Raw genomic sequence first — 57,671 nt, 5'->3', positions numbered from 1 at the left:
CGCTTCTGCTCGTCACGCGTGTTCACCAGTTCAATGTCCGGCATCTGTGCCTCGCCGAAACGTTTGGTCATGCTTACCAGCCCCCAGCGGCCGTTCTTGCAGTTGTGATAAGTTTCTACAGAGGGTGTGGCAGAGCCTAACAGGGTTTTGGCCCCCTGCAGATGTGCCATCATCAGGGCAGTTTCGCGGGCGTTGTAGCGCGGAGCCGGGTCGTACTGCTTGTACGATGGCTCGTGCTCCTCATCAATAATCACCAGCGAGAGGTTGTGGAAGGGCAGAAAGATAGAGGACCGCACACCCACCACTACCTGGAACTTGCCCGACAAGATTCCCTGCCACACCTCCGCCCGCTCATTGTCGGAGAATTTGGAGTGGTACACGCCCAGCTGGTCGCCGAACACCTTCATCAGGCGGGTCACGATCTGGGCCGTCAGGGCGATTTCGGGGAGCAGGTACAGTACCTGTCCGCCACCTTCGAGGGCGTGCTTTATCAGGTCGATATACACCTCGGTTTTGCCACTGCCGGTAACGCCATGCAGCAGCACCGTGTCTTTTTCCTTGAACAGGCCCAGAATCTCCTCCCGCGCCTCCGCCTGATGCTCCGACAACGCCATAGGCAGTTGCATGGCTCCAAAATCCGTCTGGAACCGCGACACAATCTGGTCGAACTGCTCCAGCACGCCCTTCCGGATCAGGCTCGTAATGGCCGATTGCGAGAGATGCGGATTTCCGGTGAGCACACTTTTCTCCAGCCCCTGGATGTTCAGGTTCTTATCCTGGTGTACCGGCACCTTCTGCAGGTAGTTCAGCAGGATGTCGAGTTGCTTGGGTTTGGGGGTGAGCTGGGCGAAAAGCTCCTCCAGCATGGCCTCGTCCTGCACAAAATGCTCCGACAGCCGCACCTTCTTCACCACCTTGGGGGAGTACTTATCGCTCACCTGCTCAAAAATAATGATGGCTTCTTTCTGGATGAGCGACTTTATGTATTTATGGTAGTTCTTGAGCTGCAGCAGGTTACCAACGTCTGTAAATGTGAGGGCCTGGTTTTGCTGAAGCGCATAAATGATTTTGGCTTCCTGTGTGGCCAGCGGGATGTCGTCTTCTTCAGGTTCGTAGCTTGGGTGCAGCTGCAGCCGCGATTCGCTGCTGAGCTTCAGGGCTGATGGCAGGGCCGCGTTGATCACCTCGCCCAGCGTGCACATATAGTAATCGGCAATCCATTTAAACAGTTTGAGCTGCGGTGCCGTCACGATAGGCTTGTCATCCAGCACGTCGAGCACGTACTTGGCCTGGTAATCGGCGGGGGCGTTTTCGTGGATGTCGGCTACGATGCAGCTGAGCACTTTCTTGGCACCGAACTGAACAATTACCCGCACGCCCACCAGCACCTCGTCGTTCATCTCGAAGGGGATGCGGTAGGTGTAGAGCTTGGGCAGCGGCAGGGGCAGTATCACATCGGCAAAAAGCGTGACACGGTCTTCGGCTGGTTCCGCCGGGTAATTAAAATTCAGTAGTTCTGACAAGGGTGCTGCAAAAGGTTGATGACAATAAGCAAAGGTCGGAAAAATTTGTTAAAAGCGACAGGCTGATTGTGAGGAGCAGCAGCAGGAGCAGTGCGCCCAGGAGGGGCATTTTGATTAGAATAATTGGCGCGACGGGATCAATGGGGGAAGAAAGCCCTGTCAGGGGACAGAGCTTGGGAAAAGAGAAGCTTTTGGAAATACATGCCTTTTCAATCCAAATTATTCTAATCAAAATGGTCCTTGCGAGGCTTTTTCTTTTGATGCAGCTGCTCCTTTACATCAGCTACCTACAAATCCGGGAACTTCTGCTGCTGCGCACTCCCCTTCAGCTGCTCCAGCGCATCGGCCACGGTGTGCACGGGCAACTGACAGGTTTTGTTGTAACACACGTAGAGGGTGGTATTGCCGTTAACCGGTATTTTATCTTCGAGCAGCGGCAGCGTGCTGTTGTCCTGGGTGCCAAGCAGCAGCATGTTCGGGAGGAAGAATAAGCTGAGTTCGGCACGTTTGGCGGCGGCTTTGGCTCCTACAATGGCTACTTCGGCGGTAGGCTTGAGTTTGTAAAAGTAGAGGCTGGCCCAGTTGCTCATATACGAAGGCTCTTTTATCACCAGGTCCTTTACCTTGCTGAGCATGTTGTTGGATAGCCGCTGGTATTCCTCCACATCGAAGTATAGGCCCAGGAAGTGCAGGTTCGTGGCCATCACGGAGTTAGAAGACGGTGCCACGTTGTCCATGATTTCCTTCTTGCGGGCGATCAATTTTTCGGAACTGTTGTCGGTGAAGAAGAAAAGCTGCTCCTGCTCGTCGTAGAAGTGGGCCAACGTGTAGTCTATGAGGCTTTTTGCCTGCTGCAGCCATTTCTCGTCAAACGTGATCTCGTACACCCTGATCAAAGCCTGAATCAGCAGGGCGTAATCTTCCAGAAAACCGTCTATGGTGGCTTTGCCTGCTTTGTAGTTGTGGTAGAGCTTGCCGTCTTTCAGCATGTTCTTCAGCAGGAAATCTGCATTCTGCAGCACCAGCGCCAGGAGTTTCTTCTCCCCGAACACGTAGTAGGCATCTGCCAGGCCCTTCAGCATGAGGGCATTCCAGGAGCAGAGAACCTTGTCGTCGAGGGCGGGGCGGATGCGCTGTTCCCGCAGATTCATCAACTTTTCCTTCCAGCCGGCCTTCATCTCCTGCAGTACTTCCAGATCCAGTTGGTTTTCCTGGGCAAACTTCTCGTCGGAGATGCGGCGGTGCAGGATGTTGCGGCCATGTTCAAAATTGCCGGATGCCGTTACATGGTAATACTTGGAGAATAGCGGCTCCTCGTCTCCCAGCACATCCTGCAGCTCCTGTTTGGTAAAGGTGTAGAACCTTCCTTCTTCTCCTTCGCTGTCAGCATCCAGCGAGGAGTAGAAGCCACCCTCGGGGCACATCAGCTCCCGCTGCACAAAGGTTATCGTTTCCATGACGACCTCTTTGTACAGCGGCTCTTTGGTTACCTGGTAGGCTTCAGCGTAAAGGCTCACCAATTGGCCATTGTCGTAGAGCATCTTCTCGAAGTGGGGTACGAGCCATTCGGCGTCTACGGAGTAGCGGGCAAAGCCGCCGCCCATCTGGTCGTAAATGCCGCCGTAGGCCATCTCACGTAGGGTCAGGTGTAGCTGGTTCAGGGCGCTTTGGTCCTGGGTGTGGCTGTGGTAGCGGAGCAGGAACAGGTAGTTGGTGGGCATCGCGAATTTAGGTGCCTGGCCCAAGCCACCCAGCTTCTTGTCGAAGCGGGTGCTCAGGTTATAGCCCATCAGCCTGAAATCCTCCTCCCGCACGTGAAAGTTGCTGGCACCAAGGCCGTATTTTGCCAGTTCGCTGGTGTTCAGGTGCTGCGCAAACTGCTCCGCCGACTTATCCAGCTCCTGGCGGCTCTTTTTATACGCGTCGGCCACGTTCTGCAGCAGCCCCAGCCACTGCTGCGGCGGAAAGTAGGTGCCGCCATAAAAGGGTTTGGCATCGGGGTTCAGAAACACGTTCAGCGGCCAGCCTCCCTGCACACCCATGGCCTGCAGGGCATCCATGTAAATGGCATCTACATCGGGGCGCTCTTCGCGGTCTACTTTTATGCACACAAAATGAGTGTTCATAACTTCCGCTATCTGCTCGTTCTCAAACGACTGATGCTCCATCACGTGGCACCAGTGGCAGGCGGCGTAGCCGATGCTTACAATAATGGGTTTATCCGCTGCTTTGGCTCTGCCCAGGGCTTCTTCGCCCCAGGGGTGCCAGTCTACAGGGTTATAGGCGTGCTGCAACAGGTATGGACTGCTCTCGTGAATGAGGCGGTTAGCTTTCTTCTCTTGTGACATAGTTTTTCTACTGTGTGCTGTTCCGGGTTCTGCTTTGTACGGGCATAAAGGCCAAAGGTAGAAAGAGAAAGTGTACAATTGTTTTACGCACGATTCAGGCGGCCTTAAAAAAGATAGACGATTGTGCGTGAATTATTTCAATCAAAAAGCCCCTCCAGAGCTCATTGTTCCTGCTTAGTGGTGGGTGGAAAGAACTTTGGACTTGTTAAAAGCCGGTCTCGTGTGCAACGTCGTCAATCTTTGCCGATTATTTGTAGCTGCAACTGTGCTATTTCTTTGGCGCAGGATATGTTATGCTTCTGCTCCAGTTCCCGAAGCTGCTGTAGGGTAGCTTTCAGGAACTGCTGATGTGCGGCCGACGCCGGGTGAAAGGGCTTGTGTGCCATGGCTCTTCTAACCTTCTCCCACTCCGGCAGGAAAGCCTGATACTCCTGGTCGAAGTAGGCGCCTACAAATTTCTGCCAGATGTAATCCTCTGCCAGCTCAGTAGGGTGCAGCATATCAGCCTTGTAGAATCTGTAGTCGCGCAGGTCGTCCATCATTATTTCGTAAGCCGGGAAGTAATTCACATTTTCGTAGGCCTCCGTTAGCTGATGCGTCGCCACGCGCAGCACGGCTTTGCTGACACTGTTGATCTCCAGTGTCTCTTTGAGGTGGCGCACCGGGCTCACGGTCAGGAGCAGCTTGATGTTGGGGTTCAGCTGGAGCAGGCGCTGGTGCATTTGCGTAAAGGCAGCCGTTATCTCCTCTGTTGTGAGCAGGAGGCGCGTAAACTGCCGCGCCGGCAGCTTGTGGCAATTGGCGACCACCGTGCCGGTGCTGGCGAGCCGATAACTCACCGCCGTGCCCCAGGTCATGATCAGCAACGAAGCCTTCTGCAATTGCTCCTGCGTTTGCTGCACCTGCTGCCGGATAGTGTGCAACAGTTCTTCTTTAGAAGGGGAGGAGAGGGCGGAGTGCAGGTCGTAGGCGTACCAGATGCCATTGTGCTGCACCAGGTGCTTCTCAAAATCATAGGCCTTGCCGCTGACTATCTCCACTAACAAACAGGCGGATAGGGGATTGAAAATGGTGCCGAACGGGTTAACCAGGGTTGCTACTTTGTTTTCCTGCAGTTTAGAACCAATAACTTCGGCAAAGCAGGAGCCAATGGTCAAAACTTCGGCCTGGAGTGCCAGGCGCAGCTGCGATGGTTTTATCGGTAATTCGGTGCGGAACATCATGCTTCAAATATACGGAATGGTAGAAAGTTGAGCTTTGTCGGTGCCCGCATAAAACAGTTCAGGCTGGCAATAAAATTTTGCCAGCCTGAGCCATTAGTAAAGTTTATGAAGCAGCCTTACCTGAACCTCCTCTGTCATCTCGACGATAGGAGAGATGACAGAGGAGGTTGTTTATCTACTTGGCCTTCCCTTTTGGTTTAGCAGGTGTCTTCTTAGCGCCAGCCGCTTCCTTTACCGGAAATCCCCGCTTGCGCATCAGCGCCTCTACATTTGGGTCGCGGCCACGGAAGGCACGGTAACCCGCTGCCGGATCAATGGTGTTGCCTACCGAGAAAACGTGCTGGTGCAGTCTTTTGGCAACAGCTTTGTCGTACGGGCCGCTGCCTTCTGTAAAGGCTCCGAAGGCATCGGCGGTGAGCACATCGGACCAAAGGTAGCTGTAGTAACCCGCGGAGTAGCTGTCGCTGGAGAAAATGTGCATGAACTGCGGCGTGCGGTGGCGCATCACGATCTCAGAAGGCATGCCCAACGCTGTTAGTGTTTCGCGCTCAAATGTATCGGGGTCAATTTTCTGGTCGCCGGCCAGGTGCAGCTTCATGTCGATCAGGGCGCTGGCCAGGTACTCGGTGGTCTCAAAGCCTTCGTTAAACGTAGAGGCTTTCTCGATGCGGTCCACCAGGTGCTGCGGAATTGGCTTGCCAGTCTGGTAATGCACGGCAAAGCGTTGCAGCACTTCCGGCGTAGAGAGCCAGTGCTCCAGCAACTGCGACGGGAACTCCACATAGTCGCGCACCACGGCCGTGCCCGACAAGGAAGGGTAAGTCACATTAGAAGAAAGACCATGTAAAGCGTGACCGAACTCGTGGAACAGCGTGTTGGCATCGTCCCAGGAGATCAGTACGGGCTCGCCTTCTTTGCCCTTCACAAAATTGGAGTTGTTCGATACAATGGTAGTGGCATTATCGTCGAGGCGGTGCTGACGGCGGTAAGCGTTCATCCAGGCGCCGGAGCGCTTGCCGGTACGGGCGTATGGGTCGAAATACCACAGGCCCACATGCTGCCCCGAGGTCTTGTTTGTCACCTCCCACACCCGCACATCCGGATGGAACACCGGCACATCGGTAACCGGCGTGAAGTTGAAGTCGAACAGCTCACCTGCTACCCAGAACATGCCTTCGCGCAGCTTCTCCAGCTGCAGGTACTCCTTCACCTCATTCTGATCGAGGTCGTAGCGGGCTTTCCTTACTTTTTCGGCGTAGTAGCGGTAGTCCCAGGGTTCTATGGTCATGTTGGCGCCTTCTTTTTTAGCAAGCGCCTGCATGTCGGCTACTTCTTCGCGCACACGGGCAATAGCTGGTGTCCAGACGGCTTCCATTAGCTCTACGGCACGTTCCGGAGTCTTCGCCATGGTGTTCTCGAGGCGCCAGTGCGCGTGTGTCGGAAAGCCGAGCAACTTAGCACGCTCAGCGCGTAGCTGCAGTATTTGGGTTATAATGGCGTTGTTGTCGTGCTCGCCACCGTTGTCGCCTCTGTCAACAAACATTTTCCAGGCTTTCTCGCGCAGGTCGCGGCGATCGGAATAAGTCAGGAATGGGTCTATGGAGGAGCGGGTGTTGGTGATGACGTAGGGAGCCGTACTGTTTTTGGTTTTGGCGGCTCCGGCAGCGGCTTCCCGCAGCGAGGCTGGCAGGCCGGCCAGATCGGCTTCGCTCTGCAGCTCCAGCATATAATTTGTTTCATCGGCCAGCACGTTTTGGCTGAAGTTGGTGAAAAGCGCTGCCAGTTCCTGGTTTATAGCCGACAGGCGATCTTTGGCCTGGGCATCGAGCCTGGCGCCGGCTCTTACAAAGTTGTTATGGTAGTTCCATACCAGCCGTTGCTGCTCTGCACTAAGCTTTGATTTTTCCGGGGAGTTGTAGACAGCCTCAATGCGCTTGAACAAGGCTTCGTTCTGTGTGATTTTATCGGAGAAAGCCGAAAGCTTCGGCGCCATCTCCCGCTCGATCACCTGAAATTCAGGGTTGTTCATGTTGGAGCTCCAGATGCCGTACACGGTCCGGACGCGGTTCATGGCCTGGCCGGCACGCTCCATGGCCGCAATGGTATTCTCGAAGGAAGGTGCTGCGGGGTCGGAAGCGATTTTGTCTATTTCGGCCAGCTCTTCGGCCATGGCTGCTTCGAGCGCCGGTTTAAACTGGCTCACCTGCACCTGGTCGAAAGGAGGCACACCGCCGTATGGTCCTGCCCATTCGGCTACCAAAGGGTTCTGTGCTGTTTGAGCCGGTGTGTCAGTAACAGCAGTTGTGCCGGTGTCTGAAGTGGATGGAGTTGTTCTGTTCACGCAGTTGGTTGTGGCAAAAATGGTGAAGGCGGGTACTGCAAGCAGGGCGCCATAATGGACAATTGATTTCCGCATAAGTAGTTTTTCCGTGGTTAATTATAAAATGTAGTACGTAGGTTGCATTTACTCAAATATACTTTAAAGTGTGGAGGTGTGGAAGCTTAGCTGTGAGCGAATGCTACTACAGGCTTGTTATACGGCAGTGGCAAATTATTCCAATGGTTTTGCCCCTCCGGAGGTTCTGCTGGCTAGATAGTAGATTTTTGTCCGAATCTCTATAGTAGGGCCCCTACCCTAAAAATTTACAGAATTTAGGAATGGAGAAGACTTGAAAATTATTCTAATGAAATGGGACCTCCGGAAGCTTTGCTGCTGCTCAAAAGACTCCAAACAGCAGAGTTAAAAGTTGATCGTGCTTTCAAAGCCGGCATACTTCATTTCCAAATCTTCAAATCTCTAAATTGAAAAATCAACCATTTAACAAACCCGTTGTTGTACGTTTTCGCTGCCCACATGTTCCCGGATTTGGCAGGGCATAAAAAAAGCGTCCTGCCTTGTGGGGCAGGACGCTTTTAAATGGTGAGTGCTATAAATTAAGCAGCCACTACGTTGAAACGTATCTGGTGCTTCACTTCTTTGTGCAGAATGATGGTAGCAGTGTACTCGCCGGCAGTTTTCACATCCTGGTCGAAAGAGATACGCTTGCGGTCAACTTCGAAACCTTTTGCTTTCAGGGCATCAGAAAGCTGCAGGGTTGTAACAGAACCGAAGATCTTGCCCGTTTCGCCTACTTTAGCAGGTATCTCAAGCGTGATGTCGCCAATGCTGTCGGCCAGTTCCTGCGCATCGTTCTTGATTTTGTCAGCTTTGTGGGCCGCCTGACGGATGTTTTCGGCTACCACTTTTTTGTTAGACGCGTTGGCCAGAACAGCCAGCCCTTGCGGGATCAGGTAGTTGCGGCCATAACCAGGCTTCACAGATACGATATCGTTCTTGAAACCTACGCCTTTCACGTCATCTTTCAATATAATTTCCATTGCTCTTCCCTCCTTATTTTAAAGAATCAGTTACATAAGGCAAAATGGCCAGGTGTCTGGCTCTTGCAACGGCCTGCGACACTTTGCGCTGAAATTTCAGGCTTGTACCCGTTAATCTTCTAGGAAGGATCTTGCCTTGCTCGTTTACAAACTTCAGTAAGAAGTTACCGTCTTTGTAATCGATGTATTTGATTCCGCTTTTCTTGAACCGGCAGTATTTCTCGCGATTTTCCTGCTTGTGTACTTTCTCGTTAACTAAGCTCATGATGCTTTAACCTCCTCTTTTTTAGCTTGTGATTTAAACTCGCCTTTTCTTCTACGCTCGTTGTAAGCAATGGCATGCTTGTCAAGGGCAGTGGTTAAGAAGCGAACAACTTTTTCATCACGGCGATAAGCCAGCTCAAGGGCGTCTACCACAGTGGTAGGAGCCGCAAACTCGATGAGGTGATAGAAGCCTGTCGACTTTTTCTGGATTGGATAAGCCAGTTTACGCAGACCCCAGTTCTCTTCGTGGATAATGTCGGCGCTATTTTCCTTAAGCACCTGTCTGAACTTCTCGACCGTTTCCTGCATCTGCACCTCGTTCAGCAACGGGGTCAGGATGAAGATCGTTTCGTAATTTTTTAATTCCATTTTGTGTATGAGAATTTTTTGAATTTAGCCTGCAAATTTACAGCTAATATTTGTGTATTACAAATCCTTTTTCTGTTAAGCCTAGCTGAGGAACAAAATCTGTATGTTGCCCGGATAAAATCGGGTCATTGAGGGGCAGCGGGAAGGCGAAAAAAATAGCTTCGCTCAGTTAATATAAATGTGGCCACAACAGGTTAAGAAATAAGGATGCAAAACCGTGAAATGAAAACGTCATAGAAACCGGGCGCTAAAAGGTGGGTAAACTTCGAAAAATACAATTTTAAGTACAGGGGGTATTCTGCCCGCGGTTTTAGAGGCTGATAAAATACGCTGAAAAGTGATTTATGTCTGTTTTTTAAGGCGGTAAAGATCATTCATCCAAGTGTTATTTAGAATTTGTATAAATAAAAACGGTTGTTTCAGATTTATAAAAAGATTGTTAAAGAAGCAATGACGGAATACATGTGTTCCGGAGAGTAGGGGAAAAATACAGTTATTTATATTTGATTAATGGAATTCCCATAGTAGATTTGTGCCCATAAGTATTTTCACCATCTACTAAACAAGTTATCTTGGCTATGATTAGCTGTATACTTAAAGCAAAACACAAATTTCTTATTGCCCTTCTGTTTGCTGTAACTGCTTCTTTTGGAGCTTGGGCACAGGCTAGCGACCCGGCAAACGTAGCTACAAAGGGAGTGGAACCGGAGGCTACAGCCGCTGCTTCTGAACCCGGAGCAGGTGCTGATCCGGCCGTTATCTCCGCAGGTCAGGCGCTGTTCAGAAACAACTGTGCGGCCTGTCACTCAGCCGGAAGCGAAGTTGTGGTTGGTCCTGGTTTGCAGGGTATGAGCCAAAGGCGTAATGAGGCATGGTTAATTAGCTGGATAAAAAACTCGCAGGCCCTGATCCAGTCAGGCGATGCAGATGCCATAGCCGTATATGAGCAGTACAACAAGCAGGCCATGCCTTCTTTCGCTTTCTCCGACGATGAGGTAAAGTCTATTATAGCCTACGTGGAGTCTGGCGTAGATGCCGCTCCTGCCGGAGGGACCGCGACTGCTGCAGCAGCAGATGGTTCTCAACCTATTGGCGACCAGGCCATTGGTGCCATTGGCGGCTACCTGGATATTATTCTGGTGGTGCTGATTGTAGTGCTCATCGTGCTGGTGGTAACCCTGTTGCTGATCAGTTCCATCCTGAAGAACTACCTGAACAAGAACAAGCAGTTGGATGAGTACGATCATGAAATCGTAAACCAGCGCTTCGACTTCTCCAAAGTTTATAAATCTAGTGCAGTTCGTACTATTGTAGCGCTGATCTTTGTGGTAGTGCTCATTGATCTTGGGCTTGACAAAGCCATGGGCATCGGTATTCAGCAAGGTTACCAGCCACGTCAGCCAATTGCCTTCTCGCACGCCCTACACGCCGGAGAGCATGAGATTAACTGTAATTACTGCCACACTACAGTGTACGAGAGCAAAAACGCCAGTATCCCTTCTGCCAACATCTGTATGAACTGCCATAGCCAGATCAAAACTGAGTCGCAGGAGATCCAGAAAATTTACCGCGCCCTGGAGCGCAACAAGCCAATCGAGTGGGTTCGTATCCACAACCTGCCAGACCTCGCTTATTTTAATCACGCCCAGCACACGCAGGTGGCCGGCGTAGAGTGCCAGACCTGCCACGGACCTATCCAGGAAATGGATGTAGTGTACCAGTATGCTCCTCTAACCATGGGCTGGTGCATCGACTGTCACCGCGAAACCCCTCTGAATACAAAAGGAAACGGCTATTACGACAACCTGGTGAAGCTGCATGAGGCCTCATCTAAGGGAGCTTTTACTGTGGCGTCTAATGGTGGCACAGAATGTTCCAAGTGTCACTATTAATCAAATTCATCTAATTATATAAGTATCCGAGTTCTCTAGATATATTATGCAAGACAGAATTAAATACTGGAAAGGAATTGAGGAGTTAGAAAACACTCCGGAGTTCGCCAAGCATGCTCATAATGAGTTTCCAGAATTCCTGCCGTTAAATGAAACCCCAGGCGACAGCAAGTCTTCGCAGGTGACTGCGCCAAGAAGAGATTTCTTAAAGCTTCTAGGATTTGGCCTGGCCGCCGCCACCCTGGCTTCCTGTGAGGCCCCGGTAAGGAAAGCAATTCCTTACCTGAACAAGCCGGTTGATGTAGAGCCGGGCGTTGCCAACTGGTACGCCTCTACCTACTTCTCCCACGGCGATTACAACAGCATCCTGATCAAGACGCGCGAAGGCCGCCCGATTAAGATTGAGCCAAATCCGATGTCTTCTGTAACACCGCTTGGAACAAGCCCAAGGGCGCAGGCATCTGTTTTAAACCTGTACGATAACAACAGGCTCCGCACACCGCTCCTCAAAGGCAAAGAAGCCAAGTGGGAGGATGTGGACCGTGAAATCACAGCAGCCCTGAATGGCGTAAGCGGCAAAGTAGTGCTTGTTTCTTCTACCGTTGCCAGCCCTTCTACAAAACAGTTGATTGATGAATTCGGATCGAGATTCGGAAGCTTTGAGCACGTAACTTACGATGCCAACTCTGCGTCGGCCCTGCTTGCTGCCAACGGCGGAACCATCCCCGGATACGACTTCAGCAAAGCCAATATCATTGTGAGCGTAGGAGCCGATTTCCTCGGTTCCTGGATTGCTCCCACTCCATTTGCGAAACAATACATCCAGAACCGCAAGATCACAAAAGAGAAGGCTGTCATGTCGCGCCACTACCAGTTCGAGACAATACTTTCTCTTACAGGTGCCAACGCTGATATCCGCGTGCCTATTAAGCCATCGCAGGAAGCTGCTCTGGTTTCTGCCCTATATAACAGCATCACCGGCCAGGGTGGAAGCGCTCCGGCTAACGTGGACAGCAAAGCTTTTGCTGCCGCCGTAAGAGACCTGAACGCTAACAAAGGCAAAGCGCTTGTAGTGTCTGGCTCCAACGACCCAGCTGTTCAAACCATGGTAGCCGCCCTCAACCAGGCCTTAGGTGCCGAGGGAACCACCATAGACACGGCTGCTCCTTACTTTGTAAAGCAGGGTAACGATGCCCAAATGCTACGTTTTATCGAAGATCTGAATGCCGGTACCATTGGAGCCGTGTTCTTCTATAACGCTAACCCTGCCTACGACCATCCGCTGGCCGACAGGGTTAAGAGCGGATTAGCCAAAGTAGGCCTGAAGGTTTCTTTTGCAGAGCGCGTAGACGAAACAGCTGCATTAGTTGATTTTGTGACCCCAGACAATAACTACCTTGAGTCATGGAACGACTATGAGCCGAAGAGAGGCTTCCTGAGCCTGGCACAGCCTGTGATCAGGCCGATCTTCACCACGCGCCAGATGCAGGACAGCTTGCTGACCTGGAGCGGCAACACCACCACCTTCTACGATTATATCAGAAACAACTGGAGAAAAGTAGCTTCAGGTGATTTTAATGTTTTCTGGGATAAAGCCGTGCATGACGGCGTTTTGGAGACAGGAGCTTCCATGCTAAAGGTAAGCCCAGTTGCTAATACGCTTACTGCCGCATCTGCCGCAAGTGCTGCGGGCAGCAGAGCTGGCGGAAGCGGAATTGAAGCGGTAGTATACGAGAAAGTACAGATTGGACCCGGCTATGAAGTAAATAACCCCTACCTGCAGGAAGCTGGCGACCCTATTACAAAAGCCACGTGGGGTAATTATGTGGCCATGCCTCGCATAATGGCCGAGGAAATGAAAGTGGTGCAGGGCGACGTGCTGAGAGTAACCACGGCTAATGGCAAAACCATCGAGGCTCCGGCGCTTATTCAGCCAGGCCAGGCACCAGGTACAGTTGGTATCGCCATGGGCTACGGACGCGATCTGGAATCTATGCCTGTAGTAAAAGGTTTGGGTGCCAATGCCTTCCCGATTACAACAGTTGCCAACAATAGCGTGAGCTATAGCAGTGTTGTAAAACTGGAGAAGACAGATGCTACGTCTCCTATTGCGCAGATGCAGACGCATCATACCATTATGGATCGTTTGGTTGTGCAGGAGAACACGCTGGCCAACTATCAGAAAGACCCGAAAACAGTTACCAAATATATTCGCATTGCGACGCATGATGGTCCGGTTAAGCCAGCCACTATTTCGCTTTGGGATGATTATGAATACAAGAATCACCACTGGGGTATGGTGGTGGACCTTAACTCTTGTATCGGTTGTGGTGCCTGTACGTTGAGCTGCAATATCGAGAACAATATTCCGGTAGTAGGCAAGGCAGAGGTAATTAACCGTCGGGAAATGCACTGGATGCGTATCGACCGGTACTACAGCGCCAAAGAGCATGAGCCAAAAGACTATGCCGAAATGGAGCACCCGGCTGATAACCCAACCGTTATCTTCCAGCCGATGATGTGCCAGCACTGTAACCACGCTCCATGCGAGACGGTTTGCCCTGTGGCCGCTACCATGCACAGCTCTGAAGGTATCAACCAGATGGCTTATAACCGTTGCGTAGGAACCCGCTATTGCGCTAACAACTGCCCGTACAAAGTGCGTCGTTTCAACTGGTTTGCTTATGCCAACAACGATAAGTTCGACTACAACATGAACAACGACCTTGGCAAGATGGTGTTAAACCCGGATGTAGTGGTGCGTTCAAGAGGTGTTATGGAGAAATGCTCCTTCTGTGTTCAGCGTGTGCAGCTTGGTAAACTTGAGGCAAAACGTGAGAACAGAAGGCCAAAAGATGGCGAAATCGTTACGGCTTGCGCACAGTCCTGCCCAACCGATGCGATCATCTTTGGTGATATGCTGGACCCAGAGAGCCGCATTGCACAAGTGCTGGCCAAAGAAGAGGGCGAGCGTGCATTCCATGTGCTGGAAGAAATCAACGTTCAGCCAAACGTAACTTACCTGACTAAAATTAGAAATTTAGCTTAAAATAAACTTAGATAGCGTTATGCAGCATGTATCTCCGATAAGAGAGCCTCTTGTAACGGGGGGGAAAACATACCACGACATCACTGAAGATGTCTGCAGACAGGTGGAGGCGAAGCCCAACATGCGTTGGGCCATTGCCTTGGCTGTTGCCCTGGTAGGTTTTGCTATTTTTTGTTACTCTGTTTACCGCACCCTTTGGTATGGAATAGGGGAGTGGGGCCTTAATAAAACAGTAGGATGGGCATGGGATATCACCAACTTTGTGTGGTGGGTAGGTATTGGCCACGCCGGTACGCTTATTTCAGCTATTCTTTTGCTGTTCCGCCAGAAATGGAGAACCTCTATCAACCGTGCCGCCGAGGCGATGACCATATTCGCGGTAATTTGCGCGGCCATGTTCCCAGTTCTGCACATGGGCCGTCCTTGGATGGCACTTTGGGTGCTTCCTCTGCCAAACACTTATGGTTCGCTTTGGGTTAACTTCAACTCGCCACTTCTCTGGGACGTTTTTGCGATCTCTACCTACTTCTCCGTATCATTGGTGTTCTGGTACATAGGTCTTATTCCCGATTTCGCTACCATTCGCGACCGTGCCACAGGTCCTATTGCAAGAAGAGCTTATGCCTTCCTTTCTTTCGGCTGGACTGGCTCCGCTAAAGCCTGGTCGCGTTACGAAACAGTTTCCCTGATCCTGGCCGGTTTAGCTACCCCACTTGTACTTTCTGTGCACACCATCGTATCTTTCGACTTTGCAACATCCGTAATCCCAGGCTGGCACACCACCATTTTCCCTCCATACTTTGTGGCTGGTGCCATTTTCTCAGGCTTCGCCATGGTGTTAACCCTGATGATTATTACACGCAAGGTGTTCAAGTTGGAGGATTACATCACGTTGGAGCACATTGAGTCGATGAACAAGGTAATCATCCTGACTGGTTCTATTGTAGGGGTGGCCTATATCACTGAGTTCTTCATTGCCTGGTACTCCCAGGTAGAGTATGAGCAGTACGCGTTCATTAACCGTGCAACCGGCCCTTACTGGTGGGCTTACTGGTCTATGATGACCTGTAACGTTATCACGCCGCAGCTGTTCTGGTTCCGAAGCATCCGCAGAAGCCTTACTGCCACTTTCATCATCACAATCTTCGTGAACATTGGTATGTGGTTCGAGCGTTTCGTAATTATCGTGACCTCACTTCACCGCGATTACCTGCCGTCTTCATGGGCAATGTTCTCTCCAACAATTATCGATGTAGGCGTGTATGTAGGTACGATAGGGTTGTTCTTTACCTTATTCCTGCTCTTTGCCAAGTACTTCCCGGTAATAAACATGGCCGAGGTGAAAGCCATCCTGAAGTCATCTTCAGAGGTAAAGCCTCATGCAAATACGATGCACGGCACTCCAAAGGATTCTAACTCTAATACATCTCATAGCAATGAATAAAAAGTTTGTTCTAGGTATCTACGATGATGAAGATGTCCTCCTGACGGCCATCGAAAACGTACGGGCTGCAGGTACCAAAATATATGAAGTCTTCTCTCCCTTTCCTATACATGGCATAGATGATGTATTAGGTATTAAGAGATCGCGTCTGCCAATAGCTGCCTTCTTTTTTGGGCTGTTTGGGTGCTCTTTCGCGCTCTGGATGCAGATCTGGATGCTTGGTTTCGACTGGCCCATGATCATAGGAGGAAAGCCTCATATTGCGCTTCCTGCTTTTATTCCGGTTACGTTTGAGCTTACAGTTCTCTTTGCCGCACATGGAATGGTGATTACCTTTTTTATTGTCACTAAACTGAAGCCTTCCACAAAAGTGCCTGTTTTCGACAAGAGATCCACAGATGATAAGTTTGTAATGGCAATCGAAGTAAAAGACGGTGTTACAGACATAGCTGCTTTAAATAACCTGCTTCGGACCAACGGTGCAATCGAAGTTAACCAGAAGGAGGTGCTGAAATAATGAAAAGTTTATCTACCAAAGGATTAAAAGTTTCTGTCCTGTTTTTTGCGGCGACAGCCCTAGTGGCTTGTAAGAATGAGCAAGACCCGGGAGTAGAATATGCTCCTGATATGTACGACGCTGTGCCCCTGGAACCATACACCCAGATCAAGACCAATATTTACAACCCAGGAGGGCTGAACATGCGGGAACCTGCCGAGGGAACGGTTGCCAGAGGCAAAATGGGATATACCATGTACCTCTCTTCGGACGAGGCGGAAGTAGCAGGGGTAGAATTGAAGAATCCACTGCCTTACACTTCAGCAAATCTGGCAGAAGGTAAAATTCTCTATTCCCGCTTCTGCTCCCCTTGTCATGGTGAGTCGGGAGATGGACAAGGATTAGTCGGACAGAAGTTTAAAGGTGTTCCTTCTTATACTGCCGGCCGTGTAGCTTCGCTTCCTGCAGGACACATTTACCACGTTATCACAAATGGCAGAGGACGTATGCGTCCGCATGATACGCAGGTAAACCCGACAGAACGCTGGAAGATTGTGATGTTTGTACAGCAACTCCAGAAAGGGGAAACCGGTGTGACTGTTGCTGATGAGCAGGCACAGCAGGAGGCAAATGAGGCCACCCCAGAAAACTCTGCAACTGGCACCACCTCTAATAACTAACGTCTAAGGCATAATTTTAAAAGGATAATGACAGAAGAAAGACTCATCATTTCGAGGAAGACAAATAACAAGTTTTTCTTAATGATAGCTATAGGTGTTGTTTTACTTATAGTAGGTATAGTTGCCATGGCACTGGGATGGGGAGAAGACCACCATGCTGTTGATGCTGCTGCTCATGGCGGAGCTGTAGCCCATGAGCCTGCCACATGGACAAAAAGGCTTTATATTAACCTGTGGCTCAATAACGTGTATTTTACAGGAATAGCCCTGATCGGGGTTTTCTTTGTGACCGTGCAGTATGTGGCCTATGCAGGCTGGTCAGTCTTGATCAAAAGAATTCCGGAAGCATTGGGTTATTACCTGCCTATTGGTGGTGCCGTTATGCTGATCGTGTTCCTGCTCGGCGGGCATGATATTTTTCACTGGACGCATGATTACCTGTATGATATCAACAACCCGAAGTATGACCCGATTATTGCCGGGAAAAAGTCATACCTGAACTTTGGGTTCTTCCTGGTAAGAATGGTCGTTTATTTCGGACTTTGGATCCTGTTCTTCAATTGGCTGAGAAGAAACTCTGTTGCTGAAGATTTGCAAGGTGGCACCAGCTACTACCACAAGAGTATCCGTATCTCGGCTATGTTCCTGGTAGTGTTTGGCGTAACATCTTCTATGTCTGCCTGGGACTGGGTACTCTCTATAGATACGCACTGGTTCAGCACCATGTTTGGCTGGTACGTTTTTGCTAGCTGGTGGGTATCCGGTTTAGCGGCCATTACCTTAGCAGTTATCATACTGAAGCAGAATGGTTATCTTAAGATGGTAAATGCAAACCACCTGCATGACTTAGGGAAATTCTGCTTTGCCTTCTCCATTTTCTGGACATATATCTGGTTCTCGCAATTCATGCTGTACTGGTATGCCAACATGCCTGAAGAAGTGATCTATTTTACAGAGCGTCTGGGTGGCTATGAAGGTAAATACTTAGGGATTTTCTTTGCCAACCTCATCATTAATTTTGCATTTCCGTTTCTGGTGCTCATGACAAGAGACGCGAAACGTCAGATGATTATGCTGAAACTTGTTACAATCGCCATTCTGTTTGGCCATTGGTTGGACTTCTACCTTATGATGATGCCTGGAACAATGCGCGGAGATGCCGGGTTTGGCTTCATTGAAGTAGGTACAGCACTTGTGTTCCTGGGTGTGTTTTTGTTAACATTTACAAAAGGCCTTGCCAAGGCATCTCTTGTGCCTGTTAACCATCCATTCCTGGAGGAGAGTATTCACCATCATGTATAGAGATCATTCTAAAAGCGTTATATAATGATTACGTTCGCCATAGGTTTATCCATTCTTTTATTAATCATAGTCCTGTTCCTGCTTTTCAGGATCGGCACACTGGCCTCTATTTTCAGAGGGTCGAGCCAGCGTGCGGTAGGTACTACTAAAACTAGTAATAGAGTAAATAGTGCCCTCTTATTACTGTTCCTCTTTGTTGGAGGCGCAGCCTTTTTCTGGTCTTTCGCGGATGCATGGGACGAAATGAACCAGCCGCTGGCCTCTGTCCATGGAGAGTGGACAGACAGCCTCTTCTGGACTACCATGGTCGTTATCGGAATCGTATTTGTGATAACGCAGATTTTACTGTTTGTATACTCGTATAAGTATCAGCACCAGGACAATAAAAGAGCGTATTATTACCCGCACAATAATAAAATTGAAATTGTGTGGACACTTATTCCGGCTGTTGTTATGGCCCTGCTGGTGTTTGCCGGCTGGAAAACCTGGACCAACATCACAAGCGAAGCTCCACAGGATGCTGTGGTAGTGGAAGTGGTAGGAAAACAATTCAACTGGATTGTACGGTACCCTGGAGCCGACGGCAAACTGGGTGTGGCCGATTATAGACTGATTGACGCTGTAAATGAGTTAGGCATAGATTTCAATGATCCGAATGCACATGATGATTTTATGCCCATGCAGCTCCATGTTCCGAAAGGAAAGCCGGTGCTTCTTAAAATTAGAGCACGCGATGTGATTCACAGTGTTTTCATGCCGCATTTCCGTCTTAAGATGGATGCCGTGCCTGGAATGCCTACCAAATTCTGGTTTGTGCCAACAAAAACCACGGCCGAGATGCGGAATGAGACAGGCAACCCGGATTTCAATTATGAGCTTGCCTGTACTGAGATTTGTGGACGTGGCCATTTTGCCATGCGCTTTATAGTTGTAGTAGACGAGGAGGAAGATTATGAGGAGTGGTTGGCGCAGCAGAAATCTTTTGTGGAACAGAACCCCGATATCTTAGCGAAGTTTTCTTCTCCTTCACAAGATCAGCTTGTATTGAGCAAAGAGGCTGAGAAAGCAGAGGAAGTAAAATCAGAGTTGTAGCATTTAAATACGTTTGACTATGTCTAGTGCAGATATTTCCATTCAAAAAGATGTGCATCATGTCCACGAAGAGCATGATCATCATCACGATCAAAATTTCTTTGAGAAGTATATCTTTAGCCAGGATCATAAAGTAATTGGTAAGCAGTTCCTGTTTATGGGAATTCTGTGGGCTTTTATAGGCGGCTTCCTGTCTATTCTGTTTCGCCTGCAGTTAGGGTGGCCTGATGCTACTTTTACATTTCTGGAGCCCATACTTGGGGGCTGGATCGAAAACGGCAAGCTTAATCCGGAGTTCTACCTGGCAATGGTTACCATGCATGGTACCATAATGGTGTTCTTCGTGCTTACTGCTGGGTTGAGCGGAACGTTTTTCAACTTCCTGATACCTTTGCAAATTGGCGCCCGCGATATGGCATCCGGGTTTATGAACATGCTGTCGTTCTGGTTCTTTTTCATAGCCAGTGTGATTCTGTTTATCTCCCTGTTTCTAGATTCAGGGCCTGCAGGTGGAGGTTGGACCGTATATCCTCCGCTGAGTGCCTTGCCACAGGCTATCGAAGGTTCTAAATCAGGTATGACCTTGTGGCTGATTGCAATGGCCTTGTTCATTATTTCGCAGCTGCTGGGAGGGGTTAACTACATTACTACTGTTATTAACCTGCGGACCAAAGGTATGTCAATGACAAAAATGCCGCTTACCATCTGGTCATTCTTCCTGACAGCCGTTCTAGGTTTACTTTCTTTCCCTGTTCTTTTTTCAGCGGCTCTGTTGCTGATATTCGACAGAAGTTTCGGTACTAGTTTTTACCTGTCTGATATTTACATAGCAGGTGAGGCTTTGGCAAATACCGGTGGGTCTCCTATTCTGTTCCAGCACTTGTTCTGGTTCCTGGGTCACCCAGAGGTTTATATCGTGATCCTGCCAAGCTTTGGTATGGTGTCAGAAGTAATCAGTACCAATGCTCGTAAGCCGATTTTCGGTTACCGTGCCATGATTGGTTCCCTTTTAGGTATTGCATTGCTGTCTTTTGTAGTATGGGCGCACCATATGTTCGTAACAGGCATGAACCCTTTCCTTGGTTCGGTATTCATGTTCCTGACACTTATTATTGCCGTTCCATCCGCAGTTAAAGTGTTTAACTGGCTGGCGACTCTTTGGAGAGGCAATATCCGGTTTACTGCAGCCATGATGTTCTCCATAGGTTTTGTTTCCTTGTTTATCTCTGGTGGCTTAACTGGCATTATCCTGGGGAACTCTTCACTTGACATACACCTGCACGATACATATTTCGTAATCGCTCACTTCCACCTTGTGATGGGTGCTGCTGCTTTCTTTGGTATGTTTACAGGGGTCTATCACTGGTTCCCGAAGATGTTCGGCCGAATGATGGATGAAAAGCTGGGATATGTTCACTTCTGGTTAACGTTTGTGTCTGTTTACCTGGTATTTATGCCAATGCACTACCTGGGTATAGCTGGTTTCCCAAGAAGATACTATTCATGGACAACCTTCGACTCGTTCAGCATGTTCAGTGATATGAACGTCTTTATCAGTATTGCTGCTATCATTGGTTTTGGTGCCCAGTTTATCTTCCTGTTCAATTTTATTTACAGCATCTTCAGAGGGCGTCGTGCCTCCATGAACCCATGGCATTCTAATACATTAGAGTGGACTACTCCTCCGTTGCCAGGACATGGCAACTGGCCAGGTGAAATTCCTGCGGTTTACAGATGGCCATATGATTATAGCAAACCAGGTGCTCCGGAAGATTATATTCCACAAACAGTGCCATACTCACAAACGCAGTCTTCAAACCTGCCACATGAGAAAGACTTAGAATAGCTTATCATTAATGACAAATAAATCTTTTCCTGAAAAAAGGTTTAGAAGAATAGGAGTACTTACAGTTATTGCTGTGTACTTTCTGATATTAGTCGGAGGAATCGTGCGAAGCACGGGTTCAGGTATGGGGTGCCCAGACTGGCCCAAGTGCTTTGGCAGTTGGGTTCCTCCGACTGATATTAGCCAACTTCCTGATAATTATCTGGAGGTTTATAAACAGAAGCGGATCGATAAAAACAAGAAGTTGGCCGCCTCTCTGGATAAGATAGGTTTCGAGGAATTATCTGCTAAAATATTCTCGCATCCAAGTCAGTACATAGAGACGGAGTTCAATGTTACAAAAACCTGGATCGAATATATAAACAGGCTTGTAGGGGTGTTGATCGGGATTTTCATATTTTTAACGGTCATTTTTGCAATCCCTTATTTAAAGAAAGATAAAGTAGTCTTTGTTTTAGCTTTTGCAAGTCTCATCCTGGTCGGAATTCAGGGTTGGTTGGGTTCTATCGTAGTATCAACCAATTTGCTGCCTGTTACAGTCACTATCCATATGGCACTGGCGCTCGTATTGATTGCTCTGCTGGAATATGCGCTTATCAGGTCTCAGATCGATTCTTTCAGCCGGCAATTCAGGTTTTCCGGAAAGATCAATGCTTTGCTCATTTGTGTTACGGCCCTTACATTTGTGCAGGTTCTGATAGGTACACAGGTTCGGGAAGATATTGATGTAATCGCTTTTACGCTAAACGGTACCAACCGTGAAAGCTGGATTGAGCAGCTTGGTAATTCTTTTTATGTGCACCGGTCGTTTTCCATTGTTTTGCTGGCCCTAAACCTTTGGGTCACCTATGAGCTCTACACCCTGAAAAACGATGCGATGAGAATGCTGTGTAACTGGATGCTGGTAATCCTGGGGGCAGAGATAGTAATAGGCATTTTAATGGCATACCTGGCAATTCCGCCGTTTATGCAGCCTTTACATCTTACCTTGGCTACCATTTTATTCGGTATTCAGTTTTGGATGATTATTTTTTACAATTATGCCTCTAAAGGGGCAGCAAAGAAGGCAATAGTAGCAGTTAGATAATGTACGCACAGAAATCAAATCTGGTATTGTCCGGTTTATTCATGACAAATAAAGCAACAGAGTACTTTAAGCTATTAAAGTTCAGATTAAGTTTTGTAGTTGCTTTCTCCAGTGCTATAGGTTTTATTCTTGGCAGGATGGATACCTCGTATCTGCATGTGGCACTGGTGTTTATGGCCGGCTTATTGGTGACAGGCGCGGCCAATATCATTAACCAGATCCTGGAGAAAGACCTGGATAAACTGATGAAGCGCACTGCCAAGCGCCCACTGCCAACCGGCAATCTCAGCGTTATGGAGGCCGCTGTATTTGGAGCAATTATCGGGCTTGTTGGGCTAAGTATTCTGTGGTTTGTGTTTAATCCCTTAGCTGCCCTGCTCTCGCTCTTATCTCTGGTCCTGTACGGGTTCGTTTATACACCGATGAAACGCATAAGTCCTATATGTGTTTTCATAGGGGCCATTCCCGGTGGGCTGCCACCCCTGATTGGTTGGGCTGCAGCAACGGGCATACTGGGAGTAGAGGCCTGGATCTTATTCGGGATACAGTTTATCTGGCAGTTTCCGCATTTTTGGGCCATTGCCTGGGTATTGGATGATGACTACAAGAAAGCCGGATTTAAGATGCTGCCCATGTCGGGTGGAAAAAATCTTAAGACTGCTATCCAGATCATGATTTACACGCTCGTACTTATTCCGCTCAGTCTATTGCCTTTGCAGTTCGGAATGACAGGTGCTACCTCTGCTCTGGTGGCAGTTGTTTGTGGTGTGCTTTTTCTTGCCCAGACATTTTATCTGATGCGCACTTGCTCTAAAAAAGCGGCCATGAGCATTATGTTTGGATCTTTTTTATATCTGCCTATCGTGCAGATAGCTTTTGTGTTGGATAAAGTGTAACGTAATGATGGTAGCTAATAAATTAGATGAAGAGAATACCCCGACCGGGGTGCATCCGCTTAAATTCTCACTGTGGTTGATTATTATTAGTATAATTATGATGTTTGCAGCTTTTACAAGCGCCTACATTGTAAGACGATCAGAAGGCAACTGGTTAGAGTTTGATCTGCCTGCCGCCTTTCTTATAAACACAGCAATCATTTTGCTGAGCAGTGTGTCTATGCAACTGGCGCATAATGCTGCCAGCAAAAATAACCTGCCATTGGTTAAAATTATGTTGCTGCTCACTATTGGTCTTGGCCTCGCTTTTCTGTTTGGCCAGCTTAATGCCTGGGGCGACCTGGTGAATAATAATGTATTTTTTGGAGGCTCCGAAAGTAACCCTGCAGGTTCATTTATGTATGTACTAACGGGGGTACATGGTTTTCACTTAATTACGGGTCTTGTGTTCCTGTTAATAGTGCTCAGGGCCAGCTTTAAATTTAAGGTGCACTCTAAAAGTATGCTGCGTATACAGTTATGTACAGTCTACTGGCACTTTTTAGGGGGACTTTGGCTATATTTATATATATTTTTAAGAATATTTAACTAAACACGTTTATATTATATCAATATGTCTACTTCAACTACGCTGGAAGCACCAAATTCGGGTACATGGGACGGTGGCAACGAGCCCTTAAAAGCGAGCTATGGGAAACTCATGATGTGGTTTTTCCTGCTGTCAGATGCATTTACGTTTGGTGCCTTTCTGATAGTTTACGGCCTTACACGTCATAGCCACCTGCCTTATACGGGCGACCCTGAGAATTTTACATTTTCAACGGAATGGTGGCCAATACCGGAAAAAGTATACAACGCCTTTCCTGGTCTTCATGGCATGGACCTGCCGCTTGCCTTCGTAGCCTTAATGACCATGATCCTGATTCTTAGCTCCGTAACCATGGTGCTAGCCGTGGAGGCAGGACATAGAATGGATAAAAACGACGTGCAGAAATGGTTGCTTTGGACAATTTTGTTTGGTGCTACTTTCCTGGGCTGCCAGGCATGGGAATGGGCTCACTTTATTGCCGGCGACGGCATCGGGATGACCCTTTCGGACGGTACCCAGATTATTGGAGCTAACCTGACAGTAAACCAATACGGCCCGCCTTTGTTCGCTGACCTGTTTTTCTTTATTACAGGTTTCCATGGCTTGCACGTGTTCTCGGGCTTTATCATGCTGATCATGATCTTTATTAACACGGTTAATGGCGTATACCATAAGCGTGGTCATTACGAAATGGTAGAAAAAGTTGGCCTGTACTGGCACTTTGTAGATTTGGTGTGGGTATTCGTGTTCACATTCTTCTACCTGATCTGATTACATATAAAGACGATAATTCAATAAATAGACTTTTTAGTCGTTTAAAAATATAGATACTGAAAGTTATGGCAATGCATGCTGATCATTCTAACGATTTTGACCAGGCTGGAGATATTCCGAAGCCGCAGACAAAAGTCATCTGGAAAACCTTCTTCATACTGGTAGCGCTAACTGCGGTAGAGTTCTTGTTTGCCTTCACGATGGATGCCGGTACTCTCCGAAACGCTATTTTTATTATTCTCACCATCTTTAAAGCGTTCTATATTGTGGCGGAGTTCATGCACTTAAAGCACGAATCAAAAGCTTTGATATGGTCAATCCTAATCCCGATGGCGCTTGTAATTTGGCTTATGGTGGCCCTTATTTCTGAAGGAAGCTACTATTTTGAATCTGTAAAAAATTATTTTAACTAATCCATTATTATGAATCCTGTAAAGGCACTAATATTAGGTCTCCTACTATTAGTGCCTGTTCTTGTTTTTTTATTTATAGGTACTTTTGGTGAGCACCATTTTACCTTGAAACATTATTTCCCGGAAGTCGATGAGCAAGGAGAAATAATAGTAGATGCTGCCGGTGATACGGTTTTTAAGCAGATTCCGCCGTTTGCACTGACCTCGCAGGAGGGACAGGCCATTAGCGCGGAAGATCTGGATGGCAGTATGTATGTAGCAAACTTCTTCTTTGCTTCCTGCCCTGATGTCTGCAAAAAAATGTCGTCGCAGATGACGCGTGTGCAGGAGAGGTTCCAGGATGTGCCGGATGTGAAACTGGTATCGTTTACCGTAAACCCCGAGCATGACTCGGTAGAAGTATTGCAGGAATATGCGGCCATGTATGGGGCAGATTCTGAAAAATGGTTTTTCCTGACCGGCGACCGTCAGGAGATTTATACTCTGGCTGAAAAGGGGTTTTACCTGCCAGTACAGCAGGTGGCCGGCCAGCAGGACTTTATTCATAGCGAAAAGTTTCTGCTTGTTGATAAAAACAGGCGTGTGCGTGGCATATACGACGGCACAGATCGGGAGGATGTGGATAGATTGATCATTGAAATAAACGTTCTGTTGGATGAATACAGTAAAAGCAAGTAATCTGGGCACGCAGAAAGACAAAAAGTTTCTGATTCTTATTGCCATCTTATCTGTGCTCATTCCGGTAGTGGTGGCCATGCTGTTCTTTATGCCGAAAGAAGGAGGAGCAAAGGCTGATGTTTCTTTTCTGCCTACTTTCCATGCCATTCTGAACTCCCTTACGGCCATTACGCTCGTAATTGGTTACGTCAACATAAAGCGAGGCCGGATTCTAAACCACAGGGCTGCTATGCTTACTGCTTTTGGTTTGTCGGCCGTATTCCTGGTTTCGTACGTTACCTATCACTTTCTGGGAGAACGGACCATTTATGGCGGCGATGGATTTCTCAAAATATTTTACTATTTCATACTGCTTACGCACATCGTGTTAGCCGTTGTGATCGTGCCATTGGTACTGCTTTCGGTATATTTTGGAATTACAGATCAGCGGGCAAAGCACAGGCGTATTTCCCGCTGGACCTTCCCGATCTGGTTGTATGTGGCTATAACGGGTGTGCTGGTATATGTCCTGATCTCGCCATATTACGTATGGCAACAGTAGGTAACGACCTGGGCTGTAGCTAATGTGGTGCTTGAGTGGCAAGCTCTTACCGGCTCAAACTAAGGTAACAGGAGCGGCTTTTTCCTCGCAATAACCGGGGGCATCGGCAATAGAATAATTGATGACCATCCGTGAAAACAGTAAAAATACCCTTTTAAAATGAAGATGATGAGCGATAGAATCCGAAAAATATTTTTGTTGGTTGGGATAGTATTCACTTTCTCTTTAGTGTCTACAACAGTTAACGGGCAATGTGCCATGTGCCGGGCCACGGTAGAGTCTAATGTAGGCACAGGAAGCTCAGAGCCGGAATCTGATGTTGGCTCCGGACTTAACACAGGTATTCTGTACCTGATGGCTATTCCGTATCTTCTGGTAGGCACCATAGGGTTTTTATGGTACAAGAGCAGCCGGAAGAAAAATGCCTGAATCATCCTGAGCAGGAACCATATTGGCAGATTTCGACAGCACCATCCGCAAGGCCTCCGGAGGTCCATTTTTATTAGAATAATCAGTCATCCTCTCAAGTAGCTCTCCTGTTCATCTTTTCATCCTGAGCATTCTGGGGCTTAGGTTATCTATTTGAAGATTCGGACAAAGCGTCTGGCATCTGATAAGGGCGGCAGAAATATGTTCTGGAGGGCCCTTTTTATTAGAATAATTTCCCCGATACCAAACAGGCTATTCTTAATCGGCCCCTGAGAGCATGCCGGTAACACCTGTCGCATAGCAGGCGGAGTAGCAGCAGAGTTCTCCGGAGGTCTTTTTTCATTAGAATAATTCATACAAGCAGCCCTTTACACACCGCTGAGTGACCCGGCGAAACTAACCTGAAGGTACTACGTTTGGACTTTCATCATGCAGGTATGCCCGTATCCTGACGCTTCATTTCTTTTCTGGCACTAAATTCGAGCATAGTTATAGCGAGCAGCACTGATTTCCGGTTCAGGAATAGTGCTTCTGTTTCGTTTTACTTATTTTCGTAGATAAACTGATCTGCTTTGAATCGGAAGATTGCGCCTGTTCTTTTATTAATTGCCTCGCTGCTGTGTTTTTTCGGCACAGCGGCCCTGCACTTCAATTTCCTGGCTTCAAAACCCGCCGCTAATTACGAGTCGGTAGTGGCGAAAATCAGTGAGCGGGTAGCGGCCTCCATCGACGAAGCCAACCGGGATGCCCGCCATGTTGGTAACCAACTGGTAGAGCATGATGTTTCTTTTTCGCGCTTGCTTCAACAGACGACCTACCCCACGTTTGTTTATAAACAAGACCGGCTGGTCTTCTGGTCCGACCATACCATTATTCCTGACCTGGATTATCCGCCCAAGACTACGAGTCCCATTACTGTTCGGAATGCGTATGGCGCTTTTGTGGTCGTGCCACACCGGGCAGGCGGCTTCGATATTCTGGTCTTTATTCCGCTCCAGATTGATTACCGGATCAGTAATGATTACCTCTCTTCGGGGCTTCAGAAAAGCATATTCGGAAATACAGCTGCTGCCCTTGTGCTGGAGCCGGTACCACAATTGCCTCATATCAGCACCAGTCAAAATCAGTTTCTGTTTTCACTTGATTTTGGTGCTGCCAGAGCAGAAGCAGGGTCCTATTCTTTCAAACTGTTGCTCTTTTCTTTGGGCGTTCTTCTGTTCGTTCTGTTCGCTGCATTCCGGAGCAGGATCCTGTTGAGGAGGGGGAAACACAACGAGGGCATTTTCGGGCTGTTGATCCTGCTGATAACCTTCCGTTTTCTGCTGCTGGTGCTCAACCTGCCGTTTCGCCTGGCAGAGATCGGGCTTTTTGACCCGAGTGTGTATGCGTCTTCGTTCTGGTCGCCCTCTGTAGGCGATTTAGCCATTAATATGCTTATGCTGGGGCTCCTGGCCTGGGCGGCAGCTTACCTGTTCGGTAAAAATGAGGTAACAAGGCAACTGAAAACCTTGCCACAGAGGCAGGTCAGGCAGCTGATAACCGCGTGTTTTGTTGCTATGTTTCTGCTCCTGGGTATGTTGTATCAGTTTTACTACGGCATTTACCACAACTCACCGCTGGTGCTGGACATAAGCCAGTCGCTTGATATAACCAAGTATAAGTTTATTATTTACGGAGTGATGTTTGTGCACACGATGTCGCTCTGTGTCTTCACGTTTATACTGGCTACGGTGGTGTCGGTACTGCTGCAGCAGGTAGAGAAGGCCTGGGCTTATAAAGTGCTCTGGGTGCTTACAGCGGGCCTGTTGATAATGTCGTTGTGGCTGGTGCCATTCTTAAGCGGATTGGTGGTGGCCGGAGCTGGTTTTTGGGTGCTGGTGGTGCTTACGGCACGGTACCGCCATGCCGTAAGTTTCCCGTATCGCAGCTACCTGTTTGTTTTCCTGGTAATTTCGATAAGTGCCCTAACAGGCGCTACAGCGCTTTACACCCATTACCAGAACGAGTTAAAGGAGTACAAGCAAAAGTTCGGGCGCACCATTCTGGCAGACAACGATGTGGCTGGGGAGTACCTGCTGGATGGCGTGGCTGCCAAAATAGCCACCGACCCGCTTATTCAACTGAAAATGAAGGGCCCTTACGTGGACCCCGATTTTATCAGGCGAAAAATATCCAAACAGTACCTCCGCGACTACTTCGACAAATACGAGACCAGCGTGCTGCTGTTCGACAGCCAAGGGCTGGCGCTGGAGAGTGCAGACAGTGCAGTGCCGACGCTGCACGAGCTGCTGGCCAGGTACAATACCCCTCAGACCAGGACGGAGTACAAGGACCTGTTCCTGGTTCGGGACCCGGCAAGGTTCAACACCCGCACCTACCTGAAGGTAATTCAGGTGCCGATCAACAACTGGCAGAGCGGCACCATTATTCTGCAGCTGAGCCTGAAGAAGCTGCTCCCAAACAGCGTGGTACCGGAGCTGCTGGTGGATCAGAAAAACAATCAGCCTTTCAGAGCCGACATGCTGAGCTATGCCCTCTACGACAGCGGCAAGCTCAGTTACAGCGAAGGAGATTACGATTATGCCACCAACTTCAGCAAATCGCTGTTGAACAGGAGCGAGTTTTATAGAAACGGAACTACACACGAGGAACATCACCATTTGGGCATCCGTGATGAGGAATCGCCGGAGCAGGTGCTTATTATAACCACGGAGCAGTATGGGGGCCGGGAACTGCTCTCTAACTTCTCTTTCCTATTCCTGTTTTTTACCGCAGGCATCATTGTTATTGTTCTGCTGTTCCTGCTGCTGCAACGAGACCGGTTTAAGGACTATAGCCCTAATTTCAGCACCAAAATTCAGATTTTCCTGAACTTTGGTATATTGCTTCCATTGCTGCTGGTGAGCATTGTAACAGCCAGCCTGGTTACCGCCTCATACCAAAAAGACCTGATGCGCTCCTATGAGCAGCGGGGAGAGGCCGTGCAGCACAACCTGAGGACGGTACTAAGCCGGGACCTGATGGTGCAGAAGAACTGGCTGTTGCGCCATGTAATGGAAGTCGCCTCTATTTCGGAAGCTGATATAAATGTGTATAACCGGCATGGCAGACTGCTGGTTACCAGCCAACCCCTGATTTTTGAAGCGGGCCTGCTATCGCAGCTGATAAACCCGGAAGCTTTTGCGGCCATTTCGGAACGGCAGGCCCTGCGCGTGCTCCTGGATGAGCAAGCCGGTAACCTGACCTTCAATGCCGTTTATCTGCCGCTGCACGAAGGTGAGAACTCCGATCAGATCGCAGGCTTTATCGGCATCCCGTTCTTTAACTCCGAGAAACAGCTGGACCTGAAACTGATCGAGCTGATCACGACCATCATGAACATCTTTACCGTGATGTTTATGATGTTTATCGTGCTTACTTTTTTTGCATCCCGGGCACTAACTGTACCCCTCCGTATGTTGGCAAATAAGCTGAAGCAGACATCCCTGACCGGTAAAAATGAGATGCTGGCTTACGAGGGCGCTGACGAAATTGGAATGCTGGTACAAGAGTATAACAGGATGCTGCTGACACTGGAGCAGAACAAGATAGAACTGGCCATGCGCGAGAAAGAGGCGGCATGGCGTGAGATGGCACGCCAAGTGGCGCATGAGATCAAGAACCCGCTTACGCCCATGAAGCTGTCGCTGCAGTACCTGCAGAAAGCCATTGCCGAGAAAAAGCCGAACACCGAACAGCTGATCGATAAAATTTCGCATACCCTTATTACTCAGATAAATATACTAAGCGACATAGCCACGTCGTTCTCTAATTTTACGTCGATGCCGGAGCCGAAGGCAGAGCTGATGAATGTGGCAGAAGCCCTGCGAAGAGCAGTAGACCTGCACCACGACACAGCCACCGCCTCGATGACAACTACTATACCGACTGAACCAGTGATGGTGCTGGCAGATGAAAGCCTGATGGTGAGGAGCTTTAATAACCTGCTGCTAAATGCCATACAGGCTGTGCCCACTAGCCGGCAACCACAGATATGCGTATCCCTGGCGATTCAACCAGACCAGAAGGTATTGATTTCTATCAAAGACAATGGCAATGGTATCCCGGCTGATATCCGTAACAGGGTCTTTATTCCAAACTTCAGTACAAAATACACCGGTTCGGGTATAGGACTGGCTGTGGCGAAAAAGGGAATCGAAAATGCAGGCGGAAGTATCTGGTTTGAGACGGAGGAAGATAAAGGCACTACATTTTTTATATCGTTACCCCTGGCGCAGCCAATATGAGGCAGCTGTACCTTATACTTCTTTTTATCAGTTTAAGCTTACCTGTACTGGCGCAGGCACCAGTCAACAACAAGCGCTGTCAGTGGGTACCTGTATCCTCAGACCCCCTTGTGCTCGATTCTCTCACCATACACCCCGCTTCTGTTACCTTCGCTGGCCCAAAGAGCGAGCAATTTGACTTTGATTACAACTACACCACCAACGAGTTCAGGCTAACGAAATTTCCTGCGCCTGATTCCGTAGCAGAGGCAAGCCCGGATTCGGTGCTGGTCTGTTTCCGGGTGATGGCACTGAACCTGACAAAACCTGCCTACAAGAGAGATATTACCAAGCTGGATGTGAGCTCTTTTAAGGAAGATTTTTACCAGGAGGATTTTACTACTCGCGAAGAAATTTTTAAAACGCCCGGTCTGAATAAAACCGGCAGTATTTCGAGAGGCATCTCGTTTGGAAATACGCAAAATGTGTTTGTGAACTCAGCCCTCAACCTGCAGCTCGACGGGAAGCTAACAGACGATATCAGTATTACGGCTGCCATCACAGATCAGAACATTCCTTTTCAGCCGGAAGGCAATACACAGCAGCTCCAGGAGTTCGACCGGGTATACATCACGCTAAAGCATAAAAAGTGGCAGCTCACGGCCGGTGATGTGGTGCTGCAGAGCCGGCCCTCTTATTTTCTGCAGTATTACAAAAATGTGCAGGGGGCCGCTTTTGAGACCATAACCGGCAAATCGGCGGAGCGGCAGGGCATTACCACGGTGGCGGCCTCTGTGTCTAAAGGTAAGTTTGCCTCCCAGACTGTACAGGCGCTGGAGGGGGTGCAGGGGCCATACCGCCTGCGCGGGCCCAACAACGAGCGATTCATTATCGTGCTGGCCAATTCTGAGCGCGTGTTCCTGGATGGCAGGCTGCTCGCCCGCGGCTACGACTTCGACTATACCATCGACTACAACCAGGCGGAAATTACCTTCACCACGCGCCACGTCATCACCAAAAATACCCGCATAAAAGTAGACTTCGAGTACTCCGACATGAACTATAGCCGGGGCATCTATAACATGAGCCATTACCAGACCTTTGGCAAGATGAAGGTGTACGCCAACTATTACAACGAGTCCGATAACCCCAACAACCTCCTGAACCTGGACCTCCGGGACGACGACAAGCGGATGCTGGCCAGCATTGGCGACAGCCTGAACCTGGCCGTTATTCCGGGTGCAATAGAAGTTACCTTCGACCCGAACCAGGTACTGTATGCCCGGCGCGATACCACATACAATGATGGGCAGGGCTTTGCCACGATCTACCGTTATTCCAACCACCCAGACTCGGCTATGTATAACGTGCGTTTCACGGAGGTAGGGCCTAATGCCGGCGACTACGTGGCAGCCAATTCTACAGTGAATGGCCGTGTGTATTCCTGGGTGGCTCCGGTAAATGGGGTGCCACAGGGAAGTTATGCGCCGGTGCGGATTTTGCCAACACCACGCAAGAAGCAGCTTGTTAACCTGGGGGCTTCTTATGAACTGCAGAAGGGCGTAAATTTCTTTGTGGAAGGGGCCGTATCAGAAAACGACCTGAACCGCTTCTCCAAACTCGATGCCCACGACGATCAGGGCAAGGCAGTGCGGGTAGGCTATACCGTACAGGAGAAAGAGGTGTCGCTGCTGGGGCCTTACAAACTGAACAGTGTGCTGAATTATGAGTTTACGGATGAAAACTTTCTGCCCATAGATCGCTACCGCCCCATTGAGTTTGACCGCGACTGGAGTTTAACAGGGGCAGAGCAGAAGGCAGCCGACCATATACTGAACTTCTCGGTGGGAGCTACCAGAGATCAGCACAACAGGTTTAACTACCGCATCAGTCACCGGAACCGTGATGCGCAGCTCAACGGCATGCAGCACTACCTGGATGTGGTGCAGCGGCTGGGCCGGGTAGACCTGCAGAACAACTTCTTTATGCTTAACAGTGCCCAGGGAGAGCGGGAGTCGGATTGGGTACGGGGCGATATAGGCGTGAAGTATAACTCTCGTTGGCTGGTGCCAGGTTATGTGTACCGTTTCGACAAGAACAAAATTACGGCAGCGGACACAGATGCTATTATAGGTTCGGCCATGTACTTTGACGAGCACCTGCTGTATGTGCAGAGCAATGATACAGCCAAAACCAAGTTCAGGCTCGACTACAGCCACCGCACTGACCTGCGCCCCACCGAAAATGGCACCCTGGGGCTGCCGGAGGTGGGGCAGACCTACAACGGCACCGTGCAGACCAGGATAGGGCAGGAGAACGACCTGGCGCTGCAGGTAACGTACCGGAAGCTGGAGTTGGCCACAGCCCAGGACGAGGAGACGGTGCAGTCGCGGGTAGACTGGAACGGCAGTTTCCTAGATGGCAGTTTCCGCTCGGAGTTCAGTTACTCGGTGGGCACCGGGCGGGAGCTGAAGCGTATCTTTATCTTCAGGGAGACACTGCCGGGGCAGGGGACGCACTACCTGCGCGATAGCGGCAACCTTAACGACCTGAACGATTACTTGGAGGCGCAGACTGTAGACCAGCAGCGCTATATCAAAATATTTCTGCCCACCGATGAATACATTAACGCCTACACCAACCGCTTTACCTACCGCCTGAACAGCGCCACCCCCCGCAGCTGGCATAACCAGAAAAACTGGAAAGGGCTGGCCTCTCATTTCTCTGTACTCACCTTTGTAAGTATCGATAAAAAGACCACCGATGAGGACCTGACCAACCGCTTTAACCCTTTCAGCGAGAATTTCGAGGATGAATTTCTGATCTCCCTCGTAAAGTCGCTCCGCAATACCTTCTACTATAACCGCACCAACCCGAAGTATGGGCTGGAGTATACGTTTCAGCAGAACCAGCAAAAGTCGCTGCTCTCCAACGGAGCCGAAACCCGGAGCCTGGGGAGCCACGCGGTGGCAGGAAGGCTCAACCTGAACGAAGTGCTGAGCTCCAGAATGAGTGTAGGGCAGCACGTGCGCGATAACCGCTCCAACTTCCTGACCTCCAAAAATTTCAGGATCGTATCGAGGGAGCTGACGCCTGAGTTAAGCTACCAGCCAGGCACGAAGCTGCGCTTTACGGGAACTTACCAGTTTGCAGTGCGCGAAGATGTGCTGCAGCCAGCCGAGGCAGCGCAGCAGGAGGGGGTGTTTCATGAGTTAGGTCTGGAGACCAAGCTAAATCAGGTAAGTAAGCGCACGGTGGCAGGCACAGTTAAATACGTCAACATCCATTTTACCGGCGATCAACAGACTTTTGTGGCTTACGAGATCCTGAATGCCCTGCGGCCGGGCAACAACCTGACCTGGTCGTTAAACGTGCAGCAGCGTCTGAGCAATGGCCTGAATATTTCGGTGAATTACGACGGGCGCAAAGCAAATGGGATAGGAGCGGTGCATACTGGCAGAACCCAGGTGTCGGTGTTGTTTTAAAAGAGCCTTCCCATAGCCTATCTGCTTAAGCCAGTCGCCAACACCCCAAGAAGCTTATAGCAGCAGGACCCTCCGAGGGTCGGTTTTCATTAGAATAATTGCATAAAAATTATAGGGCAATCAGTTTATTATGAGCAGGTTACTTAGGCTGTTATGATAAAAATACAAAATATACACATCCTTTCCAATCTTAAGTTCGTAAAGATGAGAAATATACGATAGCCCTATGTTTATGACAATTATAAAAGGAGCTATTAAATTTAAACCTAAAAAGTAGATTATGAAAAAGTTATTTTTTGCAGTTGCCGTTCTATTTGGTTCATTTAGCCTTTATTCTTGCGATAATCAGGGTGGAACTGCCAACGATGCTAACGAACAAGTTATAGACTCAGAAACAAGAGTATCTGAGTACGAGGTGGAAGAGACTGTAATCGAAACAGACACTACCACCAGAACTGAGACCATAGACGCTGAGGATACTAATAAACAATAATGACGTGATATAATATAGTATTGAAAAAGTTATAAGCGGGTGCTTTGATCAATTTGATCGAAGCACCCGCTTTTTTTGTATTAGGCTGAGATATGGGCTAATATGATGCGACAGATCTGGCCTCGTCCGCAATTATTTAAATGAAAATGGCCCTTCGGAAGGAATAACTGCTGTACTCTAGTTTGCACCTACCAAATACCTGCCTGGTTATTCAGTTACGATGACATCAGCAAACGAATCTTTAACTTTTTTTGCTTCGTACCATAGCCGTCAGGCTAAGAAGGGAAAAGGCCTTCAGACACTTGTTTGATGCTTTTACATATTGAGCAGCCGCGGTGCTTGTTGGTGAAAAACACACAACAAGGGCCAGCGGGGCAGCTTTTTTGGAATAACAGGATGAAAGTGGCTTGCATAGCCTGACGGCTATGGCCTTCACACAAAAAAAGCCCTGCCTGAAATAATCAGGCAGGGCTTGTACTATTGGTATTGGCAGATTGAGTGCCGCTACACCAGTAAGTTCAGGAAATCCTGTTTGCCGTTCAGGTATTCGTAAGCGAATCCCTCTTCGAGCATTTTCAACTTTATCGTTTCCACATCGTGCGGATGCTTTACTTCTATGCCTACAAACACAGGGCCTTTTTCCTTGTTATTCTTCTTGATGTACTGGAAGTGAATAATATCGTGGTCTGGGTCCAGCACCTTATTCACAAAGGTTCGCAATGCACCAGGCTTCTGGTTGAACGTAACCATAAAGTAGTGCTTCAGGCCCTGGTGCTGCATGGCGCGCTCCTTGATATCCTCCATGCGGGTGATATCGTTGTTGCTGCCACTCACAATGCAAACCACGTTCTTGCCCTCTATCTGACCGGCATAGCCTTTCAGAGCAGAGATAGACAAGGTGCCTGCGGGCTCCAGGACGATGCCTTCCTCGTTGTACATCTTCAGAATGTCTTCGCAGATCTGGCCTTCCGGAATCAGCACCACGTCGTCGAGCAGCTCGCGGCAGATCTCAAAGGTGAGTTCTCCGGGGCATTTCACGGCGGCACCATCTACAAAGCTGTCGATCTGGTCGAGCATCAGGCGCCTGTTCTCCTGTATGGAGCGGTACATAGACGGCGCTCCCATAGGTTGCACACCAATTAGCTTCGTGTGCGGGCTCAGCCGCTTAAACACACTCGCTAGGCCAGAGGCCAGACCACCGCCACCAATCGGCATAAAGCAAAAGTCGATAGAGAAGGAGGCATCTTTCAGAATCTCCAGCCCTACGGTTGCCTGGCCTTCTACAATGGCCATGTCGTCGAAGGGAGGAATAAAGGTGCTGCCACGGCTGTCGCAAAACTCCTTAGCGGCCTTAAAGGTATCGTCGTAAGTGTTGCCTGTCAGCACCACCTCTACCATCTCTTTGCCGAACAGGCGCACCTTGCTCACTTTTTGTTCAGGCGTATTAGAAGGCATAAAGATATAGCCCTTGATACCTAACAACTGGCAGGCATAAGCAACCCCTTGTGCATGGTTACCAGCACTGGAACAAACGATTTCACGCGCTTTCTCCTGCTCCGACAATCCGCACATCTTGTTGTACGCTCCCCTTATTTTGTAAGACCGCACCACCTGCAGATCCTCCCGCTTCAGGTAAATGTTGGCATTGTAGTGCTGCGAGAGCGAGAGGTTCTGCAGTAGGGGTGTTTTGTAAATGACGCCTTTTAAGTTCTTAGCTGCCTTCTCCACTTTTTCAAGCGAGATGGCAGTATCTAAAGGGGCTATAGCTTTATCCATTAAAAATTTACTCCTTATTTAGAGCGCAGTTTTCTTACTACCGCTCCGGTTTGCCATAATTCTGACTCACGTAGTTCTTTCAGCTCGGCCTCCAGGTCCTGACGGTACTCTGGGTTAGAACCTCTCTCGATCGTACGCTGTGCTTCTTTGCCAGAGGCTACGCTATCGTAAAGCTCATTCAGTACAGGCAAAGTAGCTTCTCTGAACTTTCCTTTCCAGTCAAGAGCGCCACGCTGTGCAGTTACAGAGCAGTTCGCGTACATCCAGTCCATTCCGTTTTCGCCTACAAGTGGCACCAGGCTCTGGGTTAATTCTTCTACTGTTTCGTTAAACGCCTCAGAAGGAGAGTGGCCACGCTCACGCAGTACCGCATACTGTGCTTCGATGATACCAGCAAGGGCACCCATCAATACACCACGCTCACCAGTAAGGTCGCTGTATACTTCTTTTTTGAAATCTGTTTCGAACAGGTAACCAGATCCTACTCCGATACCCATAGCAATCGCTTTTTCGTAAGCCTTGCCAGTAGCATCCTGGAACACAGCAAACGAAGAGTTCAGGCCACCACCGGCCAGGAACAGTCTGCGTAGGCTGGTGCCGCTGCCTTTAGGGGCCACCAGAATTACGTCAACATCAGCAGGAGGAATAATGTTGGTATGCTCCTTAAATGTGATGCCGAAGCCATGAGAGAAATAAAGCGTCTTGCCTGGCTTCAGCCTTTCTTTGATAGTTGGCCAAACTGCAATTTGTCCGGCATCAGAAAGCAGGTTGCAGATGATCGTGCCACGCTCCACCGCTTCTTCGATCGGGAACAGGGTCTCGCCTTCCACAAAACCGTCGCTCTTCGCTTTTTCCCAGGAAGAAGAGTCTTTACGCTGACCTACGATAACATTAAATCCATTGTCTCTCATGTTAAGAGCCTGACCAGGACCTTGCACGCCATAACCGATAACTGCGATTACTTCGTCCTTAAGAACTTCCTGAGCTTTTGAAAGAGGGAATTCGTCACGGGTGATAACTGTTTCGTCTACTCCTCCGAAATTGATAGTTGCCATTCTGATTTTAGCTAGTTAATAATTGTTTATTTTATTAGATTTTAGATATTAGATGCTAGATGTTAGACTTTTATATTAGACTTTAATAAAGTGAAGTGGAGTATTGGAAGGAGCTAAAACTCTCTGCCTATAACCAACTATTCAAGAACAAAATCTATAATCTAACATCTAGTATCTAGGATCTTATTACATGGTAAACACTTTGTCGCGGCGGTTGAGGTACTCGTTTTCGATTACCTCGTGGCCGGGTTCCCTGCGCTCGAACTCGCGCAGTTTCCTGTTAAAGCCTTCGCTGTCTTTGATAATTGCGATGCGGGCGCTGCGCACAAACTCGATCAGGCCGAACGGTTGCAGCACTTTTATCAGGTTGTCGGTTTCTTCGCGGTGGCCGGTTGTCTCAAACACGGTGTAGTCTTTCCGGATAACTACGGCACGGGCACCATTCTCGCGCAGCAGTCGCTCTACCAGCGCCTGCTCGGCAATAATGTCGGTCGGAACCTTGTACAGGGCCATTTCCTGCCACACAATATCGTCGTTGGTATTGTAATACACCTTCAGTACCTCTACCTGCTTTTCTATCTGGCTGGCCAGTTTCCGCACCACCTCTTCTGTTACATTAATTACAATGTTGAAACGGTGAATGCCTTCTATTTCAGAAGGGGAGGTGTTCAGGGAGTCGATATTGAGTTTACGGCGCGAGAAGATAGTGGAGATGCGGTTAAGCAAGCCAATGGTGTTCTCGGTGTAAACCGTGATATTATACTCCTGTTTTTCTTGTTGCTGTTGATTCGTCATGCTGTTTTTCTCTTCTACTGGTTGTGAAGACTACTTCAACCTGATCTCGCTCACGCTGCATCCCTGCGGCACCATCGGGAACACGTTGTTCTCTTTTGTTACCATTACTTCGAGCAGGAAAGATCCTTTGTGCGAAAGCATTTCAGTTAAGGCACTCTGCAGATCTTCTCTTTTAGAGATGCTCTTTCCGGCAATGCCATAACCGTCGGCCACTTTCACAAAATCAGGGCTGGTTATGTCTACAAACGAGTAGCGCCTGTCGTGAAACAATTCCTGCCACTGCCTTACCATACCCAGAAACTGGTTGTTGAGTATCAGTATTTTAACATCTACGCCGCTCTGCATAATAGTGCCCAGCTCCTGCAAAGTCATCTGGAAACCACCGTCGCCGATTACGGCCACCACGGTTCTGTCCGGAGCTCCAAATTTGGCACCTATGGCAGCCGGCAGGGCGAAGCCCATGGTGCCTAAGCCGCCGCTGGTAATATTGCTGCGGGTCTTGTTGAGTTTGGCATAGCGGCAGGCTACCATCTGGTGCTGGCCCACGTCTGTTACAATAATCGCCTCACCCCTGGTCTGCTCGTTCAGTTGCTGAATTACTTCGCCCATCGTCAGTTCTTCTGATGTTGGGAAAAGCTCATTCTGGATTACGGCCTCTATTTCCTGTTGCTCGTAGTCGCGGAACTTCTGGAGCCATTCAGTATGCTGCTTTGGCTCGATCAGCTCGGTGAGGAGCGGCAAGGTTTCTTTGCAATCGCCCCAAACCGGTACTGTTGTTTTCACATTCTTATCGATTTCAGAAGGATCGATATCTAAGTGAATAACTTTGGCCTGCCTGGCGTACTTGTCTAAGCGGCCGGTTACGCGGTCGTCGAAACGCATGCCGATGGCAATCAGCACATCGCACTCGTTGGTGAGCACGTTAGGGCCATAGTTGCCGTGCATGCCCAGCATGCCCACATTTTGCGGGTGGTCGCTTGGCAGGGAGCCGGCTCCCATAATGGTCCAGGCGGCTGGTATGCCGCTCTTCTCTATAAATTCTCTAAACTCCTGCTCCGCCGAACCCAGCATTACGCCCTGCCCCCAAAGCACAAAAGGTTTTTTTGCAGCGTTGATAAGTTCTGCAGCCTGCTCTATGTACTCTTTGCGCACAATGGGCTTAGGCCGGTAGCTGCGCACATGGTCGCAGCGGTTATAGCCCTTGAACTCGAACTTCTGGATCTGGGCGTTTTTAGCAATGTCGATCAGCACTGGTCCGGGGCGGCCACTTTTGGCAAAGTAAAATGCCTTGGCCAGCACTTCCGGGATCTCGGTAGCATCGGTTATCTGATAATTCCACTTGGTAACCGGGGCCGAGATGCTGATCACATCTGCCTCCTGAAAAGCATCGGTTCCCAGCAGGTGCGCAAACACCTGGCCTGTAATGCAAACCAGCGGCGTGCTGTCTATCTGCGCATCGGCCAGCCCAGTAATAAGGTTGGTGGCGCCGGGGCCACTGGTGGCAAACACCACACCCACCTTGCCCGATGAACGTGCATAGCCCTGGCCAGCATGAATGCCGCCCTGCTCGTGGCGCACCAACACATGATTCACTTTGTCCATGTAGCCATAGAGCGCATCGTAGATGGGCATAATGGCACCGCCAGGATATCCAAATATGGTGTCTACTCCCTCTGCCAGGAGAATTTTTACAAGAGCTTCACTACCAGTGATAGTTTCTGCCACCTGATCTTCTTTAAGCAATTCCGGAGCTTGTTTCTCGTTCGTTAACATAAGCATCTTCTAAATCTGTAATACATCCGTTACTTGCGTCGCTTACTGTTCTGCGGTACTTGAGCAGCACACCCTGCGTCACGTTTGGCGCGGGTCTGCTCCATTTGTCGCGGCGCAGGCTCAGCAGCGCATCATCTACCTGCACGTGTATAGAGTTAGTAGTGGCATCCAACACAATCCAGTCGCCGTCTTCTACCAGGGCTATGTTGCCACCGTCGTAGGCTTCCGGGGTTACGTGGCCAATCACAAAGCCGTGCGTACCGCCTGAGAAACGGCCGTCTGTAATAAGCGCTACTTTATCGCCCAGGCCGGCTCCCATAATAGCAGAGGTTGGCTTCAGCATTTCTGGCATGCCGGGTCCTCCTTTGGGGCCTACATACCGGATGACGACCACATGACCTGCTTTTATCTTGCCTTGCGTAATACCTTCGTTCAATTCTTCTTCTGAGTTGAAAACAATGGCAGGCCCTTCGAACCGCTCTCCTTCTTTACCGGATATTTTGGCCACGCCGCCTTTGGTAGCGAGGTTGCCGTACAGGATCTGAATATGGCCATCGGCTTTAATTGGGTCAGACATGGGGCGGAGCAGGTCCTGCTCCTCGCCAAGCGGCTTCACATCGGCCAGGTTCTCGGCTATGGTCTTACCTGTTACGGTCAGCAGGTCCCCGTTAATCAAGCCTTCATTTAACAAGGTTTTCATAACAGCCGGCACACCACCAACGGTAAAAAGGTCTTCCATCAGGTACTTGCCACTTGGCTTCAGGTCACCCAGCAGCGGCGTACGGTCACTCACGGCCTGGAAATCTTCCAGCGTCAGTTTCACGCCAGCCGCATGGGCAATGGCGATCAGGTGGATAACCGCGTTGGTAGAGCCGCCCAGCACGGTGATCAGGACCATGGCATTTTCGAAGGCTTCTCTTACCAGGATATCTCTTGGCTTAATATCTTTTTCGAGCAGGAGTTTCAGGTAAGTGCCTGTGTTCAGACACTCGTCGCGCTTCTCCTGGCTTACGGCCGGCAGAGAGGAAGAGTACGGAAGCGACATGCCGAGCGCCTCCGCTGCAGAAGCCATGGTGTTGGCTGTGTACATACCGCCACAGGCACCGGGGCCAGGGCAGGCATTTCGGATAATTCCTTTATAATCCTCATCCGAGATCTCGCCGTTCAGCTTTTTGCCGAATGCCTCGAAGCATGATACAATATTCAGTTTATTTCCTTTAAACAAACCACCTTTAATCGTGCCGCCATACACCATCATGCTGGGGCGGTTCAGGCGGGCCATGGCAATAAGGGAGCCGGGCATGTTTTTGTCGCAGCCTACCACACAGGCCAGCGCATCGTAGTTGTGTGCACCAGCCATCGCCTCAATAGAGTCGGCAATAATCTCGCGCGACACGAGCGAATAGCGCATGCCAGCCGTGCCGTTGGTAATGCCGTCGCTTACGCCAATGGTATTAAAACGTAGCCCCACCAGGTCAAGTCCCGAGACGCCCAGTTTCACATCGTCTGCCAGGTCGTTGAGGTGCATGTTGCAGGTGTTGCCTTCAAAGCCGGTAGAGCAAATGCCCACAAACGGCTTGCGCAGATCCTGTTCCGATAATCCAGAGCCGATCAGCATGGCCTGTGAGGCAGGCAGGCTGTCGTCTTGCGTATAAATGCGGCTAAATTTGTTTAATGCCATTGTTGTATTTATTTTTAACAAGGTTATTTGCTGCAGCGCCAATCTTAATGATCAGAATCCTGCCTTTATTCTTTATTTGAGTGACATTCCTTCTTCTAACCTAAAGTCATGGATGCCAGTTAAATCTGCTTACAATTTCAGCTATTTACTCCTGCAAGTGAAATCTTTTTTTTTATTTGCCACTATTTCTAAAGCCTTTCGAAACATCTTTAACTTATTGATAACAAGTTGGTTGATTGTTTTAGTTCTACAATCTCTAACCCTGAAATACTTTCCAAATTTCCGCGGCTTCAGCGGTATTTTATAAGGAGTTGCATGGCTGCACTGACCACCGCCGCACGAGTCGTTGCTAAATGAGCCTGAAGTTAAGAGCTTTTTGTGAAATTGTATAGGCGGAGCGGGTTTGCGGCAGAGGCTCCGGTCTGTAAGCGGATTAACGTTAGTCTGTGCTGCAGCCATGCCAGCCACTACATCAGATTGGTAGGTGTTGCCAGTACTGCCTGGTACCTGGTGTGTCGGTTTGATGAAATTATTTCAATAAAAAGGCCCCTCAGGACCATTTTGCACTGCTGCTGATCCTGTATGCGACATGTTTTACATAAGCCCACTTACTCTCGGATTAAGAGCAATGCCTGACAATTGAATATGCCGAATGTTATTCCTGTTTCAAGGCTGCTTCTCCAGTAGAAAAAAAATCCCCCCAGCCAACAAAGTTGCCTGGGGGGATTGGAAAGTAAGTTTTTAAGTTCTTACGAATCTGATTTCGACATGCGGTTACGCTCGTTCTCATCGAGGTAAATTTTACGCATGCGGATGCTTTTCGGCGTTACTTCCAGCAATTCATCTTTCTGGATGTATTCCATGGCTTCTTCCAGCGAGAAGTTTTTGGCAGGAGCGATCTTCACGTTGTCGTCTGATCCGGAGGCACGCATGTTGGTCAGCTTCTTGCCTTTCTGGATGTTCACCGTGATGTCGTTCTGGCGGCTGTGCTCTCCGATTACCTGGCCCATGTATACATCTACGCCCGGATCGACGAAGAAAGTGCCGCGGTCCTGCAGCTTGTCGATAGAGTAGGCTGTGCCGGGGCCTGTCTCCATAGAAATGATAGAACCGTTGTTGCGGCCCGGGATCGGTCCTTTGTAGGGCTCGTAGCTCTGGAAGCGGTGGTTCATGATCGCCTCGCCAGCCGTAGCGGTGAGTACGTTGTTACGCAGGCCGATCAGGCCACGCGCCGGGATGGTGAACTCCAGGTGCTGCAGGTCGCCTTTCGGCTCCATAATGGCCAGTTCGCCTTTGCGCATCGATACCAGCTCGATTACCTTGCCGGCTGTTTCTTCCGGCACATCTACTACCAAAAGCTCGATAGGCTCGTGGCGCACGCCGTCTATTTCTTTGAAGATTACCTGTGGCTGACCAACCTGTAGCTCATAGCCTTCGCGGCGCATGGTTTCGATTAGTACGGACAAGTGCAGAATGCCACGGCCGAACACCAGGAACGAGTCTTCGCGGTCGGTTTCCTGCACACGCAGGGCCAGGTTCTTCTCCGTTTCTTTGAACAGGCGGTCGCGCAGGTGGCGCGATGTTACGAATTTGCCCTCTTTGCCGAAGAAAGGAGAGTTGTTGATCGTAAACAGCATGTTCATGGTTGGCTCATCGATAGAGATACGCTGGAGCTGCTCCGGATTTTCAGCATCGGCAATGGTGTCGCCAATGTCAAAGCCTTCGATGCCCGTAATAGCGCAGATTTCGCCGGCCGATACTTCCTGCACAGATTTCCTGCCCAGTCCTTCAAACACCTGCAGTTCTTTTATGCGGCCTTTCTTAATCGTGCCGTCGGCCTTGCACAGGCTGATGGGCATGCCTTCTTTCAGGGTGCCTCGGTGCACGCGGCCAATGGCGATACGACCCACAAAAGAGGAGTAGTCGAGCGACGTGATCTGCATTTGCGGGGAGCCTTCGCGGTAAGGCGCCGGTGGAATCTCTTCGATGATGGCATCCAGAAGTGGCGTGATATCCTCTGTTCTCTCTTTCCAGTCGCGGCTCATCCAGCCATTCTTGGAAGAACCGTAGAGCGTTACGAAGTCCAGTTGGTCTTCGGAGGCATCCAGGTTAAACATCAGGTCGAACACCTGCTCGTGCACCTCGTCGGGGCGGCAGTTCTCTTTGTCTACTTTGTTTACTACCACAATCGGCTTCAGGCCAAGCTGTATGGCTTTGCTCAGCACGAAGCGTGTCTGGGGCATGGCGCCTTCAAAAGCGTCGACCAGCAGCAGCACGCCGTCGGCCATTTTAAGTACACGCTCTACCTCACCACCGAAGTCGGCGTGACCAGGCGTGTCAATAATGTTGATTTTAACGTCTTTGTAGCGAACCGACACGTTTTTGGAAACGATCGTAATGCCTCGCTCACGCTCCAGGTCGTTGTTGTCCAGAATCAGGTCGTCAAAGTGCTGGTGCTCAGCGAAAAGCTTTGAGGCGTGGATGATCTTATCTACGGTCGTGGTCTTGCCGTGGTCAACGTGTGCGATAATCGCGATATTTCGAATATTTTGCATTGAATAGGGTTTTCGAGGCGCAAAGCTACGGAAAAGGGATCATATTTTTAGTAGGCAGCCTGAAATAAACTGATTATTAAATTTTTAAGTGCTTATTTTACAGCTGAATGGGGTTTTCTCAGGTGGTTAACATAGCCGTAGCAGAGTTTGTTCATTCCAACTGCTGCAATGCTGCAAAAAGAACAGGATTTTCTGTTTTTAGCACCGGCTAGAACGAAAAAGCCCCTGTGTATGCTATCGCCTGCAAGCGGCATCAGAAAGCTCCGGAGGGCCTTTTTGATTAGAATAATTCGGATACACGCATTTTATCCTTCTCCCCCAAACCTGCCAGTGCTTACTCAGAAGAACTCCGTGAACTTGCTGGTTAAAGTGCTTTTAGGTTCTGCTTCAGGAGTTGGTTTTAAAATCAGCGAAGCACTGGCCTACCTCAAGGAGCAATTATTTGAATGAAAAAGGCCCTCCGGAGCTTTCTGATGCCGCTGCCGACGGAGAATTTTGTTGTTTTAATATATCTGCCTTATCAGTAGCTTTGCGCCCTGCCTGATGCTCCTTTTCGTAACCCGACATGATAAATTATAACCCGAAGGATTGGTTCTTCTTCCTGGTCCGGTTTCCTAAGGCCGACACCTTCCGGAAGCTCTTCCCGCTGATGATCCTGGTGAGCCTTTACTCCTGCCTGATTGCTTACTTTGAGCTGAACCATCTAAATCTGACAGAAACAAACCATATCCGGAATGTGGGGCTGATGCACGGGGTGCTGGGTTTCGTGATTTCGCTCCTGTTGGTGTTCCGCACCAACACCGCTTACGACCGCTGGTGGGAAGGGCGCAGAATCTGGGGCGGCCTTACAAATTCCAGCCGCAACCTGGCCATTATGCTTCAGGCTTGCCTGGAGGAAGAGGACGACAGGGTGTTCTTCAGGAGAACAATTCCGGGCTATGCGTTTGCCTTAAAAAGCCTGCTCCGCGAAAACGAGGATTTCCATGAGATTGACCCGGTGCTGGACCTCAAAAAAGAACGGCACCTGCCCAACCAGATCGCCGCCAGCATGTATCAGAAAATAACCCGGCTGCACATGCAGGGCAAGCTGTCGGCTACGCAACTGCTGGCGCTCGATGCAGAAGTAAGGGCCCTTACGAACCATTGCGGTGCCTGCGAGCGCATTAAGAACACACCCATACCCTTCACCTACAGCGTGTTCATCAAAAAGTTCATTTTCTTTTTTGTGATGACCCTGCCCTTTGGCTGGGTGTTCAGTATGGGCTATTTCGTGGTTCCGGTGGTGGTGCTGATCCTGTATGCACTGGCGAGCCTGGAGCTGATAGCCGAAGAAATTGAGAACCCTTTCGGCACCGATGCCAACGACCTGCCCCTCGACCAGATTTGCCAGAACATCCGCAAGCACGTGGGCGAACTGCTAAGCGAGCCTTACACCACTGCGGTACCAGCTGTTACTCCAGCGTAAGCTGTATAAACATGTTGGTGTGGGTTTGCCCGCCCTAGAAAAAGCTTTTGATCTTCGACATGTTCAGCAGCTTTTCCTTTACATGGAAGTTGGCCCTGCCCAGCTGCCGCCCCTGCTCGGTGCAGATCTCTACCTGGTGGTCTCCTGCTACAAAGGTGCTCTCGTGGTCGCTGCCCCAGCCAGCCAGGTAAATGTACTGTTCCTGAGGCGAGTACTCTATGGTGGCGGCAAAAGAGTAGCCGCTCGGCGACGATTTGGGGTTAAAGTAAAGCTCTCCGTTTGGCTTCCTGTATTTTACCAGCACAGGGAGCTTTCCGGATGTTTCTGCCAGCATGGTCACTTTCAGCCGGCTGAAAATGTATTTTATATCCTGCTTATAAAACGTGTCGCCGTATTCGTCTGGTTTATTAGAGTTAAAGAAATCCATCTGCTCCACTATAAATGGCTGCACTTTGGCCAGGCCCCTGTATTTCTGTTTGGTGTTTTCGACTTCTTTCAGCAATTCCTGCGCCTTTAGCTGCTGATTATGATGTGTGGTTTCCAGCTCCTTTACTTTTTGCAGGAGGTCAAGTTTCAGCTTTGTCTCGCGTTCCAGGTCGCGTGTTTTGTGCTGAATAGCCGTTTGTTTCGCGCCGTTTTCCTGGGTTAGTTCCTGCACTTTTTTCTGTAGCGCCTGTTTCTGCTCTGCCTCCAGCTCCAGTACCTGTATTTTCTTCCGGAGGTCGTGTTGCTTTTTCTTTTCCAGCGCCAGTTCCTGCACTTTGCCATCGTGGGCAATGGCCCTGGCCTTTACATCCAGCTCCAGCTCCCTTACCTTTTTCTGAAGCTCCTTCCGGGCAGCCGCTTCTTTTTCTTGGTCAGCTATTTTGCACCGGATAATGCTTGTCTGGCTATCAGCCTCCAGTTCCAGCTCCTGAATCCGGTTCTGCAGCTGCAGTTGCTGTTTCACCTGTGCCTCCAGTCCTTCTATTGTTAGCTGTAGCGCCTGCTTCTGAACCGCTGCTGTTTCCAGTTCAATTGTTTTGTTTTGCAGGTCGCCTTTCAGAATTTCGGTCTCTAGCTCCAGTTCCTGCACTTTTTCCTGTAGTTCCAGCTTCTGGTTTACTTCCTTCTCCAGCTCTTTTACTTTTTGCTGCAGGCTGTTTTGCTTAGAGTTTACCTCTGTCTCCAGTTGGTTTATGCGGGCTTGCAGCACATGGGTTTGGTAGGCGTCGGGGTTCTGGTCCTGCATCTTCTTCAATTCCAGCAGCAGGCTGTCTTTGCTGGCGTCGGTCTCCTGCTGCAGTGCCTCTATCTTTTGCAGGAGTTCACGTTTGGTGGCAGCTTCCTGTTCCAGCTCCTGCTCGTTTTGCTGCAGGCTGGCCTGGCGTTGGCTCACTTGCTGCTCGAGTTGTTGTATAGTTTGCAGGAGGTTGGTCTTTTCTTGCATGGCTTTTAGCTCCGCGGTTTCCAGCCTGCTGCTGAGCTTTTGCCCTATTGCCTTAGCCTCCAGTTCCAGGGCATCTATTCGTTGCCGGAGCGCTTGTTTTTGAGCCGCTTCAAGGGCAAGTGCTTCTGTCTGTGTTTTAAGAAGAGCCTTTGCGTTCTCAGATTCCTGCTCCAGTTCCCCGATCCTGCTCTTCAGACCGTTTTTTACGTTTTCTGCCTGCAGTTCCAGCGCCTGTAGCTGCTGTTGCGGCACTGCCTCCGGTGCTGCCTCCGGAGTTTTTTTCCTGGCCTCTTGGGTAAGAGTGGCCGCTTGCTGCTCGAGCTCCTGCACTTTTGCCTTTAGTTCATTTCTGTCGGTTTTTACCTCGAAGAGCGTTTTTATAAAATACTCCAGTTCCTGGCCAAGCGCCTTTTTTTCCTCCTGTATTGTTGAGATCAGCTTGTTTTGCTCGTTTATCTTGAGCTCCAGCCTCGTTACCTGAAACTGAAGCTGCTTGGCGCCTGCATTGCTGCTAAACTCCGACGGGCTGAACCGCCTGGTATCGTATGTGCGCTTTTTCTCCGTGTTCGATAGGGTGGCGTATGCCTCCTGCACTTCTTTAAAGTAGTTTTCAAAAAAGCGCTCGCCATGGTTCAGGTCAGGGTGAATCTTTTTAGACAATTTCCGGTAGGCTTCCTTTATCTCTACCTGAGAGGCTGATTCTTCAATGCCTAGTAATAAGTAGTAGTTCTTCGTCATGGGTATTTCTGCCTAAAATAAGCTTTGCATGGAGTTTGTTCAGGCCGTGGGTATATTTTTAAAATTTACTGGCGACTATCGCCTTTTCTGGCGGCTTCCCAAAATGGGCTAAACGCCCTCTAATATAATGGATTATTGTAATATTATATACAAATATTGAAAATATTCTGAAATTCTGAGGAGGCTCCAGAGGCAATTATAAAAATGCTGGCACTTAGGGCTTAGCTTTTCCCATTTTAACACATGAATTAATAAGTCCTGCATCCCTAAAAGTATCTGGAATGTACCACTTAATTCTTGCTGCCTGTTGACTGAGGCGCTGATATTTCTAATTACGATAAGTTGAGGCGATGCTAAACCGAAATTATCTTTCAGGTTTGATAGCCTGCTCTATTATGGCCTGATAGTAACCGGGGAGGCCATTTTCTCAGTTGTATCCGATATTACCGGCAGATTGTTGAAAAAAGTGCACAGGAAGCGCCGGCTTCAGGAAAAATGATCCTTATCATTGATTATAGGTTACAGAAAGAGGACCTTCACCCGGTAGGTTATTACGGGAAATTTTCTATGATAAGATGTCTTCTTTTCAGTATGCTGGCTGTGTCTCCCAAAATTCCTGCTGTAATTGAACAATATCTGCAAACACACCTTCTGTATTTCTGCTTTTTCAGGGCCATGCGCATGCCACCTGCCAGGAAACAATTGTGCATAGAAGGGGCAAATGCATGCTTCTGTGCCAACAGGCGGTAATGTCTCGGCAAAGCCTGGAAGTTATTATAGACGGCGACTTGCCATCCCGGAAACCGGATTTGTACTGCCATTTGCTACAGGGCACAAGATGCAAGATTTATAACAATTAGTACAAATCAGATGTTGGGTTCTGGTAAGTTTTGCCACTACCTACACGCTGAAAAAAAATAAAACCATTTATAAATAATCATAAAATGAACATTCTAAATCATTTTGAGCTTGCCGGCAAGACAGCCCTTGTAACCGGTAGCGACACAGGGCTTGGCCAGGCAATGGCCATTGCCTTAGCAGAAGCCGGCGCCGATGTAGTGGGAGCTTCTAATGCAGAGGCCATACTCGGCGGCGATACAGAAAAAGCGGTACTGGCCCTTGGCCGTAAGTTTAGCGGCTATGTAGTCGATATCTCAGACCGCGAAAGCCTGTACGGATTTATAAACGAAGTAAAGGCAAACCACACCATCGATATCCTGATAAATAACGCCGGCATGATTCTGCGCCAGCCTGTGGCCGAGCACCCCGACGAATGGTGGGACAAAGTGATTTCGGTTAACCTCGATGCCCAGTTTATCTGCACCCGGGAGTTTGGCAAAGACATGATTGCCAGAGGAAGCGGTAAAGTTGTTTTCACCTGCTCCTTACTTAGCTTCCAGGGGGGCATAAACGTGCCAGGATACACGGCCAGTAAGTCGGCAGTGGCAGGATTGGTGAAGGCCTTTGCAAACGAGTGGGCGTCTAAAGGCGTGAATGTGAACGGCATTGCCCCTGGCTATATCGCCACCAACAACACCGAAGCGCTGCGTGCTGATCCGGTTCGATCTAAATCTATTCTGGAGCGCATTCCGGCAGGCCGCTGGGGCGAGCCGCAAGACTTTAAAGGGCCGGTTGTTTTCCTGGCCTCAGATGCTGCTGCTTATGTAAACGGTGCCATTCTGCTGGTAGATGGCGGCTGGATGGCCCGGTAGTTTTTGTATTCATCTGTACTCAGAGCGCGAGCCATTTCCTGGTTCGCGCTTTTTTTTGAGCTTCCGGGTAGATAATTTCCCTTGTTTTAGAGTCTTCGGCAGGTGAGTTTTAAACTCAAGGTGAGATCAGGAGGCTTCGGTTATGCGCTGGTGGGCGGAAAATAAGGTAGAGGAGATAACTGGTGTTTTAAGGGCCTGCTCAAAAATAATCATCAAGTTACCGATGTGAGCTACGATAAGTTGTAATGTCTAAAAATCAAGGGTTTATGTAGGCGAATTGTGTATACATAAAAAAAGCCACTTCCCAGTTTTACCTGTAAGTGGCTTTATAAAGTGGTCGCGAAGGGAGTCGAACCCCTAACCTTCTGATTCGTAGTCAGAATTTTAGTGTTTCAGGTATTTACCCATATTTATAAAATGTCCATTTATTATGTGAAGAGCAAGTTTTTTGTATGAATATTTACGTTTGATTGTTTGTGTTTTGAAATTTTGTGTGCAAATTGTGTGTAAATTTATTCATGCAGATAAGATGAAACCAGCTCATACCTCTATTATGCTAGACACCCGTCGAGCTCTGAAAGACGGAAGCTACCCCGTGAAACTACGAATAACATATGAAAGGCAGAGGAAGTATTACCCGACTCCTTATAGCCTGACCGAAGAAGATTTTGCTAAGGTCTGCTCTGAAAAACCTAAAGCCAAATATAAGGAGCTACAAATCAGTTTTCAGGCTATTGAACAAAAAGCAGTTACTATTATTGGGAAGTTAGATGTATTTACTTTTGAATCTTTTGAAAAGAAGTACTTGAATGCCTCATCTAAGGAGGACGTCCTCGCGGCATTCAAAACTCAAATAGAGCGATTGCAAAAGGAGGGAAGGGCAGGTACTGCAAGTTCATATGAGTGTGCAGAAAAGTCTATAAAGACCTTCGCCAACAAAAAGAGTCTGCCTTTCTCGGCTATTACTCCTGATTTCCTGAAAGAGTATGAGCATTGGATGCTAACTAACGGCAAGTCTTTAACTACAGTTGGAATTTACCTTAGGCCTTTGCGAGCGTTATATAATGATGCTATTGCATCTGGAGATGCTTTGCAGGAGCAGTATCCATTTGGTAGGAGGAAGTACATAATACCTGCTGGTAGAAATGTAAAGAAGGCACTGGAACTCTCGGATATTGAAAAAATATTCCTCTATGAGCCTAAGCACGATGGAGAGGCCCGAGCCAGAGATCTTTGGATTTTCTCATATTTGTGTAATGGTATCAATGTGAAAGATATCGCCCGCCTAAAATTTAAAAATCTTGAAAGTGAAAGAATTACTTTCATACGAGCAAAAACTGAACGCACCAGCCGACAGAATTTAAAAGCTATAACTGTTGTACGAACTTCTGAAATAGATAAAATAATCGAAAGGTGGGGGAATAGCATGACGAAATCGGATGATTTTGTATTCCCCTTTTTGGAGGAAGGCTTTACTCCTGAAAAAGAATTAGCACGAGTAAGGAATATTACGAAGGACATCAATAAGTATATCAAAAGAATTGCTACAGCTGTTGGAATCGAAAAGAATATTTCTACATACTCAGCTCGCCATTCTTTCTCTACCGTCCTTAAACGTGCTGGTGCCCCCATGGAGTTGATTTCTGAATCTTTAGGACACAGTGATTTAAAAACTACTGAAAATTATTTAGATAGCTTTGAGGATAAGGTGAAGCAGAAATATTCAAGTGCTCTTACCGATTTCAAAAAACATTAAGGAAAGTTAATGTTCCAAAAAGGTGTAGTAGTCAAGATATAGTCTGACAGTTGCGGCTTATCTGGCAGGCATCTGCCCTAACGTATTGTTCCATGAGCCCGCGCCGTCGGGCTCATTTTTTTTCTGCACCATCCCTTCATGTTGAGGTGAAAGGTCTGGTTCCGAAAAAAAATGTTTGACAGGATCCTGCGCTAAAGGATGCAACATTTTCTCTTTAGCCAAGGGGATAGCGTCCATAAAAGTTTGGTGGGGCGTCTTGCCCAGGCAGTACTTGCCTGTGTGGGTCCGCTGCCTGTTGTAATGCTCCAGCCACACGTCCAGGTCCTTCTGCAGCTCCTCCAGGCTGCTGTAGACCTTCTTGCGGAAAGCGATGGCGTAGAACTCGTCCTGGATGGTCTTGTGGAAACGCTCGCAGATGCCGTTGGTCTGCGGGCTCCTGGCCTTGGTCCGGGAGTGGTCGATGTCCTCGATGGCCAGGTAGAGCTGGTACTCGTGGTGCTCCCTGGCCCCACAGTACTCCGTGCCCCGGTCCGTGAGGATGCGCAAGAGCGGGATATCGTGCTGCTCATATAGAGGAAGCACTTTGTCATTGAGCATGTCAGCGGCCACCAAAGCGTTCTTCCGGTCATAGACTTTGGCCTGGGCCACTTTGCTGTAGGTGTCGATGAAGGTCTGCTGGTAGATCTTGCCCACGCCTTTGATGTAGCCCACATAGTAGGTGTCCTGCGCCCCCAGGTAGCCGGGGTGGTGCGTCTCGATCTCCCCGTGCGCCGTCTTTTCCTCTTTGGCCTTCTCCAGGGCCGCCACCTGGGCCTCTGTCAGGATCACTCCCTGCTCAGCCACCTTCGCCTCCAGTGCCTTCAGGCGCTTTTGAAAAGTCTCCAGATTGTGGCGCAGCCATACGGAGCGAACACCTCCAGGCGAGACAAACAAACCTCTTTTCTTAAGCTCGTTGGAGGCCCTTAGCTGCCCGAAGGCTGGTTGTTCTGTGGCCATCTCCACGACAGCCTGCTCAACAGCTTCTTCCACTCTGTTCTTAATGTTAGGCTTCTGTCTGCTGATCTCCTGCAGGGCGGATGTGCCGCCCTGCTCGTAGAGCTGCTGGAAACGGTAGAAGGAGTCTCTGCTGTATCCCATCACCTTACAGGCCTGCGATACGTTCCCCAGCATCTCGGCCAGGTTTAGCAATCCTAACTTGTTTTTGATAATTTTGTCATGAGTAGTCATGGTATAATCGGGTTTAATTAATGAAATGCGTCACATTCAATTTAATCAAACTGTCAGATTATATCTTGACTATCTCAAAAAAGGTGTATTGATTGAATCTTATTACGGTTCTTATCGATAATGTCATCTTTGGTTGCTTTAAAATAGTGTCTGATTGCTTACGGCTCGGGAAAAATGGGCCGAAGTTTATTTTGGGTTTATTTATAGCTGATTAAGTTTTATATAGCTCCCTTCGGGGCCATGTTTGCTCTTTACCCCTTATAGCAGTAAGGAATATGGAAAGTTAGCAAGGCATGTACGGACTCTTATCTTTAGCTCGGATGATTTCAGATTTCTATAAGTAGTCTCAATAGAACAGCCAAGGCGAGCCTTCCTCTTTTCTGATATTGTGTAAAAACTTACTGAATCCCAAACTGCATAAATAATGTTGATGTGAGATTGCTTCGGCTGCAGCTAGGGTCAAAGCAAAGACTAGAAACCTTCCAGTGAGTTCATGTGCGCTTCACATTTGCCATCTCCGTCCACGTCCTGGGTATACTGCCTCCGGCTATGGTTAACCTACTTGTGCCTGTAGGGTAATGATAGTCAGGAGTAAACTCTGTATTCATCTGTATTGAGTTCGCTGGTCACTTTTGCCGCTTACTAAATTATGAGGCGAATAGTCTTTTTTCGGTTACAACGCAGCTGTCCTCGCTGTGTGATGGCCAGCACAGGCGGCTTGTACTATGTGGAGGCATAACACACGTTATGCCGTCATGTCGCCGTCTCGGCTGGCGCTTTTCTATCGCCTCTAGGTCCACCTTATGGCTAGAGCTCGTTGGTACTCACTTCCTCCTCCGAATGCTTCTCGTAAACGTCCTCCCACAGAAGGTGTATCATGCTCTGGCTCGCAATCTGGCTAATGCCCAATTTTTCGACTATGATCTAAGTATTATTAAGGTGCAGGCTCATGAGGTGAAGTCAAGCTTTCCATACCTTCAGCAATTGGTTGTGGCCCTGAAAAGCAGGATGCGTCAGATAGTTAAAATAGTTCTGGTTTCGTTTGCACTGGTATAGTGGTGCTTTCTGCTGCCTATGTTACTTAAATGATGGATTTGGAAATAGGAAGTGTTTTTCACCTATTGTACAATGTAACTCCCACACCTTCTCATAAAATAAGCGTTCGCCATTAACTTTCTTTATGACTAATTGGATTTAGATCTAAATCTAAGAGCATGTTTAAATCTTTTGGATAAGTAAAAAAGCGCGAGTCAGTCCGTAAGCGAAAAGTGACCAAACAATACAGCTTATGGAATCTCAGTATAAGAGACTTACTGACTCGCAATGGGAAGTGGTGAGCAAATCGCTTCCTACAGCAAGGAAACGCAAGCACTCGCTGCGGGTTATAGTAGATGCTATTTTTTACATGCTGCGGGTAGGCGGGCAGTGGCGCAACCTGCCTGAGGAGATGTTCCCCAAGTGGGAATTGGTCTACTATTATTTCCGCAAATGGCAGGAGGACGGCACACTGGAGAAGCTTAATTGGGCGCTCAATAGAAGAGAGCGTGACAGGCTTGGCAAGGAAGCCTCGCCAAGCCTGCTGAGCATTGACACACAGTCTGTTAAAGTGGCTCCTTTTGTAGGGGAAGAAACAGGAGTAGATGGCAATAAAAAGGTTAATGGGCGGAAGCGGCATGTGATTACCGACACACTGGGCCTGATATGGGGCGTGGTGGTCCATAGTGCTAATAAGGCTGATGGTGCCCTGGCTGAGCGGGTAGTAGCTCCGCTCAGGGGGTATCTGCACCGGATGGAAACTATATTGGCCGATGCAGCTTATGAGAAGGTCTTTATGGAATGGGTAAATGAGAACCTGCTGGGCGTGGAACTGGAGATAAGCTCCAAGCCTCCAGCCTCAGAGGGCTTTGTGCCGGTGAAATGGAGATGGGTGACAGAGCGGGCTTTCGGTATATTTAACTTCTTTCGCAGGCTCGATAAAGACCGAGAAAAGACCCCGGAAAGTGCTCAAAGTTGGGTGTTATGGCATAATTGCCAAGTGATATTAAATAGAATAACCTGAAAACCAGAAAGTTAAAATTTAAACATGCTCTTAATTAATAACTGGTTGGTACCTATTTACTACGTAGAACCATGAATTCAAATATGAGCCTTTAATTAATCATGATTGGGGACGCCAAAGGCCCGTATGAATGTTTTTATACATGATGAACATGTAAAAAAAACATTTTTAAGTAGAATATAAATTATTTATATAGATTTATTAACTCCATACTAAAAAACCTATGCCCTTTACTAGTTATTTGATCCGGAAATTTAGCTTTACTCAGGAGAACCAGTTCTTTAGAACTTTATCGGAATCACTACAACATCATTTTAAGGCTAAGGCTGGAGAGCATGTCTTAGTGGGCAATATTAGTGTGAATGGTCATGCCATCGACGCTATTTTTATAAACAAAGGGCAAATTTCTGTTATAGATTTCAAAGACTACTCTGGGAGAATTCAGTTTTCAGAAAACAATCCGTGGCTTTTAGAAACACCCAAGGGGGATCATGTTTATGTTGAGGGTGGCGCTCATATGAGAAATCCATTTCAACAAGTAAGAGCTTATAGATTTTCTTTGTTTCAGTTCTTAGAGGATAATAAAGATTCAATTCTTGAGGGTGTCAGATCAGATATTAGGTGGGGCCATGTAGGGGGAATTGTTTTATTTCAGCAAAAGGTTAGTTATGATGAAAGTTTAATAGCCGGTAGTATAAAGAGGTGGTTTCATATTGCTGACAAGGAGAATATTATAACACTACTTAATGATAAATATTCTGAGTCACTAGAATTCACAGATAGAGAAATAAGTAATATTTTATTAACACTGGATGTTTGTGCGGATAATTTGTTTGACAGAGGTACCGCTGAAGATCAAATCCCAGATAAGTTTCCCTCAAAAGCTTCTGCAGAAAAGATAGCTTTCATTAGGAGATTAATTGGAGCGGCTAGCGAGCCAGGGACAACAGGAATTCGTTTGTTAAAATATTACCGTACATTACTTCAACTTGAAAGGTTCAAAGAACCTTCTGCAACAGATTTGCACCATCTCCCTTTAGATAATCAACAAGATTTAACAGATTATGTTATTGACTTATCAGCAAATAATACATTCTATCAAGCATGGTTAAAGAATAAGCAAGAGAGATTCCCCAAAAATATTTTCATAAGTATTGAAGTTATGCTCAATAGTAAAGGCAGGCCTTTACTGTATACAGTTTTATTAACATCTGATGTGCGTAATAGTAGCGAGATCAAAATAAATCAGAATGATTTTGGACTGTATGTAAAAGAGTTAGAGCAAATGGGGCTAGAGGATGATATAATTGAGGAGCTAAGTACAGGAATTAACAATGCTAATAATCTTCACGAAAAATTAAATGTCTTAAAATCAGTACTATCTGATTCTATTGCTCTCGGAAGCAGAGTTTATATTGGATTGAGTAGTGAGAGCATGTTTACGGCACAGCTACAATCGGAGCTTAACACTCTAGGCAAAAAAGTTGAAAGTACTAATAATAGGATGTTTTTGTCTTTTCTTCATCAAGAGTCTAAGTTAAAGACGCCTCAACCACTTCCTCTGCATTCATTCATTCAAATTACCTCATTAAACAATTCTCAGGAGGAAGCCATATCGCAGGCTTTCAAGCAGGATATTACAGTGGTTACAGGCCCTCCAGGTACCGGCAAATCACAGGTGGTTGCCAACATATTGGCAAATGCAGCAATGAATAACTATTCTGTTCTTTTTGCAAGTAAGAATAATAGAGCTGTAGACAATGTGAAAGACAGGTTAGATCATCTACTTAATAGTGAAGCAGTTCTAAGGTTCGGCTCGAAGACTGACATAGAAGAGGTAGCAAAACCGAAATTGAGGAAAATGCTAGGTAAAGCAAGCATTGGCGATTGTAAGAACGTAGATGGTCAACTTAAATTTTTAAAGGATTCTATAAATAAATTGAACAGCCGGAGAGCAGAGCTTGAAAGGCTTGTAGCTAAAATTCCAATACTTAAAAATCAGGTTTCTGAACTGGAGTTTGAACTTGCTCAAAATAAAGTGGCTATTGAGCAATGGCATAGAAGTCTTTCATCTGATTACAGGAAGCTTTTTATAGATCAAGCTTTATGGTTCAGAATAGATCAGAACCAGGTAACCTTAATGGTAAAAAAAGTTGAGAGAGCAGGCTCAGGCATTTTTAGTAGGTTATGGTTTAACTTGTTCCTGAAGTCTAAAGCACAAGAATTTGCAGGAAGGTTAAACAATGAGTTGCCTGCAGCTTGGAATGATTATGTACAGAGGAACTCACCGTGGACCAGCCTTACGCTTAAAGCTTATCAGTCATTGGATGAAAACTTAAAATTTATTTTAAGGCTTTACCAGGACCAGTTATCTATTCAAGGGAAGCATACTTCGTTGACAGAGAAAGTGCGTTCTGTCGAATGGAAAATTGCTTCTGTCCAGAAAGAATTAGAATTCTTGGTTTCGGAAGAGACAAATTTTTTAACGGAAATAGCAGAAATAAGAAAGCAACTGCCAGCACTCGGGATAAAAGCATTAGATATGAAGCTTGCTGATGATCTTTATAAGATGGATAGGCATCAGGTACAGGAATATGTTGATTTTCTGCCGGCTCAAGTATGGAAAGATGCAGATGTAGAGGACTTCAGATTTGCTAGTAAGAAGTTTCTAGAGGATTTTCATGTTGTATGTGTTACCTCCTTGTCAGTAAAAAATTCTTTTCCATTAAGTGAAGGCCTTTTTGATATGGTGGTAGTTGATGAGGCATCACAATGCGATCTGGTTTCTGCTTTACCATTGCTTTTCAGGTCGAAAAAGGCTGTCATAATTGGAGATCCGCTACAGCTGACGCATATTACAAGCGTTCAGAATTATGAAGAAGAATATATTCTTGAGTCTCTGGATTTACAAGGTATAGGTAGTAGGTATGTTAGCACTTCATTATATGATTATGCGGCTTCCTTAGCAAATAAAGCGAAACTGAAGAGCGTCTTCTTAAATGAGCACTATCGATGTCATCCTGAAATCATTAGTTTTTCAAACACCCAGTTTTACGAAAGACGATTAGGGCAAAGCTTAAGGATCATGACACAT

General features: G+C 48.2%; 39 protein-coding genes, 1 tRNA gene and 1 pseudogene (2 of these 41 cut by a window edge). 25 read left to right on the top strand and 16 right to left on the bottom strand.

Features of this window, described 5'->3' with window-relative positions:
• From priA to rpsF, 7 genes are all read right to left on the bottom strand, one after another.
• A protein-coding gene (gene priA, locus FJM74_RS06620) for a replication restart helicase PriA (protein WP_187261782.1) crosses the window boundary here: on the bottom strand, window positions 1-1,523 show its 5' portion. It extends 1,009 nt beyond the left edge of the window; the window shows 1,523 of its 2,532 coding nt (coding positions 1-1,523); it begins with the start codon at window positions 1,521-1,523; its stop codon lies beyond the left edge, outside the window.
• A 287-nt stretch (window positions 1,524-1,810) separates the two neighbouring features.
• A complete protein-coding gene (locus FJM74_RS06615; protein ID WP_187261781.1) occupies window positions 1,811-3,871 on the bottom strand; it encodes a thioredoxin domain-containing protein in 2,061 nt (686 codons plus the stop codon).
• Between the two features lie 233 nt (window positions 3,872-4,104).
• Window positions 4,105-5,094 carry a GSCFA domain-containing protein gene (locus FJM74_RS06610; RefSeq protein WP_241738974.1) on the bottom strand — a complete coding sequence of 330 codons (990 nt, stop codon included), beginning with the start codon at window positions 5,092-5,094 and terminating at the stop codon, window positions 4,105-4,107.
• A 175-nt stretch (window positions 5,095-5,269) separates the two neighbouring features.
• Window positions 5,270-7,510 carry a M3 family metallopeptidase gene (locus FJM74_RS06605; RefSeq protein ID WP_187261780.1) on the bottom strand — a complete coding sequence of 747 codons (2,241 nt, stop codon included), beginning with the start codon at window positions 7,508-7,510 and terminating at the stop codon, window positions 5,270-5,272.
• 518 nt (window positions 7,511-8,028) lie between these two features.
• Window positions 8,029-8,472 (bottom strand): 50S ribosomal protein L9, encoded by a 444-nt coding sequence (rplI, locus tag FJM74_RS06600; protein ID WP_187261779.1) that lies wholly within the window; start codon window positions 8,470-8,472, stop codon window positions 8,029-8,031.
• A 13-nt stretch (window positions 8,473-8,485) separates the two neighbouring features.
• The gene (rpsR, locus tag FJM74_RS06595) at window positions 8,486-8,737 is read right to left on the bottom strand and encodes a 30S ribosomal protein S18 (protein ID WP_187261778.1); all 252 of its coding nucleotides are present in this window, start codon (window positions 8,735-8,737) and stop codon (window positions 8,486-8,488) included.
• Complete coding sequence (gene rpsF, locus FJM74_RS06590; RefSeq protein WP_187261777.1) at window positions 8,734-9,105, bottom strand: 30S ribosomal protein S6; 372 nt, start codon at window positions 9,103-9,105, stop codon at window positions 8,734-8,736. The genes rpsR and rpsF overlap by 4 nt, the downstream gene beginning before the upstream one ends.
• A 578-nt stretch (window positions 9,106-9,683) precedes the next feature.
• On the opposite strand from rpsF, the gene FJM74_RS06585 reads away from it, so the two are divergent.
• The 19 genes from FJM74_RS06585 (at window position 9,684) to FJM74_RS06495 (ending at window position 34,556) form a co-directional block, all read left to right on the top strand.
• A complete protein-coding gene (locus FJM74_RS06585) occupies window positions 9,684-10,997 on the top strand; it encodes a c-type cytochrome (protein WP_187261776.1) in 1,314 nt (437 codons plus the stop codon).
• Between the two features lie 46 nt (window positions 10,998-11,043).
• Window positions 11,044-14,046 carry a TAT-variant-translocated molybdopterin oxidoreductase gene (locus FJM74_RS06580; RefSeq protein WP_187261775.1) on the top strand — a complete coding sequence of 1,001 codons (3,003 nt, stop codon included), beginning with the start codon at window positions 11,044-11,046 and terminating at the stop codon, window positions 14,044-14,046.
• A gap of 19 nt (window positions 14,047-14,065) precedes the next feature.
• Complete coding sequence (nrfD, locus tag FJM74_RS06575) at window positions 14,066-15,490, top strand: NrfD/PsrC family molybdoenzyme membrane anchor subunit (protein WP_187261774.1); 1,425 nt, start codon at window positions 14,066-14,068, stop codon at window positions 15,488-15,490.
• Entirely contained in the window at window positions 15,483-16,007 is a 525-nt protein-coding gene (locus tag FJM74_RS06570; RefSeq protein WP_187261773.1) for a DUF3341 domain-containing protein, read from the top strand. Before nrfD ends, FJM74_RS06570 begins: the two co-directional genes overlap by 8 nt.
• Complete coding sequence (locus FJM74_RS06565) at window positions 16,007-16,666, top strand: c-type cytochrome (RefSeq protein ID WP_187261772.1); 660 nt, start codon at window positions 16,007-16,009, stop codon at window positions 16,664-16,666. Before FJM74_RS06570 ends, FJM74_RS06565 begins: the two co-directional genes overlap by 1 nt.
• Window positions 16,667-16,693: 27 nt before the next feature.
• A complete protein-coding gene (locus tag FJM74_RS06560; RefSeq protein WP_187261771.1) occupies window positions 16,694-17,968 on the top strand; it encodes a quinol:cytochrome C oxidoreductase in 1,275 nt (424 codons plus the stop codon).
• Window positions 17,969-17,992: 24 nt separating this feature from the next.
• The gene (locus tag FJM74_RS06555; RefSeq protein ID WP_187261770.1) at window positions 17,993-19,060 is read left to right on the top strand and encodes a cytochrome c oxidase subunit II; all 1,068 of its coding nucleotides are present in this window, start codon (window positions 17,993-17,995) and stop codon (window positions 19,058-19,060) included.
• A gap of 19 nt (window positions 19,061-19,079) precedes the next feature.
• A complete protein-coding gene (locus FJM74_RS06550) occupies window positions 19,080-20,906 on the top strand; it encodes a cytochrome c oxidase subunit I (RefSeq protein WP_187261769.1) in 1,827 nt (608 codons plus the stop codon).
• 10 nt (window positions 20,907-20,916) lie between these two features.
• On the top strand, window positions 20,917-21,993 hold the full coding sequence (locus FJM74_RS06545; RefSeq protein WP_187261768.1) for a COX15/CtaA family protein: 1,077 nt from the start codon (window positions 20,917-20,919) through the stop codon (window positions 21,991-21,993).
• 41 nt (window positions 21,994-22,034) lie between these two features.
• Window positions 22,035-22,889: a heme o synthase gene (gene cyoE / locus FJM74_RS06540; protein WP_241738973.1), complete on the top strand. Its 855-nt coding sequence runs from the start codon at window positions 22,035-22,037 to the stop codon at window positions 22,887-22,889.
• Between the two features lie 7 nt (window positions 22,890-22,896).
• On the top strand, window positions 22,897-23,481 hold the full coding sequence (locus FJM74_RS06535; protein ID WP_187261836.1) for a cytochrome c oxidase subunit 3: 585 nt from the start codon (window positions 22,897-22,899) through the stop codon (window positions 23,479-23,481).
• Window positions 23,482-23,502: 21 nt separating this feature from the next.
• Complete coding sequence (locus FJM74_RS06530) at window positions 23,503-24,249, top strand: cytochrome c oxidase subunit 3 (RefSeq protein WP_187261766.1); 747 nt, start codon at window positions 23,503-23,505, stop codon at window positions 24,247-24,249.
• Window positions 24,250-24,317: 68 nt separating this feature from the next.
• The gene (locus FJM74_RS06525; RefSeq protein WP_187261765.1) at window positions 24,318-24,665 is read left to right on the top strand and encodes a cytochrome C oxidase subunit IV family protein; all 348 of its coding nucleotides are present in this window, start codon (window positions 24,318-24,320) and stop codon (window positions 24,663-24,665) included.
• Window positions 24,666-24,770: 105 nt separating this feature from the next.
• Entirely contained in the window at window positions 24,771-25,343 is a 573-nt protein-coding gene (locus FJM74_RS06520) for an SCO family protein (RefSeq protein WP_241738972.1), read from the top strand.
• Window positions 25,321-25,884: a DUF420 domain-containing protein gene (locus FJM74_RS06515; protein ID WP_187261763.1), complete on the top strand. Its 564-nt coding sequence runs from the start codon at window positions 25,321-25,323 to the stop codon at window positions 25,882-25,884. Before FJM74_RS06520 ends, FJM74_RS06515 begins: the two co-directional genes overlap by 23 nt.
• Window positions 25,885-26,112: 228 nt before the next feature.
• Window positions 26,113-26,313 carry a hypothetical protein gene (locus FJM74_RS06510; RefSeq protein WP_241738981.1) on the top strand — a complete coding sequence of 67 codons (201 nt, stop codon included), beginning with the start codon at window positions 26,113-26,115 and terminating at the stop codon, window positions 26,311-26,313.
• 572 nt (window positions 26,314-26,885) lie between these two features.
• The gene (locus FJM74_RS06505) at window positions 26,886-30,599 is read left to right on the top strand and encodes a sensor histidine kinase (protein ID WP_241738971.1); all 3,714 of its coding nucleotides are present in this window, start codon (window positions 26,886-26,888) and stop codon (window positions 30,597-30,599) included.
• On the top strand, window positions 30,596-34,063 hold the full coding sequence (locus tag FJM74_RS06500) for a hypothetical protein (protein WP_187261761.1): 3,468 nt from the start codon (window positions 30,596-30,598) through the stop codon (window positions 34,061-34,063). Before FJM74_RS06505 ends, FJM74_RS06500 begins: the two co-directional genes overlap by 4 nt.
• A gap of 280 nt (window positions 34,064-34,343) precedes the next feature.
• Window positions 34,344-34,556, top strand: coding sequence for a hypothetical protein (locus FJM74_RS06495; RefSeq protein WP_187261760.1), 213 nt, complete (start codon window positions 34,344-34,346; stop codon window positions 34,554-34,556).
• 504 nt (window positions 34,557-35,060) lie between these two features.
• On the opposite strand, the gene ilvA is transcribed toward FJM74_RS06495, so the two are convergent.
• The 6 genes from ilvA to typA all read right to left on the bottom strand — a co-directional run bounded on the left by ilvA (window position 35,061) and on the right by typA (window position 44,191).
• Complete coding sequence (gene ilvA, locus FJM74_RS06490) at window positions 35,061-36,332, bottom strand: threonine ammonia-lyase IlvA (RefSeq protein WP_187261759.1); 1,272 nt, start codon at window positions 36,330-36,332, stop codon at window positions 35,061-35,063.
• A gap of 14 nt (window positions 36,333-36,346) precedes the next feature.
• Window positions 36,347-37,387 carry a ketol-acid reductoisomerase gene (gene ilvC / locus FJM74_RS06485; RefSeq protein ID WP_187261758.1) on the bottom strand — a complete coding sequence of 347 codons (1,041 nt, stop codon included), beginning with the start codon at window positions 37,385-37,387 and terminating at the stop codon, window positions 36,347-36,349.
• 186 nt (window positions 37,388-37,573) lie between these two features.
• Entirely contained in the window at window positions 37,574-38,182 is a 609-nt protein-coding gene (ilvN, locus tag FJM74_RS06480) for an acetolactate synthase small subunit (protein WP_187261757.1), read from the bottom strand.
• Between the two features lie 30 nt (window positions 38,183-38,212).
• Window positions 38,213-39,955 (bottom strand): biosynthetic-type acetolactate synthase large subunit, encoded by a 1,743-nt coding sequence (gene ilvB, locus FJM74_RS06475; protein ID WP_187261834.1) that lies wholly within the window; start codon window positions 39,953-39,955, stop codon window positions 38,213-38,215.
• Window positions 39,918-41,636, bottom strand: coding sequence for a dihydroxy-acid dehydratase (ilvD, locus tag FJM74_RS06470; RefSeq protein WP_187261756.1), 1,719 nt, complete (start codon window positions 41,634-41,636; stop codon window positions 39,918-39,920). Before ilvD ends, ilvB begins: the two co-directional genes overlap by 38 nt.
• Before the next feature lie 749 nt (window positions 41,637-42,385).
• On the bottom strand, window positions 42,386-44,191 hold the full coding sequence (gene typA / locus FJM74_RS06465) for a translational GTPase TypA (RefSeq protein ID WP_187261755.1): 1,806 nt from the start codon (window positions 44,189-44,191) through the stop codon (window positions 42,386-42,388).
• 147 nt (window positions 44,192-44,338) lie between these two features.
• On the opposite strand from typA, the gene FJM74_RS06460 reads away from it, so the two are divergent.
• Window positions 44,339-44,641, top strand: a complete 303-nt coding sequence (locus FJM74_RS06460; RefSeq protein WP_187261754.1) for a hypothetical protein — start codon at window positions 44,339-44,341, stop codon at window positions 44,639-44,641.
• Between the two features lie 115 nt (window positions 44,642-44,756).
• Entirely contained in the window at window positions 44,757-45,656 is a 900-nt protein-coding gene (locus FJM74_RS06455) for a bestrophin family protein (protein WP_187261753.1), read from the top strand.
• A 34-nt stretch (window positions 45,657-45,690) separates the two neighbouring features.
• Here the strand turns inward: FJM74_RS06455 and FJM74_RS06450 are convergent, their stop codons facing one another.
• A complete protein-coding gene (locus tag FJM74_RS06450) occupies window positions 45,691-47,823 on the bottom strand; it encodes a J domain-containing protein (protein WP_187261752.1) in 2,133 nt (710 codons plus the stop codon).
• A 944-nt stretch (window positions 47,824-48,767) separates the two neighbouring features.
• Here FJM74_RS06450 and FJM74_RS06445 point away from each other — a divergent pair.
• Window positions 48,768-49,535, top strand: coding sequence for an SDR family oxidoreductase (locus FJM74_RS06445; RefSeq protein ID WP_194349956.1), 768 nt, complete (start codon window positions 48,768-48,770; stop codon window positions 49,533-49,535).
• Between the two features lie 334 nt (window positions 49,536-49,869).
• Here the strand turns inward: FJM74_RS06445 and FJM74_RS06440 are convergent.
• Window positions 49,870-49,954: transfer RNA gene (locus tag FJM74_RS06440), tRNA-Arg, on the bottom strand.
• Between the two features lie 110 nt (window positions 49,955-50,064).
• Here FJM74_RS06440 and FJM74_RS06435 point away from each other — a divergent pair.
• Window positions 50,065-51,291, top strand: a complete 1,227-nt coding sequence (locus FJM74_RS06435; RefSeq protein ID WP_187261832.1) for a phage integrase SAM-like domain-containing protein — start codon at window positions 50,065-50,067, stop codon at window positions 51,289-51,291.
• Window positions 51,292-51,492: 201 nt separating this feature from the next.
• On the opposite strand, the pseudogene FJM74_RS06430 reads toward FJM74_RS06435, so the two are convergent.
• A pseudogene (locus tag FJM74_RS06430) lies at window positions 51,493-52,518 on the bottom strand (IS481 family transposase); the annotation flags it as partial.
• Between the two features lie 1,288 nt (window positions 52,519-53,806).
• Between FJM74_RS06430 and FJM74_RS06425 the strand changes: the two are divergent.
• Both FJM74_RS06425 and FJM74_RS06420 read left to right on the top strand, forming a co-directional pair.
• Window positions 53,807-54,577, top strand: a complete 771-nt coding sequence (locus tag FJM74_RS06425) for an IS5 family transposase (RefSeq protein WP_187261751.1) — start codon at window positions 53,807-53,809, stop codon at window positions 54,575-54,577.
• Between the two features lie 223 nt (window positions 54,578-54,800).
• Window positions 54,801-57,671, top strand: partial view of an AAA domain-containing protein gene (locus tag FJM74_RS06420; RefSeq protein ID WP_187261750.1) — the 5' portion only. 492 nt of this gene lie beyond the right edge of the window; only the first 2,871 of its 3,363 coding nucleotides appear in the window; its start codon is at window positions 54,801-54,803; its stop codon lies beyond the right edge, outside the window.

It is taken from the genome of Pontibacter beigongshangensis, assembly GCF_014332515.1.
GTDB lineage: Bacteria > Bacteroidota > Bacteroidia > Cytophagales > Hymenobacteraceae > Pontibacter > Pontibacter beigongshangensis.
Note: the sequence above shows the minus strand (reverse complement) of the source record. Positions and strands in the feature narration are given on the sequence as shown.

What these genes read in the sequence shown, in the direction of transcription:
- FJM74_RS06555 (WP_187261770.1), top strand. Translation starts at nt 17,993, where the DNA reads ATGATTACGTTCGCCATAGGTTTATCCATTCTTTTATTAATCATAGTC.
- nrfD (WP_187261774.1), top strand. Translation starts at nt 14,066, where the DNA reads ATGCAGCATGTATCTCCGATAAGAGAGCCTCTTGTAACGGGGGGGAAA.
- FJM74_RS06425 (WP_187261751.1), top strand. Translation starts at nt 53,807, where the DNA reads ATGGAATCTCAGTATAAGAGACTTACTGACTCGCAATGGGAAGTGGTG.
- FJM74_RS06435 (WP_187261832.1), top strand. Translation starts at nt 50,065, where the DNA reads ATGAAACCAGCTCATACCTCTATTATGCTAGACACCCGTCGAGCTCTG.
- FJM74_RS06495 (WP_187261760.1), top strand. Translation starts at nt 34,344, where the DNA reads ATGAAAAAGTTATTTTTTGCAGTTGCCGTTCTATTTGGTTCATTTAGC.
- rpsF (WP_187261777.1), bottom strand. Translation starts at nt 9,105, where the DNA reads ATGGAATTAAAAAATTACGAAACGATCTTCATCCTGACCCCGTTGCTG.
- FJM74_RS06580 (WP_187261775.1), top strand. Translation starts at nt 11,044, where the DNA reads ATGCAAGACAGAATTAAATACTGGAAAGGAATTGAGGAGTTAGAAAAC.
- FJM74_RS06585 (WP_187261776.1), top strand. Translation starts at nt 9,684, where the DNA reads ATGATTAGCTGTATACTTAAAGCAAAACACAAATTTCTTATTGCCCTT.
- FJM74_RS06535 (WP_187261836.1), top strand. Translation starts at nt 22,897, where the DNA reads ATGGTAGCTAATAAATTAGATGAAGAGAATACCCCGACCGGGGTGCAT.
- FJM74_RS06515 (WP_187261763.1), top strand. Translation starts at nt 25,321, where the DNA reads ATGAATACAGTAAAAGCAAGTAATCTGGGCACGCAGAAAGACAAAAAG.
- FJM74_RS06560 (WP_187261771.1), top strand. Translation starts at nt 16,694, where the DNA reads ATGACAGAAGAAAGACTCATCATTTCGAGGAAGACAAATAACAAGTTT.
- ilvB (WP_187261834.1), bottom strand. Translation starts at nt 39,955, where the DNA reads ATGTTAACGAACGAGAAACAAGCTCCGGAATTGCTTAAAGAAGATCAG.
- ilvC (WP_187261758.1), bottom strand. Translation starts at nt 37,387, where the DNA reads ATGGCAACTATCAATTTCGGAGGAGTAGACGAAACAGTTATCACCCGT.
- ilvD (WP_187261756.1), bottom strand. Translation starts at nt 41,636, where the DNA reads ATGGCATTAAACAAATTTAGCCGCATTTATACGCAAGACGACAGCCTG.
- FJM74_RS06455 (WP_187261753.1), top strand. Translation starts at nt 44,757, where the DNA reads ATGATAAATTATAACCCGAAGGATTGGTTCTTCTTCCTGGTCCGGTTT.
- FJM74_RS06545 (WP_187261768.1), top strand. Translation starts at nt 20,917, where the DNA reads ATGACAAATAAATCTTTTCCTGAAAAAAGGTTTAGAAGAATAGGAGTA.
- typA (WP_187261755.1), bottom strand. Translation starts at nt 44,191, where the DNA reads ATGCAAAATATTCGAAATATCGCGATTATCGCACACGTTGACCACGGC.
- FJM74_RS06445 (WP_194349956.1), top strand. Translation starts at nt 48,768, where the DNA reads ATGAACATTCTAAATCATTTTGAGCTTGCCGGCAAGACAGCCCTTGTA.
- ilvN (WP_187261757.1), bottom strand. Translation starts at nt 38,182, where the DNA reads ATGACGAATCAACAGCAACAAGAAAAACAGGAGTATAATATCACGGTT.
- FJM74_RS06550 (WP_187261769.1), top strand. Translation starts at nt 19,080, where the DNA reads ATGTCTAGTGCAGATATTTCCATTCAAAAAGATGTGCATCATGTCCAC.
- FJM74_RS06450 (WP_187261752.1), bottom strand. Translation starts at nt 47,823, where the DNA reads ATGACGAAGAACTACTACTTATTACTAGGCATTGAAGAATCAGCCTCT.
- FJM74_RS06525 (WP_187261765.1), top strand. Translation starts at nt 24,318, where the DNA reads ATGGCAATGCATGCTGATCATTCTAACGATTTTGACCAGGCTGGAGAT.
- FJM74_RS06615 (WP_187261781.1), bottom strand. Translation starts at nt 3,871, where the DNA reads ATGTCACAAGAGAAGAAAGCTAACCGCCTCATTCACGAGAGCAGTCCA.
- rplI (WP_187261779.1), bottom strand. Translation starts at nt 8,472, where the DNA reads ATGGAAATTATATTGAAAGATGACGTGAAAGGCGTAGGTTTCAAGAAC.
- FJM74_RS06500 (WP_187261761.1), top strand. Translation starts at nt 30,596, where the DNA reads ATGAGGCAGCTGTACCTTATACTTCTTTTTATCAGTTTAAGCTTACCT.
- FJM74_RS06530 (WP_187261766.1), top strand. Translation starts at nt 23,503, where the DNA reads ATGTCTACTTCAACTACGCTGGAAGCACCAAATTCGGGTACATGGGAC.
- FJM74_RS06570 (WP_187261773.1), top strand. Translation starts at nt 15,483, where the DNA reads ATGAATAAAAAGTTTGTTCTAGGTATCTACGATGATGAAGATGTCCTC.
- FJM74_RS06610 (WP_241738974.1), bottom strand. Translation starts at nt 5,094, where the DNA reads ATGATGTTCCGCACCGAATTACCGATAAAACCATCGCAGCTGCGCCTG.
- ilvA (WP_187261759.1), bottom strand. Translation starts at nt 36,332, where the DNA reads ATGGATAAAGCTATAGCCCCTTTAGATACTGCCATCTCGCTTGAAAAA.
- cyoE (WP_241738973.1), top strand. Translation starts at nt 22,035, where the DNA reads ATGACAAATAAAGCAACAGAGTACTTTAAGCTATTAAAGTTCAGATTA.
- rpsR (WP_187261778.1), bottom strand. Translation starts at nt 8,737, where the DNA reads ATGAGCTTAGTTAACGAGAAAGTACACAAGCAGGAAAATCGCGAGAAA.
- FJM74_RS06565 (WP_187261772.1), top strand. Translation starts at nt 16,007, where the DNA reads ATGAAAAGTTTATCTACCAAAGGATTAAAAGTTTCTGTCCTGTTTTTT.
- FJM74_RS06605 (WP_187261780.1), bottom strand. Translation starts at nt 7,510, where the DNA reads ATGCGGAAATCAATTGTCCATTATGGCGCCCTGCTTGCAGTACCCGCC.